General features: G+C 61.0%; 43 protein-coding genes, 2 tRNA genes, 3 rRNA genes and 3 pseudogenes (2 of these 51 cut by a window edge). 30 read left to right on the forward strand and 21 right to left on the reverse strand.

Features of this window, described 5'->3' with window-relative positions:
• The 10 genes from NVV94_RS03110 to recD form a co-directional block, all read left to right on the forward strand.
• A protein-coding gene (locus NVV94_RS03110) for an aspartate aminotransferase family protein (protein WP_258445799.1) crosses the window boundary here: on the forward strand, nt 1-708 show its 3' portion. 639 nt of this gene lie to the left of the window's left edge; only the last 708 of its 1347 coding nucleotides appear in the window; the start codon falls outside the window, past its left edge; the stop codon is at nt 706-708.
• A 62-nt stretch (nt 709-770) separates the two neighbouring features.
• Nucleotides 771-2264, forward strand: coding sequence for a CoA-acylating methylmalonate-semialdehyde dehydrogenase (locus NVV94_RS03115; RefSeq protein WP_258445800.1), 1494 nt, complete (start codon nt 771-773; stop codon nt 2262-2264).
• 572 nt (nt 2265-2836) lie between these two features.
• Nucleotides 2837-4379, forward strand: a 16S ribosomal RNA gene (locus tag NVV94_RS03120).
• Between the two features lie 123 nt (nt 4380-4502).
• Nucleotides 4503-4579: transfer RNA gene (locus NVV94_RS03125), tRNA-Ile, on the forward strand.
• 10 nt (nt 4580-4589) lie between these two features.
• A tRNA-Ala gene (locus tag NVV94_RS03130) sits at nt 4590-4665 on the forward strand.
• A gap of 221 nt (nt 4666-4886) precedes the next feature.
• Nucleotides 4887-7785: ribosomal RNA gene (locus NVV94_RS03135) — 23S ribosomal RNA — on the forward strand.
• Between the two features lie 145 nt (nt 7786-7930).
• Nucleotides 7931-8046 (forward strand): 5S ribosomal RNA (rrf, locus tag NVV94_RS03140).
• The 16S, 23S and 5S rRNA genes sit together here with 2 tRNA genes alongside, the layout of an rRNA operon.
• Before the next feature lie 214 nt (nt 8047-8260).
• Nucleotides 8261-11731: an exodeoxyribonuclease V subunit gamma gene (gene recC / locus NVV94_RS03145; RefSeq protein ID WP_258445801.1), complete on the forward strand. Its 3471-nt coding sequence runs from the start codon at nt 8261-8263 to the stop codon at nt 11729-11731.
• The gene (gene recB, locus NVV94_RS03150) at nt 11731-15432 is read left to right on the forward strand and encodes an exodeoxyribonuclease V subunit beta (RefSeq protein ID WP_258445802.1); all 3702 of its coding nucleotides are present in this window, start codon (nt 11731-11733) and stop codon (nt 15430-15432) included. The genes recC and recB overlap by 1 nt, the downstream gene beginning before the upstream one ends.
• Nucleotides 15429-17519, forward strand: coding sequence for an exodeoxyribonuclease V subunit alpha (gene recD, locus NVV94_RS03155; protein WP_258445803.1), 2091 nt, complete (start codon nt 15429-15431; stop codon nt 17517-17519). Before recB ends, recD begins: the two co-directional genes overlap by 4 nt.
• An 18-nt stretch (nt 17520-17537) precedes the next feature.
• On the opposite strand, the gene NVV94_RS03160 is transcribed toward recD, so the two are convergent.
• The 4 genes and pseudogenes from NVV94_RS03160 to NVV94_RS03175 form a co-directional block, all read right to left on the reverse strand.
• Nucleotides 17538-19097, reverse strand: coding sequence for an amino acid ABC transporter permease/ATP-binding protein (locus NVV94_RS03160; RefSeq protein WP_258445804.1), 1560 nt, complete (start codon nt 19095-19097; stop codon nt 17538-17540).
• Nucleotides 19098-19161: 64 nt separating this feature from the next.
• Nucleotides 19162-19959, reverse strand: a complete 798-nt coding sequence (locus NVV94_RS03165) for an ABC transporter substrate-binding protein (RefSeq protein ID WP_258445805.1) — start codon at nt 19957-19959, stop codon at nt 19162-19164.
• Between the two features lie 43 nt (nt 19960-20002).
• A pseudogene (locus tag NVV94_RS03170) lies at nt 20003-20432 on the reverse strand (2OG-Fe(II) oxygenase family protein); the annotation flags it as partial.
• Nucleotides 20420-20560: pseudogene (locus NVV94_RS03175) on the reverse strand (sugar phosphate isomerase/epimerase); the annotation flags it as partial. The pseudogenes NVV94_RS03175 and NVV94_RS03170, both read right to left, overlap by 13 nt.
• A gap of 509 nt (nt 20561-21069) precedes the next feature.
• Between NVV94_RS03175 and NVV94_RS03180 the strand changes: the two are divergent.
• Nucleotides 21070-22593 (forward strand): CoA-acylating methylmalonate-semialdehyde dehydrogenase, encoded by a 1524-nt coding sequence (locus NVV94_RS03180; protein WP_258445806.1) that lies wholly within the window; start codon nt 21070-21072, stop codon nt 22591-22593.
• An 11-nt stretch (nt 22594-22604) separates the two neighbouring features.
• Nucleotides 22605-23492 (forward strand): 3-hydroxyisobutyrate dehydrogenase, encoded by an 888-nt coding sequence (mmsB, locus tag NVV94_RS03185; protein WP_258445807.1) that lies wholly within the window; start codon nt 22605-22607, stop codon nt 23490-23492.
• A gap of 107 nt (nt 23493-23599) precedes the next feature.
• Here mmsB and NVV94_RS03190 read toward each other — a convergent pair whose 3' ends face one another.
• Both NVV94_RS03190 and NVV94_RS03195 read right to left on the reverse strand, forming a co-directional pair.
• On the reverse strand, nt 23600-23944 hold the full coding sequence (locus tag NVV94_RS03190) for a cupin domain-containing protein (protein ID WP_166365237.1): 345 nt from the start codon (nt 23942-23944) through the stop codon (nt 23600-23602).
• Between the two features lie 102 nt (nt 23945-24046).
• Nucleotides 24047-24490, reverse strand: coding sequence for a hypothetical protein (locus NVV94_RS03195; RefSeq protein WP_258445808.1), 444 nt, complete (start codon nt 24488-24490; stop codon nt 24047-24049).
• A 595-nt stretch (nt 24491-25085) separates the two neighbouring features.
• On the opposite strand from NVV94_RS03195, the gene NVV94_RS03200 reads away from it, so the two are divergent.
• Nucleotides 25086-25676 carry an NAD(P)H-dependent oxidoreductase gene (locus tag NVV94_RS03200; protein WP_258445809.1) on the forward strand — a complete coding sequence of 197 codons (591 nt, stop codon included), beginning with the start codon at nt 25086-25088 and terminating at the stop codon, nt 25674-25676.
• A 67-nt stretch (nt 25677-25743) separates the two neighbouring features.
• Nucleotides 25744-26640: a LysR family transcriptional regulator gene (locus tag NVV94_RS03205; RefSeq protein ID WP_258445810.1), complete on the forward strand. Its 897-nt coding sequence runs from the start codon at nt 25744-25746 to the stop codon at nt 26638-26640.
• 105 nt (nt 26641-26745) lie between these two features.
• Here NVV94_RS03205 and NVV94_RS26790 read toward each other — a convergent pair whose 3' ends face one another.
• Together NVV94_RS26790 and NVV94_RS26795 are read right to left on the reverse strand one after the other, a co-directional pair.
• Nucleotides 26746-27609: a methyl-accepting chemotaxis protein gene (locus tag NVV94_RS26790; RefSeq protein ID WP_408733475.1), complete on the reverse strand. Its 864-nt coding sequence runs from the start codon at nt 27607-27609 to the stop codon at nt 26746-26748.
• Nucleotides 27610-27651: 42 nt separating this feature from the next.
• A pseudogene (locus NVV94_RS26795) lies at nt 27652-28665 on the reverse strand (methyl-accepting chemotaxis protein); the annotation flags it as partial.
• Between the two features lie 258 nt (nt 28666-28923).
• On the opposite strand from NVV94_RS26795, the gene NVV94_RS03215 reads away from it, so the two are divergent.
• From NVV94_RS03215 to NVV94_RS03245, 7 genes are read left to right on the forward strand one after another with little or no spacing between them, the layout of a single operon-like run.
• On the forward strand, nt 28924-30102 hold the full coding sequence (locus NVV94_RS03215) for an acyl-CoA dehydrogenase family protein (RefSeq protein ID WP_258445812.1): 1179 nt from the start codon (nt 28924-28926) through the stop codon (nt 30100-30102).
• Nucleotides 30099-31289, forward strand: coding sequence for an acyl-CoA dehydrogenase family protein (locus NVV94_RS03220; RefSeq protein WP_258445813.1), 1191 nt, complete (start codon nt 30099-30101; stop codon nt 31287-31289). Before NVV94_RS03215 ends, NVV94_RS03220 begins: the two co-directional genes overlap by 4 nt.
• Nucleotides 31290-31305: 16 nt before the next feature.
• Nucleotides 31306-32088, forward strand: coding sequence for an SDR family oxidoreductase (locus tag NVV94_RS03225; RefSeq protein WP_258445814.1), 783 nt, complete (start codon nt 31306-31308; stop codon nt 32086-32088).
• 2 nt (nt 32089-32090) lie between these two features.
• On the forward strand, nt 32091-32549 hold the full coding sequence (locus NVV94_RS03230) for a MaoC family dehydratase (protein WP_258445815.1): 459 nt from the start codon (nt 32091-32093) through the stop codon (nt 32547-32549).
• Between the two features lie 31 nt (nt 32550-32580).
• Nucleotides 32581-33783: an acetyl-CoA C-acyltransferase gene (locus NVV94_RS03235; RefSeq protein ID WP_258445816.1), complete on the forward strand. Its 1203-nt coding sequence runs from the start codon at nt 32581-32583 to the stop codon at nt 33781-33783.
• A gap of 9 nt (nt 33784-33792) precedes the next feature.
• Nucleotides 33793-34182 (forward strand): steroid Delta-isomerase, encoded by a 390-nt coding sequence (locus NVV94_RS03240; protein ID WP_258445817.1) that lies wholly within the window; start codon nt 33793-33795, stop codon nt 34180-34182.
• Nucleotides 34179-34613 (forward strand): nuclear transport factor 2 family protein, encoded by a 435-nt coding sequence (locus NVV94_RS03245; RefSeq protein WP_258445818.1) that lies wholly within the window; start codon nt 34179-34181, stop codon nt 34611-34613. Before NVV94_RS03240 ends, NVV94_RS03245 begins: the two co-directional genes overlap by 4 nt.
• On the opposite strand, the gene NVV94_RS03250 is transcribed toward NVV94_RS03245, so the two are convergent.
• Complete coding sequence (locus NVV94_RS03250; RefSeq protein ID WP_258445819.1) at nt 34589-35092, reverse strand: SRPBCC family protein; 504 nt, start codon at nt 35090-35092, stop codon at nt 34589-34591. The two genes, NVV94_RS03245 and NVV94_RS03250, sit on opposite strands and share 25 nt — an antisense overlap.
• A 17-nt stretch (nt 35093-35109) precedes the next feature.
• Complete coding sequence (locus NVV94_RS03255; protein WP_258445820.1) at nt 35110-35883, reverse strand: SDR family oxidoreductase; 774 nt, start codon at nt 35881-35883, stop codon at nt 35110-35112.
• Nucleotides 35884-36039: 156 nt separating this feature from the next.
• Between NVV94_RS03255 and NVV94_RS03260 the strand changes: the two genes are divergently transcribed.
• The 4 genes from NVV94_RS03260 to dmpG are packed head-to-tail and all read left to right on the forward strand — an operon-like array spanning nt 36040 to nt 39619.
• On the forward strand, nt 36040-36867 hold the full coding sequence (locus NVV94_RS03260; RefSeq protein WP_258445821.1) for an alpha/beta fold hydrolase: 828 nt from the start codon (nt 36040-36042) through the stop codon (nt 36865-36867).
• The gene (locus tag NVV94_RS03265) at nt 36864-37655 is read left to right on the forward strand and encodes a fumarylacetoacetate hydrolase family protein (RefSeq protein ID WP_258445822.1); all 792 of its coding nucleotides are present in this window, start codon (nt 36864-36866) and stop codon (nt 37653-37655) included. The genes NVV94_RS03260 and NVV94_RS03265 overlap by 4 nt, the downstream gene beginning before the upstream one ends.
• Nucleotides 37656-37674: 19 nt before the next feature.
• Entirely contained in the window at nt 37675-38583 is a 909-nt protein-coding gene (locus tag NVV94_RS03270) for an acetaldehyde dehydrogenase (acetylating) (protein ID WP_258445823.1), read from the forward strand.
• A 13-nt stretch (nt 38584-38596) separates the two neighbouring features.
• Complete coding sequence (gene dmpG / locus NVV94_RS03275) at nt 38597-39619, forward strand: 4-hydroxy-2-oxovalerate aldolase (protein ID WP_258445824.1); 1023 nt, start codon at nt 38597-38599, stop codon at nt 39617-39619.
• A gap of 389 nt (nt 39620-40008) precedes the next feature.
• Here dmpG and nudE read toward each other — a convergent pair whose 3' ends face one another.
• From nudE to NVV94_RS03290, 3 genes are all read right to left on the reverse strand, one after another.
• Nucleotides 40009-40557 (reverse strand): ADP compounds hydrolase NudE, encoded by a 549-nt coding sequence (gene nudE / locus NVV94_RS03280; RefSeq protein ID WP_258445825.1) that lies wholly within the window; start codon nt 40555-40557, stop codon nt 40009-40011.
• A 232-nt stretch (nt 40558-40789) separates the two neighbouring features.
• Nucleotides 40790-41920 (reverse strand): helix-turn-helix transcriptional regulator, encoded by a 1131-nt coding sequence (locus NVV94_RS03285; RefSeq protein WP_258445826.1) that lies wholly within the window; start codon nt 41918-41920, stop codon nt 40790-40792.
• A gap of 126 nt (nt 41921-42046) precedes the next feature.
• Entirely contained in the window at nt 42047-43090 is a 1044-nt protein-coding gene (locus NVV94_RS03290; protein ID WP_258445827.1) for an aromatic ring-hydroxylating dioxygenase subunit alpha, read from the reverse strand.
• A 189-nt stretch (nt 43091-43279) separates the two neighbouring features.
• Here NVV94_RS03290 and NVV94_RS03295 point away from each other — a divergent pair, with 189 nt between their 5' ends.
• From NVV94_RS03295 to NVV94_RS03305, 3 genes are read left to right on the forward strand one after another with little or no spacing between them, the layout of a single operon-like run.
• Nucleotides 43280-44119 (forward strand): SDR family NAD(P)-dependent oxidoreductase, encoded by an 840-nt coding sequence (locus NVV94_RS03295; protein ID WP_258445828.1) that lies wholly within the window; start codon nt 43280-43282, stop codon nt 44117-44119.
• Nucleotides 44106-45032, forward strand: a complete 927-nt coding sequence (locus NVV94_RS03300) for an alpha/beta hydrolase (RefSeq protein WP_258445829.1) — start codon at nt 44106-44108, stop codon at nt 45030-45032. Before NVV94_RS03295 ends, NVV94_RS03300 begins: the two co-directional genes overlap by 14 nt.
• A complete protein-coding gene (locus NVV94_RS03305; protein ID WP_258445830.1) occupies nt 45029-46156 on the forward strand; it encodes a 3,4-dihydroxy-2-butanone-4-phosphate synthase in 1128 nt (375 codons plus the stop codon). Before NVV94_RS03300 ends, NVV94_RS03305 begins: the two co-directional genes overlap by 4 nt.
• Nucleotides 46157-46276: 120 nt before the next feature.
• Here the strand turns inward: NVV94_RS03305 and NVV94_RS03310 are convergent, their stop codons facing one another.
• The 3 genes from NVV94_RS03310 to NVV94_RS03320 are packed head-to-tail and all read right to left on the reverse strand — an operon-like array spanning nt 46277 to nt 50266.
• Complete coding sequence (locus tag NVV94_RS03310) at nt 46277-47227, reverse strand: 5'/3'-nucleotidase SurE (RefSeq protein WP_258445831.1); 951 nt, start codon at nt 47225-47227, stop codon at nt 46277-46279.
• Nucleotides 47228-47282: 55 nt separating this feature from the next.
• On the reverse strand, nt 47283-48665 hold the full coding sequence (locus tag NVV94_RS03315; RefSeq protein ID WP_258445832.1) for a DUF1329 domain-containing protein: 1383 nt from the start codon (nt 48663-48665) through the stop codon (nt 47283-47285).
• 23 nt (nt 48666-48688) lie between these two features.
• Entirely contained in the window at nt 48689-50266 is a 1578-nt protein-coding gene (locus NVV94_RS03320; RefSeq protein ID WP_258445833.1) for a DUF1302 domain-containing protein, read from the reverse strand.
• 262 nt (nt 50267-50528) lie between these two features.
• On the opposite strand from NVV94_RS03320, the gene NVV94_RS03325 reads away from it, so the two are divergent.
• Both NVV94_RS03325 and NVV94_RS03330 read left to right on the forward strand, forming a co-directional pair.
• Nucleotides 50529-52271, forward strand: a complete 1743-nt coding sequence (locus NVV94_RS03325) for an FAD-dependent oxidoreductase (RefSeq protein WP_258445834.1) — start codon at nt 50529-50531, stop codon at nt 52269-52271.
• Nucleotides 52268-53146 (forward strand): SDR family NAD(P)-dependent oxidoreductase, encoded by an 879-nt coding sequence (locus NVV94_RS03330; RefSeq protein WP_258445835.1) that lies wholly within the window; start codon nt 52268-52270, stop codon nt 53144-53146. The genes NVV94_RS03325 and NVV94_RS03330 overlap by 4 nt, the downstream gene beginning before the upstream one ends.
• A 123-nt stretch (nt 53147-53269) precedes the next feature.
• On the opposite strand, the gene NVV94_RS03335 is transcribed toward NVV94_RS03330, so the two are convergent.
• The 5 genes from NVV94_RS03335 to NVV94_RS03355 all read right to left on the reverse strand — a co-directional run.
• Complete coding sequence (locus tag NVV94_RS03335; protein ID WP_258445836.1) at nt 53270-54835, reverse strand: FadD3 family acyl-CoA ligase; 1566 nt, start codon at nt 54833-54835, stop codon at nt 53270-53272.
• 69 nt (nt 54836-54904) lie between these two features.
• Complete coding sequence (locus tag NVV94_RS03340; protein WP_258445837.1) at nt 54905-55651, reverse strand: SDR family NAD(P)-dependent oxidoreductase; 747 nt, start codon at nt 55649-55651, stop codon at nt 54905-54907.
• Nucleotides 55652-55752: 101 nt separating this feature from the next.
• The gene (locus tag NVV94_RS03345) at nt 55753-56844 is read right to left on the reverse strand and encodes a ferredoxin--NADP reductase (protein ID WP_258445838.1); all 1092 of its coding nucleotides are present in this window, start codon (nt 56842-56844) and stop codon (nt 55753-55755) included.
• Between the two features lie 13 nt (nt 56845-56857).
• Entirely contained in the window at nt 56858-57613 is a 756-nt protein-coding gene (locus tag NVV94_RS03350; RefSeq protein WP_258445840.1) for a glucose 1-dehydrogenase, read from the reverse strand.
• 57 nt (nt 57614-57670) lie between these two features.
• Nucleotide 57671, reverse strand: a 1-nt sliver of a protein-coding gene (locus tag NVV94_RS03355) for a flavin reductase family protein (RefSeq protein ID WP_258445841.1). 515 nt of this gene lie beyond the right edge of the window; only 1 of the gene's 516 nt is visible here; the start codon falls outside the window, past its right edge; only part of the stop codon is in view: it crosses the right edge, with 1 base visible at nt 57671.

Consider the following 57671-nt stretch of genomic DNA (forward strand, 5'->3'; position numbering starts at 1 on the left):
TTGCATGACGCCTCGAACATCGCCGCGCTCATCGTCGAGCCACTGGCCGGCTCCGCTGGCGTGCTGCCGCCGCCCAAGGGCTACCTCAAGCGCCTGCGCGAAATCTGCGACCAGCACAACATCCTGCTGATCTTCGACGAAGTGATCACCGGCTTCGGCCGCATGGGCGCGATGTTCGGTGCCGACGCCTTCGGTGTTACCCCGGATTTGATGTGCATCGCCAAGCAGGTCACCAACGGCGCCATCCCGATGGGCGCGGTGATTGCCAGCAGCGAGATCTACCAGACCTTCATGAACCAGCCAACGCCGGAATACGCTGTCGAGTTCCCGCACGGTTACACCTACTCGGCCCATCCGGTGGCGTGCGCCGCAGGCATTGCCGCACTGGACCTGCTGCAAAAGGAAAACCTGGTGCAACAGGCCGCTGAACTGGCTCCGCATTTCGAGAGCGTGCTGCATGGCGTGAAGGGTGCGAAGAATGTCGTCGACATTCGTAACTACGGCCTGGCCGGCGCGATCCAGATCGCTGCTCGCGATGGTGATGCCATCGTCCGTCCATTCGAAGTGGGCATGAAGCTGTGGAACGCTGGCTTTTATGTCCGTTTCGGCGGCGACACCCTGCAGTTCGGGCCAACCTTCAACAGCAAGCCGCAAGAACTCGACCGCCTGTTCGACGCCGTCGGCGAAGCCCTGAACCAGATCGACTGATACCTCTTTGTGTGACGGGGGCGAGCAGACTCGCCCTTGATCCAGCCCTTTAGGAGTTTTGCATGAGCACTATCCAGCACCTGATCAATGGCGACCTGATTGGCGGCAGTGACCGTACGGCTGATGTTTTCAATCCCTCGACCGGCCAGGCTATCCACAAGGTGCCGCTGGCGAGCCGCGCCACCATGCAGTTGGCCATCGACGCCGCCAAGGCCGCCTTTCCGGCCTGGCGCAACACCCCGCCGGCCAAGCGCGCCCAGGTTCTGTTCCGCTTCAAGCAACTGCTCGAGCAGAACGAAGCACGCATTGCCCAGCTGATCAGCGAAGAGCATGGCAAGACCCTGGAAGATGCTGCCGGTGAATTGAAGCGTGGCATCGAGAACGTCGAGTACGCCGCCGCCGCCCCGGAAATTCTCAAGGGCGAATACAGCCGCAACGTCGGCCCGAATATCGACGCCTGGTCCGATTTCCAGCCACTGGGCGTGGTTGCCGGCATCACCCCGTTCAACTTCCCGGCCATGGTGCCGCTGTGGATGTATCCACTGGCCATCGCCTGCGGCAACTGCTTCATCCTGAAGCCGTCGGAGCGTGACCCGAGTTCCACTCTTTATATCGCACAGCTGATGCAGGAAGCCGGCCTGCCCAATGGCGTGCTGAACGTCGTGCATGGCGACAAGGAAGCCGTCGATGCGCTGATCGAGGCGCCGGAAGTCAAAGCGCTGAGCTTTGTCGGTTCGACCCCGATCGCCGAGTACATCTACAGCGAAGGCACCAAGCGCGGCAAGCGCGTGCAGGCACTGGGCGGGGCGAAGAACCACGCGGTACTGATGCCCGATGCCGACCTGGACAACGCCGTGAGCGCACTGATGGGCGCAGCCTACGGTTCGTGCGGCGAGCGTTGCATGGCGATCTCGGTTGCCGTTTGCGTGGGTGACCAGGTTGCGGACGCATTGGTTGCCAAGCTGGTACCCCAGGTCAAGGCGCTGAAAATAGGTGCAGGCACTTCGTGCGGCCTAGACATGGGCCCACTGGTGACCGGCCAGGCTCGCGACAAGGTAGCCGGCTACGTGGAAGACGGTGTCAAGGCCGGCGCCAGGCTGGTGGTCGATGGCCGTGGCCTGGTGGTACCGGGTAACGAAGAGGGCTTCTTCCTGGGTGGTTGCCTGTTCGACAACGTCACCCCTGAAATGCGCATCTATAAAGAAGAAATCTTCGGCCCAGTCCTGTGCATCGTGCGCGTGAACAGCCTGGAAGAAGCCATGCAGCTGATCAACGATCACGAATATGGCAACGGCACCTGCATCTTCACCCGTGACGGTGAGGCCGCGCGCCTGTTCTGCGACGAAATCGAAGTCGGCATGGTCGGCGTCAACGTACCGCTGCCGGTGCCGGTCGCTTACCACAGCTTCGGCGGCTGGAAGCGTTCGCTGTTCGGCGACCTGCATGCCTACGGTCCGGATGGAGTGCGTTTCTACACCCGCCGCAAGGCGATCACCCAGCGTTGGCCGCAGCGCGCCAGCCATGAGGCTTCGCAGTTTGCGTTCCCAAGCCTGTAAGTAGTGGTGAAGAAGGGGGCGGGCCGAAAGGCCCGCCCCCTTTGCTTTTATAGGGCTGTTTGACCTTTATGACACTTTCTTTAAATTAAGTGTTGACGCGCTCTTGGATCTCTCTATAATTCGCCCCACTTCCGGCGCAGACGAAACGGAAAACTCCTTGAGAATCAAAGAGTTAACCGAAGTAAGCAGCGAAGAAGCAGCTTCGATCTTCCGATCGAAAGCGGTGGAAAAGGTGGTTGACAGCGGTTTGAAACGCTGTAGAATTCGCCTCCCGCTGACGAGTGATCGAAGCGAGTCAAGTGTTTGAAGTTAAACGAGAAAATCGAAAAACTTCTGAAAATAAACGCTTGACAGAGACCGAGGAAAGCGTAGAATTCGCGCCTCGGTTGAGACGAAAGAATCAACCAACCGCTCTTTAACAACTGAATCAAGCAATTCGTGTGGGTGCTTGTGAGCTCAGACTGATAGTCAGAAAGATTATCAGCATCACAAGTGGCTACATGAGCAATCATATAGTTCATTTTGAGATTGCTGAGCCAAGTTTAGGGTTTTCTCAAAACCCAAGCAGTATTGAACTGAAGAGTTTGATCATGGCTCAGATTGAACGCTGGCGGCAGGCCTAACACATGCAAGTCGAGCGGCAGCACGGGTACTTGTACCTGGTGGCGAGCGGCGGACGGGTGAGTAATGCCTAGGAATCTGCCTGGTAGTGGGGGGATAACGTTCGGAAACGGACGCTAATACCGCATACGTCCTACGGGAGAAAGTGGGGGGATCTTCGGACCTCACGCTATCAGATGAGCCTAGGTCGGATTAGCTAGTTGGTGGGGGTAAAGGCTCACCAAGGCGACGATCCGTAACTGGTCTGAGAGGATGATCAGTCACACTGGAACTGAGACACGGTCCAGACTCCTACGGGAGGCAGCAGTGGGGAATATTGGACAATGGGCGAAAGCCTGATCCAGCCATGCCGCGTGTGTGAAGAAGGTCTTCGGATTGTAAAGCACTTTAAGTTGGGAGGAAGGGCATTAACCTAATACGTTGATGTTTTGACGTTACCGACAGAATAAGCACCGGCTAACTCTGTGCCAGCAGCCGCGGTAATACAGAGGGTGCAAGCGTTAATCGGAATTACTGGGCGTAAAGCGCGCGTAGGTGGTTCGTTAAGTTGGATGTGAAATCCCCGGGCTCAACCTGGGAACTGCATCCAAAACTGGCGAGCTAGAGTAGGGCAGAGGGTGGTGGAATTTCCTGTGTAGCGGTGAAATGCGTAGATATAGGAAGGAACACCAGTGGCGAAGGCGACCACCTGGGCTCATACTGACACTGAGGTGCGAAAGCGTGGGGAGCAAACAGGATTAGATACCCTGGTAGTCCACGCCGTAAACGATGTCAACTAGCCGTTGGAGTCCTTGAGACTTTAGTGGCGCAGCTAACGCATTAAGTTGACCGCCTGGGGAGTACGGCCGCAAGGTTAAAACTCAAATGAATTGACGGGGGGCCCGCACAAGCGGTGGAGCATGTGGTTTAATTCGAAGCAACGCGAAGAACCTTACCAGGCCTTGACATCCAATGAACTTTCCAGAGATGGATTGGTGCCTTCGGGAGCATTGAGACAGGTGCTGCATGGCTGTCGTCAGCTCGTGTCGTGAGATGTTGGGTTAAGTCCCGTAACGAGCGCAACCCTTGTCCTTAGTTACCAGCACGTTATGGTGGGCACTCTAAGGAGACTGCCGGTGACAAACCGGAGGAAGGTGGGGATGACGTCAAGTCATCATGGCCCTTACGGCCTGGGCTACACACGTGCTACAATGGTCGGTACAGAGGGTCGCCAAGCCGCGAGGTGGAGCTAATCTCACAAAACCGATCGTAGTCCGGATCGCAGTCTGCAACTCGACTGCGTGAAGTCGGAATCGCTAGTAATCGCGAATCAGAATGTCGCGGTGAATACGTTCCCGGGCCTTGTACACACCGCCCGTCACACCATGGGAGTGGGTTGCACCAGAAGTAGCTAGTCTAACCTTCGGGAGGACGGTTACCACGGTGTGATTCATGACTGGGGTGAAGTCGTAACAAGGTAGCCGTAGGGGAACCTGCGGCTGGATCACCTCCTTAATCGAAGACATCAGCTGTCTTATAAGCTCCCACACGAATTGCTTGATTCATTGAAGAAGACGATAGAAGCAGCTTTAAGCTCCAAGCTGATAGCGCCAAGCTAACAGTTACAAGCTCGAAATTGGGTCTGTAGCTCAGTTGGTTAGAGCGCACCCCTGATAAGGGTGAGGTCGGCAGTTCGAATCTGCCCAGACCCACCAATTTTGTTATGGGGCCATAGCTCAGCTGGGAGAGCGCCTGCCTTGCACGCAGGAGGTCAGCGGTTCGATCCCGCTTGGCTCCACCATAAACTGCTTCGAAAAGCTTAGAAATGAGCATTCACTTTGAATGTTGATTTCTAGTCTTTTGATTAGATCGTTCTTTAAAAATTTGGGTATGTGATAGAAAGATAGACTGGATAGCACTTTCACTGGTGTTTATTCAGGCTAAGGTAAAATTTGTGAGTTTAATCGCGAATTTTCGGCGAATGTCGTCTTCACAGTATAACCAGATTGCTTGGGGTTATATGGTCAAGTGAAGAAGCGCATACGGTGGATGCCTTGGCAGTCAGAGGCGATGAAAGACGTGGTAGCCTGCGAAAAGCTTCGGGGAGTCGGCAAACAGACTGTGATCCGGAGATGTCTGAATGGGGGGAACCCAGCCATCACAAGATGGTTATCTTGTACTGAATACATAGGTGCAAGAGGCGAACCAGGGGAACTGAAACATCTAAGTACCCTGAGGAAAAGAAATCAACCGAGATTCCCTTAGTAGTGGCGAGCGAACGGGGACTAGCCCTTAAGTTGATTTGAGATTAGCGGAACGCTCTGGAAAGTGCGGCCATAGTGGGTGATAGCCCTGTACGCGAAAATCTCTTGTCAATGAAATCGAGTAGGACGGAGCACGAGAAACTTTGTCTGAATATGGGGGGGGACCATCCTCCAAGGCTAAATACTACTGACTGACCGATAGTGAACTAGTACCGTGAGGGAAAGGCGAAAAGAACCCCGGAGAGGGGAGTGAAATAGATCCTGAAACCGTATGCGTACAAGCAGTGGGAGCAGACTTGTTCTGTGACTGCGTACCTTTTGTATAATGGGTCAGCGACTTATATTCAGTGGCGAGCTTAACCGAATAGGGGAGGCGTAGCGAAAGCGAGTCTTAATAGGGCGTTTAGTCGCTGGGTATAGACCCGAAACCGGGCGATCTATCCATGGGCAGGTTGAAGGTTAGGTAACACTGACTGGAGGACCGAACCGACTACCGTTGAAAAGTTAGCGGATGACCTGTGGATCGGAGTGAAAGGCTAATCAAGCTCGGAGATAGCTGGTTCTCCTCGAAAGCTATTTAGGTAGCGCCTCATGTATCACTGTAGGGGGGTAGAGCACTGTTTCGGCTAGGGGGGTCATCCCGACTTACCAAACCGATGCAAACTCCGAATACCTACAAGTGCCGAGCATGGGAGACACACGGCGGGTGCTAACGTCCGTCGTGAAAAGGGAAACAACCCAGACCGTCAGCTAAGGTCCCAAAGTTATGGTTAAGTGGGAAACGATGTGGGAAGGCTTAGACAGCTAGGAGGTTGGCTTAGAAGCAGCCACCCTTTAAAGAAAGCGTAATAGCTCACTAGTCGAGTCGGCCTGCGCGGAAGATGTAACGGGGCTCAAACCATACACCGAAGCTACGGGTATCACCTTAGGGTGATGCGGTAGAGGAGCGTTCTGTAAGCCTGTGAAGGTCAGTTGAGAAGCTGGCTGGAGGTATCAGAAGTGCGAATGCTGACATGAGTAACGACAATGGGTGTGAAAAACACCCACGCCGAAAGACCAAGGTTTCCTGCGCAACGTTAATCGACGCAGGGTTAGTCGGTCCCTAAGGCGAGGCTGAAAAGCGTAGTCGATGGAAAACAGGTTAATATTCCTGTACTTCTGGTTATTGCGATGGAGGGACGGAGAAGGCTAGGCCAGCTTGGCGTTGGTTGTCCAAGTTTAAGGTGGTAGGCTGGACTCTTAGGTAAATCCGGGGGGTTCAAGGCCGAGAGCTGATGACGAGTGCTCATTAGAGCGCGAAGTGGTTGATGCCATGCTTCCAAGAAAAGCTTCTAAGCTTCAGGTAACCAGGAACCGTACCCCAAACCGACACAGGTGGTTGGGTAGAGAATACCAAGGCGCTTGAGAGAACTCGGGTGAAGGAACTAGGCAAAATGGCACCGTAACTTCGGGAGAAGGTGCGCCGGTGAGGGTGAAGCATTTACTGCGTAAGCTCATGCCGGTCGAAGATACCAGGCCGCTGCGACTGTTTATTAAAAAACACAGCACTCTGCAAACACGAAAGTGGACGTATAGGGTGTGACGCCTGCCCGGTGCCGGAAGGTTAATTGATGGGGTTAGCTAACGCGAAGCTCTTGATCGAAGCCCCGGTAAACGGCGGCCGTAACTATAACGGTCCTAAGGTAGCGAAATTCCTTGTCGGGTAAGTTCCGACCTGCACGAATGGCGTAACGATGGCGGCGCTGTCTCCACCCGAGACTCAGTGAAATTGAAATCGCTGTGAAGATGCAGTGTATCCGCGGCTAGACGGAAAGACCCCGTGAACCTTTACTATAGCTTTGCACTGGACTTTGAATTTGCTTGTGTAGGATAGGTGGGAGGCTTTGAAGCGTGGACGCCAGTTCGCGTGGAGCCATCCTTGAAATACCACCCTGGCAACTTTGAGGTTCTAACTCAGGTCCGTTATCCGGATCGAGGACAGTGTATGGTGGGTAGTTTGACTGGGGCGGTCTCCTCCTAAAGAGTAACGGAGGAGTACGAAGGTGCGCTCAGACCGGTCGGAAATCGGTCGTAGAGTATAAAGGCAAAAGCGCGCTTGACTGCGAGACAGACACGTCGAGCAGGTACGAAAGTAGGTCTTAGTGATCCGGTGGTTCTGTATGGAAGGGCCATCGCTCAACGGATAAAAGGTACTCCGGGGATAACAGGCTGATACCGCCCAAGAGTTCATATCGACGGCGGTGTTTGGCACCTCGATGTCGGCTCATCACATCCTGGGGCTGAAGCCGGTCCCAAGGGTATGGCTGTTCGCCATTTAAAGTGGTACGCGAGCTGGGTTTAGAACGTCGTGAGACAGTTCGGTCCCTATCTGCCGTGGACGTTTGAGATTTGAGAGGGGCTGCTCCTAGTACGAGAGGACCGGAGTGGACGAACCTCTGGTGTTCCGGTTGTCACGCCAGTGGCATTGCCGGGTAGCTATGTTCGGAATAGATAACCGCTGAAAGCATCTAAGCGGGAAACTAGCCTCAAGATGAGATCTCACTGGAGCCTTGAGCTCCCTGAAGGGCCGTCGAAGACTACGACGTTGATAGGTTGGGTGTGTAAGCGCTGTGAGGCGTTGAGCTAACCAATACTAATTGCCCGTGAGGCTTGACCATATAACACCCAAGCAATTTGCTGCTCCTGTAAAGAGCAGGGCCAAATTGCGGTAGTGAAGACGAAACGAACCGAAAGTTTGCGACGCACAAATCATCACATACCCGATTCGCCAAGACGTCGAAAGACGGCCTGGCAGCAGAATTTCTTGACGACCATAGAGCATTGGAACCACCTGATCCCATCCCGAACTCAGCAGTGAAACGATGCATCGCCGATGGTAGTGTGGGGTTTCCCCATGTGAGAGTAGGTCATCGTCAAGATTAAATTCCGAAACCCCATCTGCGTAAGCAGATGGGGTTTTGTTTTTGCGCCGAAAAAAGCCCAGGCGACACCGAGCCTGTAGCCGCAGCCTGCGGCAGCGGCTACAGGTTCCGCGTTGATTCGGATTCATTTCTCGCGACAGGATCTGACGGCCGGATTTGAGCCAAAAGTGATAAGGTTCGCCCCTATCAGCACAGCCTCAAGGGACGCCTCATGCCGCAAGCAAGCTCACTCACCCCGGGATTCATGGTGGTCCATGGCAACCGTCTGGATGAACTGCGCAGTCTGGTCGTGAGCTGGATGCGTCGCTATCCCCTGGCGCCGCTGGAAAACGAAATTGCCCTGGTGCAGAGCAACGGCATCGCCCAGTGGCTGAAGCTGGCCCTGGCCGAAGATCCTGGAGCGGATGATCAAGGCGGTTGTGGCATCGCTGCCGCCATCGACGTGCAACTACCCGGCAGTTTCATGTGGCAGCTGTACCGGATGGTCCTGGGTCGCGAAGAAATCCCCGAAAGCTCGTTGCTGGACAAGGCCCCACTGACCTGGCGTCTGATGCGCCTGTTGCCCGAGGTGATCGACCAGCCACACTTCGAACCCTTGCAGCGTTTTCTCGTCGACGACGCCGATCTGCGCAAGCGCTACCAATTGGCCGAGCGTCTGGCCGACCTGTTCGACCAATACCAGGTCTACCGCGCAGACTGGCTCGAAGACTGGGCCGCCGGTCGACATCAAGTGCGCAATGCCCGTGGCGAGAATATCCCCTTGGCCGAGGCCAACTGCTGGCAGGCCGAACTGTGGCGCGCGCTGTTGCTGGATGTCGGCACCGAAGGCATGGCCCAGAGCCGTGCCGGTGTTCATCAACGGTTTATCGAACGTATCAGGAACCTGAGCGAAGCCCCGACCGGGCTGCCCTCGCGCGTCATTGTGTTCGGCATTTCTTCTCTTCCGGCCCAGGCGCTCGAGGCCTTGGCAGGCCTGGCGCGCTTCAGCCAGGTGCTGCTGTGCGTACACAACCCCTGCCGGCACCACTGGGCCGATATCGTCGCCGACAAGGATCTGCTGCGCCATCAATACAAGCGCCAGGGCCGCAAAAGCGGCATGCCGAGCGTGATCGCCGCCGACGCCTTGCACCAGTATGCCCACCCGCTATTGGCTGCCTGGGGCAAACAAGGCCGCGATTACATCAACCTGCTCGACAGCTACGACAATCCCGACAACTATCGTTCGGCTTTCAGCGATAGTCGTATCGACCTGTTCAGCGACAATGACCCCAAGACCCTGCTCAACCAATTGCAGGACGACATTCTGGAACTGCGACCGCTGAGCGAGACGCGCCAGCGCTGGGAGCCCATCGATCCCGGCAAGGATCGCTCGGTACGTTTCCATGTCGCCCACAGCGCCCAGCGCGAAGTCGAGATCCTCCACGATCAATTGCTGGCCCGCTTCAGCGCCGACCCCACGCTGCGGCCTCGCGACGTCATTGTCATGGTGCCGGATGTCGACGCCTATGCGCCGCACATACGCGCGGTGTTCGGCCAGATCGGCCGCGACGACCGTCGCTTCATTCCCTTCACATTGACCGACCAGGGCCAGCGCGGGCGCGACCCGCTGCTGATCGCCGTCGAGCACTTGCTCAAGCTGCCCGATAGCCGTTTCCCCGTCAGTGAGATCCTCGACCTGCTCGACGTACCGGCGCTGAGGGCGCGCTTCGGTGTACAGGAGCGCGACCTGCCGACCCTGCATCGCTGGATCGAGGGTGCCGGCATTCGCTGGGGCCTTAACGCCGAACAACGGGCCGGGCTGGGTTTGCCCGCTGACCTTGAGCAGAACAGTTGGCGTTTCGGCCTGCGACGCATGCTGCTGGGCTATGCGGTCGGTGCCGGCGAGCCTTGTGACGGCATCGAACCCTACGATGAAATCGGCGGCCTGGATGCCGCGCTCATCGGCCCATTGGTCGCGCTACTCGATGCCCTGGAAGTCGCCCATCAGGCGCTTTTACGGCCGGCAACGGCGCAGCAGTGGGGTGAGCGTCTGCAAGCACTGCTGCAGGTGTTCTTCCAGGCCGACAACGAACATGACGACTATCTGTTGGTGCAATTGGAGGATCTGCGCGAGGATTGGCTGCAAACCTGTGAAGGCGTCGGCCTGCAGGACTTGTTGTCACTCACGGTTGTGCGTGAAGCCTGGCTGGCCGGCCTGGATCAGGGGCGTTTGTCCCAGCGCTTCCTTGCCGGCTCGGTGAACTTCTGCACCCTGATGCCCATGCGCGCGATTCCGTTCAAAGTGGTCTGCCTGCTGGGCATGAACGATGGCGACTATCCGCGTGCGCAGCCACCGCTGGATTTCGACCTGATGGGCCACGATTACCGCCCAGGCGACCGTTCGCGCCGCGAGGATGACCGCTACCTGTTGCTCGAAGCCCTGCTTTCGGCCCGCGATCAGCTCTACATCAGCTGGGTCGGCCGCAGCATTCGCGATAACAGCGAACGGCCGGCTTCGGTATTGATCGGGCAATTGCGCGACCATCTGGCCCACGGTTGGCAGCTGCTCACCGCCAGCGACGACAAGCGCGATGCCGGTGAGCAGCTGATTCACGCATTGACGGTGGAGCATCCCTTGCAGCCCTTCAGTGCGCGCTACTTCCATCAGGGCACCGGGTTGTTCAGCTATGCCCGGGAATGGCAGCAGTTGCACGCCGGGCCTCAAGCGGCACATGCCGCAGTCGGCCTGACCCCCTTCGAGCCCGAAGAGCCTTTGAGCCTGACTCAGCTACAGGACTTCTTGCGCCATCCTGTCCGTCACTTCTTCAGCCAACGACTGAACGTATTTTTCGAGTCGGCCGAAGCGCCCTTGGCCGACGAAGAGCCTTTCGTGCTCGATGCACTCGAGCGCTATAGCCTGAGCGAGAGCCTGCTCGGAGCGGCCATGGCCCGGCCCGCCGAGATCGAGCATGCACTCCAGGCCCAGGCCCGGCGACTTCAAGGTAGCGGCCTGTTGCCCATGGCCGGTTTCGGTGAGTGCCTGCAGGCGGAGTTGATTGAGCCACTGCCGGACCTGTTGCAACGCCATGCGCAGTTGTTGTCGCTATGGCCGACGCCGGTGAACAGCGCACTGCCGATCAGCTTCGAGTACCGGCAACTGGCACTCGAAGGCTGGCTTGGCGGCCTGCATCAACGCGCCGACGGTGGATTGCTCAGCATCACCACGATCCCCAACGCCATCGGATCAAGCCGCTCGCGCAAATGGCACCGTTTGATCCGGACCTGGGTCACCCATCTGGCGGCCTGTGCGGTTGGCTTGCCGCTCAGCAGCGCAGTGGTCGCCAGCGACGACACCCTGTTGCTGGCCCCGATCCCCCAGGCCGCTGCCCAGGAAACCTTGGGCAATCTGCTGCTGGCCCGGCAGGCGGGCATGTCCGAGCCACTGCCGGTGGCGGTGAAAACCGCGTTTGCCTGGCTGGCCCAGAACGATCCGGCGAAGGCCCAGGCGGCTGCCTGCAAGGCCTATGAAGGCGACGGCCAGACCAGCGACGGCGAGCGCCGTGAAAGTATGGCGCTGGCCCGGCAGTTCCCGGACTTTGCCGCCCTGACTGAAAGCGAAGAATTCGAAGGCTGGTGCGAGGCGTTGTACCGGCCGTTGTTCCAGGCCCCCTGGCAATCCTTGAGTGCCGAGGAGGCTCGCTGATGACTACCGATGCCATGAAATTGCCGCCACTGGCGCTGGCCTTTCCCCTGCACGGCAGCCAACTGATCGAAGCCAGCGCCGGTACGGGCAAGACCTTCACCATTTCCGCACTGTACCTGCGCCTTGTGCTCGGGCATGGCGGGCAGAATGGTTTCGGGCGCGAATTATTGCCGCCGCAGATACTGGTGGTGACCTTCACCGATGCCGCGACCAAGGAATTGCGCGACCGGATCCGAACCCGTCTGGCCGAAGCCGCCCGTTTTTTCCGCGCGGAGATAGCAGCGCCGGACGCACTGATCGAGCAGTTGCGCGAAGAGTTCGCGCCCGAACATTGGGCCGGTTGCGCAAACCGTCTTGATGTTGCGGCCCAATGGATGGACGAAGCCGCAGTGTCGACCATCCACAGTTGGTGCCAGCGCATGCTGCGCGAACACGCCTTCGACAGCGGCAGCCTGTTCACCCAGACCCTGGAAACCGATCACAGCGAATTGCTCGGCGAAGTGCTGCGCGACTACTGGCGGCGCTTCTGCTACAGCATGCACGGCGAGGCATTGAACTGGGTTCGCAGTCACTGGGGCAGCCCGGCTGCCTTGCTGCCCAGGGTTCGGGCCATGTTCGGCAAGCAGAAGGCCGGTACCGACAGTGACGAACCGACAGTTCTGATCACGGCCTGCCTGCAGCAGCGTGCCGATGCCTTGCGCGTGATCAAGGCGCCGTGGGTGCAGTGGTCGCTCGAACTGCGTGAGATCTGCAATCAAGGCCTGGCGAGCAAATCGGTCGACGGCCGCAAGATGCAGGCGCGTTTCTTCGAACCCTGGTTCGACAAGCTGACCGCCTGGGCACAGGATGAGGCCGAGCAAGAGCTGGACATCGGCACCGGCTTTATCCGCCTGACCCCGGACGGCATGGCCGAAGCGTGGAAGGGTGCAGCCCCCAGCCATCCGGCACTGGAGGCCATGCTCACCTTGCGTGACAGCCTGCAAGCCTTGCCTACTCCCGACGCCGCCGTGCTGGAGCATGCCGCACGCTGGGTCGGCGCACGTTTTGAAGAAGAGAAGCGCCGCCGCGCCGAAATGGGCTTCGACGATATGCTGCTCAGGCTCGACGCGGCCTTGCAGGGCGCCGGTGGCGAGCGGTTGGCGACGCTGATCCGCGAACAGTTTCCGGTCGCCCTGATCGACGAGTTCCAGGACACGGACCCGGTGCAGTACCGGATCTTCGAGCGCATCTATCACATCGAGGCCAACGACCCCAACAGCGGCCTGTTCCTGATCGGCGACCCGAAGCAGGCGATCTATGCCTTCCGTGGCGCCGACATTTTCACCTACCTGCAAGCCCGCCAGGCGACCGAGGGGCGCCTGCATACACTCGATACCAACTTCCGCTCCAGTCACGCCATGGTGGCGGCGGTGAACCATGTGTTCGCCCGTGCCGAAATGCGCGAGCAGGGGCGCGGGGCGTTTCTGTTCCGTCGGGATGGCGACAATCCGGTGCCTTTCATTTCGGTCAAAGCCCAGGGCCGCAAGGAAGTGCTGCAGGTCGATGGGCAGCCGCTTGCAGCGCTGCAGGTCTGGCAATTGCCCAGCGACGAGCCGCTGTCGGGCACGGTCTATCGCCAACAACTGGCAGCCAGCTGCGCGAGCGAGATCGTCCGCTTGCTCAACGGTGGCCAACAGGGCCTTTGCGGCTTCGCCCTGGCCGACCAGCCACTGTGCGGTGTGATGCCTTCGGATATTGCGATTCTGGTACGCGACGGCAACGAGGCCCAGGTCATCCGCAGCGAACTGGCCGCCCGTGGCATACGCAGTGTCTACCTGTCGGACAAGGACTCGGTCTTCGCTGCGCAAGAGGCCCACGACCTGCTGGCCTGGCTGCGTGCCTGTGCCGAACCCGATGCCGAGCGCCCGCTGAAGGCGGCCCTGGCCAGCATGACATTGAACCTGTCGCTGCCTGAGCTCGAGCAACTGAACCAGGACGAACGCGCCTGGGAAGCGCGGGTCATGCAGTTCCGCGATTACCGAGCGGTGTGGCGCAGTCAGGGTGTGCTGCCGATGCTGCGCAAGCTGCTGCACGACTTCAAGCTGCCCCAGGCGTTGATTACCCGCAGTGACGGAGAGCGGGTGCTGACAAACCTGCTGCACTTGTCCGAACTATTGCAGCAGGCCGCTGCCGAACTCGATGGCGAACAGGCCTTGATCCGTCATCTGGCCGAGCACCTGGCCTTGTCTGGCCAAGCGGGTGAAGAACAGATTCTGCGCCTGGAAAGCGACGAGCAACTGGTCAAGGTGGTGACGATCCACAAGTCCAAAGGTCTTGAGTATCCGCTGGTTTTCCTGCCGTTCATATGCTCCTGCAAGCCGGTGGACGGCAAGCGCCTGCCGCTGGCCTTTCACGACGCACAGGGCCTTGCACAGGTAACCCTGACGCCGACGGCCGAGCAGATCGAGCTTGCCGATGACGAACGCCTGGCCGAAGACCTGCGTCTGCTCTATGTGGCCTTGACCCGCGCGCAGCATGCCTGCTGGCTCGGCGTGGCAGACCTCAAGCGCGGCAATACCAAGGAGTCGATCCTGCATCGTTCGGCGCTGGGTTACTTGCTTGGCGCAGGCGCCGCGCTGGCTGAATCGGCCGGCCTGAGCCTCTGGCTGCGGGACCTGCAACAGGGCAGCACTGCCCTGCAGCTCGCCGAACTGCCAGCGGCGGACGAGCAACGCTTCACGGCGCCACGCAACGAGGCCACGCTACTGGCGCCGCGCCAACCGAAACGACGTGCCACCGAGCACTGGTGGATCGCCTCCTACAGCGCGCTGCGCATCGGCGAAAACATTACCCCCGGCAGCGACCAGTCGCCTGACAGCCCGCAGGCCCAGAAGCTGTTCGACGACGAACGACTCGACCCCCAGGCTGCCCGCGAGGTGATGCCCGACAGCGGGGATATCCATCGTTTCCCGCGCGGGCCAAACCCCGGCACCTTTCTCCATGGCCTGCTCGAATGGGCTGGCAAGGAAGGCTTCGCCCAGGTTTCGGCGAACCCGCAAGGCGCGCTCAAAATGGTCGCCAGCCGTTGCAACCGGCGCGGCTGGACGGGCTGGATCAACAGTCTCGGCGACTGGCTGCTGCACCTGATCAATGAGCCGCTACGCCTGACCGCCGAGGGCGCGCCGGTGGCGCTGAGCCAGCTGCGGCACTACCAGATCGAGATGGAGTTCTGGTTCGCCAGCCATAAGGTCGATGTCGGCGAGCTCGACACCCTGGTGAGCGAGCATACCCACCAGGGCGCCGTGCGCGCCCCCGCCGAAAGCGCGTTGCTCAATGGCATGTTCAAGGGCTTCATGGACCTTGTCTTCGAGCATGACGGCCGCTATTACGTCGCCGACTATAAGTCCAACTGGTTGGGCGCCGATGAGTCGGCCTACAGCGAGCAGGCGATGACCACCGCGATTCTCGACAACCGATATGACCTGCAATACATGTTGTACCTGCTGGCCTTGCATCGCCAGCTCAAGGCGCGGCTGCCCGATTACGACTACGACCGGCACGTGGGCGGCGCGTTGTTCATCTTCCTGCGCGGTACCCGTGCAGTAAGTCAGGGCGTGTATTTCACCCGGCCTCCCCGTGAACTGATCGAGCGGATGGATGCCTTGTTCCAGGGCGCCAGCCGTCAGCCGCAAGCCGACCTTATTCAGGGAGAACCCACATGAACCGTACACTGGTCGACCTGCTGCCGACGCCACTGGATGCCCAGAGCCTGGCGGTGCTTGAGCCATTGGCGCGCGGGGGAGACTTGCTCAAGCTGCTCGACCGCTGGGTGGAACGCGGCTGGTTGCGCGCCCTGGACCGAGCGTTCGTCGCCTTTCTTGGCGAGCGCGACCCACAAGGTCATCCGCTGGTGCTGCTGGCCGCTGCCTTGACCAGTCACCAACTGGGCCATGGTCATGTCTGCCTGGATCTGGGCGAGACCCTTGCCGCACCGGATTTCGCCTTGTCCTTGCCGCCTGAAGGCGATGCGTTGGCCGGTCCGCTGTTGCTGCCTTCGCAGTTGCTCGAGCATCTGGATGCGCACACCTGGCGCCAGACCCTGGCCGGCAGCCCATTGGTGGCGCTGGCCGGTGATGACAGCGCAGCCGCTCGACAGAGGCCGCTGGTGCTGTCCGGGCAACGCTTGTACCTGCGTCGCTACTGGGGCTTCGAGCGACGGATCGACAGCGCCCTGCGCGAGCGTCTGATTGAAGCCGAGGAGGTGCCAGGCGATCTGTCGGCACGCCTCGATCAACTGTTCCCCACCCGGGATGCCCAGATCGACTGGCAGAAACTCGCCTGTGCCCTGGCCACGCGGGGTGCGTTCAGTATCGTCACCGGTGGCCCGGGTACCGGCAAGACGACTACCGTGGTGCGCTTGCTGGCCTTGCTCCAGGCGCCGGCGGTGGAGGCGGGCAAACCCTTGCGCATTCGTCTGGCGGCGCCCACCGGCAAGGCGGCGGCGCGCCTGACCGAGTCCATCAGCCAGCAAGTGCAGAACCTGACGGTAACGGCGCAGGTACGCGAGAAAATCCCCACTGAAGTGACCACCGTGCACCGCTTGCTCGGCAGCCGCCCGAACACCCGGCATTTTCGGCACCACGCGGGCAACCCGTTGCCGCTGGATGTGCTGGTGGTCGATGAAGCCTCGATGATCGACCTCGAGATGATGGCCAATCTGCTCGACGCCTTGCCTGCCCATGCGCGCCTGGTGCTGCTGGGTGACAAGGACCAGCTCGCCTCGGTGGAAGCCGGCGCGGTACTGGGCGACCTGTGCCGGGATGCCGAAGCCGGTCGCTATAGCCCGGCTACGTGCGCCTGGCTGGAGCACGTCAGCGGTGAGAGCCTGGCCCAAGGCGGCCTGCAGGAGGGCAGTGACCAGGCTTATCCGCTGGCTCAGCAAGTGGTGATGTTGCGCCACTCGCGTCGCTTCGGCCAGGGCAGCGGCATCGGCCAGTTGGCGCGGCTGGTCAACAGTCAGAATGCCGAGCAGGCGCGAGAACTGTTGGCCGCTGGCACCCACGCCGACCTGTTCGACCTGGCCCTGCGCGGCGAACAGGATCGGGCCCTTGAACGCCTGCTGTTGCAAGGGCACGGTCGTGGCAACGATGGCCCGCAAGGCTATCGGTATTACCTGGGGGTTATCCACAGCGCCCGGCCAACCGGGCAGGCGCCGGCCGATGATCCGTGCTGGCGCGAATGGGCACGCTCGGTGCTGCAGGCCTTCGAGTCATTCCAATTGTTGTGCGCCGTGCGCAAGGGGGCATGGGGTGTCGAGGGCCTGAACCAGCGAGTCACGCGGGCGCTGTTCGCGGCCCGGCTGATCGAGAGCGAAGACCTCTGGTATGAAGGCCGCCCGGTACTGATGACCCGCAACGACTACGGATTGGGGCTGATGAATGGCGACATCGGTATCGCCCTGCGCATGCCCGACGACGAGGACAGCCAGCGACAGGTGCTGCGGGTCGCATTCCCGCGCAACGATGGCAAGGGCGGGGTGCGTTTCGTGCTGCCAAGCCGGCTCAACGATGTGGAGACGGTCTATGCCATGACGGTGCACAAGTCCCAGGGCTCGGAGTTTGCCCATACCGCGCTGATTCTGCCGGATGCATTGAACCCGGTGCTGACCAAGGAACTGATCTACACCGGGATCACCCGCGCCAAGCATTGGTTCAGCCTGATCGAGCCTCGCCAGGGCGTATTCGAAGAGGCAGTACGACGCAAGGTCAAACGCCTCAGTGGCTTGATGCTGGACCTCACCGCCAGCTAGCGGTGAGGTCCAGGGTCACTATTGCGCGAGGATGGTCCCCAGCTCGCTGGGCTCCTCGGCTTTCGGTGAGGCATCGATGCCCATGAAGCGCCGGACCCGCTCGCCGGACGCATCGGTACGGATCGTACTGGGTGCGGCGTCCAGTTGGATGTTGCCGTTTTCCATGAAAATCACCCGATCGGAGATGGACATGGCGAAGTCCATTTCATGGGTGACGATCAGCATGGTCATGCCTTCCTTGGCCAGGTCGCGGATCACATTCAGCACATCGTTGACCAGCTCAGGGTCCAGGGCCGAAGTCGGTTCGTCGAACAGCATGATCTGCGGTTCCATCGCCAAGGCCCGGGCGATCGCCACGCGCTGTTGCTGGCCGCCGGAGAGCTGGTGCGGGTACTTGTGGGCATGGGTCAACAGGCCGACCTTGTCCAGCAGCGCGTAGGCGCGGTGTTCGCTCAGCTCTGTCGGGTTGCCGTGGTAGCGCGGCGCCAGGGTGACGTTGTCGAGAATGGTGCGATGGGGGAACAGATTGAAGTTCTGGAACACCATGCCGATGTGTCGTACGCCGCGACGCAGCAGGGCGCTATTGGGCTTGTCCGTCGGGCTGATGAACTTCTCGCCGAACAGCATAATGTCGCCCTTGTCGATGCTTTCCAGGCCGTTGACGGTGCGAATCAGCGAGGTCTTGCCTGAACCCGACGGGCCGATGATCGAGACCACTTGGCCGTAGTCGACGTTCAGGTCGATGCCCAGCAACACTTTATGCGTGCCATAGCTCTTCTCGATGTTCTGCAGCTGCAGGATCGGTGCGGTGCCGGCGTTGGCTGGCTTGCGGGCACTGTCGGGCAAGGCTTCGGCGCTGGCCTTGAGTTTTGCTACGGCGGCCTCGTCAAGCGTGTGCGGCTTGCGGAAGTTCAAATCCAGGTGCCGTTCCAGGCGTTGCAGGAACCAGCCAAAGACAGTGACGATCAACACGTAATACACCGCCACGGCGGCGAGGGTTTCCATGACCAGGAAGTTGGTCGCGTAGAGGCGTTGGCCGACCGTCAGGATTTCGGTCAGGGAGATCACCGAGACCAGCGACGTCAGCTTGACCACCGTGATGTATTCATTGATCAGCGTGGGCAGCGAGATACGGAACGCCTGGGGGATCACTATCAATCGCTGCAAACCGAACAGGCCGACACCCAGGGCGCGCCCGGCTTCCTTCTGGCCCTTGGCGACCGATATCAAGCCGCCGCGATGGATTTCCGCCATGTACGCCGCCTCGGTGACCACCAGGGCCAGCAAGCCGGAATAGAAGGGGTTGGAAAGAATAGGGCCACTACCCGGAAACAGCTGCGGCAAGTTGTAGACGAAGACCACCAGCACCAGCAACGGGATGCTGCGGAAGAACCAGATATAGACCGCCGCGGGAATGCGCAGCAATGGCGATTGGGAGAGCTTGGCCGTCGCCAGCAAAAAACCGAGCAGCATGCCGAGGAACCAGGCCAGGGCACTGAGTTGGACGACCGTGACACAGGCTTTCCAGAAGTCCGGCAGGGAGAACAGGGAAAAGAAGTACGACCATTCGAATTGCATAGAACACCTCAAACTGCCGCCCCTGGGCAGGGGCGGCAGACGACCAAACTATAGGGGCAGGTTCTTAGTTGGCAGTCGGTTCTTCCAGGCCGTACTTTTTAAGAATAGCTGCGTACTCACCGCTCTTTTTGGTTTCCTCGAAAGCCTTTTGCACGGCCTGGTAGGTCGCGTCGTTGCCTTTCTTGACGAAGATGCCGAGGGTTTGCTGATAGATCGGATGCTCGGTGGTGATCACCACCCGGCCGTTGGTTTTTTCGGCGATCATTTTTGCGGCACCGGCGATTTCAACCTGGGCCTCGATGTTTTTGGACAACAGCGCCTGGGTCACCTCTGGAGCGGATGGGTATTCGCTGACGGTGATGGCGCCTTTGTTGTTCGGTACGCAGTAGGTCTCGGAAAGTTTCCTGAATTCCTTGACCCAGGTCGTGCCTTGTTCCAGGCCAAGTTTCAGGCCGCAGAGGTCTTCAGGCTTTTGCGCCTTGATCGGGCTGTCCTTGGGGACCATGACCGCGGCGCCGGTATTGGCATAGGCGATGGTCTGGGCCTGGGTCTGGCGCTCGGGGGTGATGTACATGCCGGAAATGATCGCGTCGTACTTCCCGGAGTTCAGGCCGAGGATCAGGCTTGGAAACTTGGTGTCGACGAATTCCACCTTCGCGTTCATGTGCTTGGCCAGGGCTGTGGCCAGCTCAGGGTCGGAGCCCACGACGTTTTTATCCTTGTCGTAGGACTCGAAGGGTGGATAGGTGATTTCCATGCCGACCTTGAAGGTGTCCGAAGCGGCCATGGCCAGTGATGCGCCGAGCATGCCGGCGGCGAGCAGAGACATACGTGCAAGGGTGTTTTTATTGTTGTTTTTCATTTTTACAGACTCCGGCGTAGGTAAGTGTTGCTGAAAACGTCAATCAGGACGGTTGCGCCTGATTTTTCAGGTGTCCGAAACTCGAAGGCTTGCGTGCCTTCTCCGGCAATTTGACTTCTCCATTTGCCACCCGCTTGCGCAGGTATTGATAGGTCTGCAGTGCCTGCCCATACATGTGTTCACCGATAGCGATTTCCTCGTAATCCCTGTCTGCCTGGGCGAAGGCAGGCAGCGGCAATCGGTGGTGCGTCGATCCACTGGTCAAGGTCGTTCATCACTTCCAGGCCCGGCTTGTCGGCCAGCAGGATGGTGAAGCACTCGTAGTCGGTATGCGCACCGATGCCCGGTGCATCCTGGGCGGCGCCATCGAAGGGGTAATGAATCAGCCGAAGCTTGGACGGCGGGCGGGTGACCATGCTGTCGAAATAGTCTTCCTCAAGACCCAGCGCCAAGGCGAAACCGCGACAAACTCTGCCCGCTCGCGCGCCTCCAGTGGCAGGCGAGCTTCCATGCCGTCAAAGCCGGCCTGCAGCAGTTCTTCGAGTGCCTGGGCCTTGCTGGCGGTGTAGCCCCACAGTGTGCGGAAAATTTCCAGCTTCATCGGTGATCCTCAAAAATCCCTTGGCCTACTGAAAAAGCACAACGACGGCGGCAAGCCGGTCGGCGATCAATGGGCAGCAACAACAGATGATTTTTGAGCCGGATCTCTGCGTATCTGGTCCCACCAAGCGACGCCGTGGGTCGTTCGCTCTGGTGTTGATGGTAGGCACAGGGTGGCGGGTTGAAGAATCCAAAAGATCAAATCAATACTTCAGATTTTTCTGAATAAATAGCTTGCATAATTAATGCGGATTATTGACGTCAAAAAGGCTAAGAAAGGCGTCTATGTTGGCTGTTCGCAAGAGTGCCATTATTGAGACATTATTTTGAATGGATCCAAGCGAAGCCCTGCGGAGCATACAGGCGTTATGCTTTTTTGCCTGGTTGGCAGGGGTTTATGTACAGGTTTATCAGATGCTTGCGCGTCTATACTCAAAATCAGACCCATCCGTGGCGCAACACCTTCCCCCGTGCTTCGACATCTCCGCAACAATAACCAGGAGAATTCTCATGAGCGCATCCCCGCAATCCGACCCGAAGGTCGAAAACGTTAAACTGCTGATCGACGGCCAGTGGGTCGAGTCGAAAACCAGCGAATGGCGCGACATCATCAACCCGGCTACCCAGCAGGTCCTGGCCAAGGTCCCGTTCGCCACCGGCGAAGAAGTCGACGCTGCCGTTGCGGCGGCCCAGCGTGCCTTCAAGACCTGGCGTGCCACACCGATCGGCGCGCGCATGCGCATCATGCTCAAGTTGCAGGCGCTGATTCGTGAACACTCCAAACGCATCGCCGTGACCCTCAGCGCCGAGCAGGGCAAGACCATCGCCGATGCCGAAGGCGACATCTTCCGCGGCCTGGAAGTGGTCGAACATGCCTGCTCGATCGGCAGCCTGCAGATCGGCGAGTTCGCCGAGAACGTTGCCGGTGGCGTCGACACCTACACGCTGCGCCAGCCGATCGGTGTCTGCGCGGGCATCACCCCGTTCAACTTCCCGGCCATGATCCCGCTGTGGATGTTCCCGATGGCAATCGTCTGCGGCAACACCTTTGTGCTCAAGCCTTCCGAGCAGGACCCGATGTCGACCATGATGCTGGTTGAGCTGGCAGTCGAAGCCGGTGTGCCGCCTGGCGTGCTGAACGTGGTGCATGGTGGCAAGGACGTGGTCGATGCGATTTGCACCCACCCGGACATCAAGGCCGTGTCCTTCGTCGGTTCGACCGAAGTCGGTACCCACGTCTACAACCTGGCCGGCAAGCACGGCAAGCGCGTGCAGTCGATGATGGGCGCGAAGAACCACGCCGTGGTGCTGCCCGATGCCAATCGCGAGCAGACCCTCAATGCGCTGGTCGGTGCCGGCTTCGGTGCGGCCGGGCAACGTTGCATGGCCACGTCGGTGGCGGTGCTGGTGGGCGGGGCACGCAAATGGCTGCCCGAGCTCAAGACACTGGCGGAAAAACTCACGGTCAATGCCGGCTCCGAACCGGGCACGGATGTCGGCCCGCTCATTTCCAAGCGGGCCAAGGAACGCGTGCTCGGCCTGATCGAAAGCGGCGTGCGCGAAGGCGCCAAGCTGGAACTGGACGGGCGCGGCATCAAGGTGCCGGGTTACGAGCAGGGCAACTTCATCGGCCCGACCCTGTTCTCCGGTGTGACTACCGACATGGAGATCTACACCAAGGAAATCTTCGGCCCGGTGCTGGTGGTGCTGGAAGTCGATACCCTCGACGATGCCATCACGCTGGTCAACCGCAACCCCTACGGTAACGGCGTTGGCCTGTTCACCCAGAGCGGTGCGGCGGCACGCAAGTTCCAGAACGAGATCGACGTGGGGCAGGTCGGAATCAACATTCCGATCCCGGTTCCGGTTCCGTTCTTCAGCTTCACCGGTTCACGCGGCTCCAAGCTCGGCGACCTGGGACCGTATGGCAAACAGGTGGTGCAGTTCTACACCCAGACCAAGACGGTCACCAGCCGCTGGTTCGACGATGAAAGCGTCAATGACGGTGTGAACACCACCATCCACCTGCGTTAAGGAGAACCATCATGCGTATTGCATTTATCGGCTTGGGCAACATGGGCGCGCCGATGGCGCGTAACTTGATCAAGGCCGGGCATCAGCTGGACGTGTTCGACCTGAACACGACGGTGCTGGCCGAATTCAAGGAACTGGGTGGAAATATCTGCGCTTCGCCGCGTGAGACCGTGCGCGAATGCGAGCTGGTAATCACCATGCTCCCGGCTGCCGCGCACGTGCGCAGCGTCTACTTGAACGAAGACGGTGTGTTGGCCGGTATTCGTGCCGGTACCCTGGCAGTGGAATGCAGCACCATTGACCCACAGACCGCCCGGGAAGTCTCGGCCGCGGCGGCCAAACAGGGCGTTCCCCTGGCCGATGCGCCGGTTTCCGGAGGCACCGGTGGCGCGGCGGCCGGCACGCTGACCTTCATGGTTGGCGCCACCGATGAGTTGTTCGGGAAGCTGCAACCGGTACTGGCACAAATGGGTCGCAATATCGTGCATTGCGGTGAAGTCGGCACCGGGCAGATCGCCAAGATCTGCAACAACCTGCTGTTGGGTATCTCGATGATCGGGGTGTCCGAGGCCATGGCATTGGGTGAGGCGCTGGGTATCGATACCAAGGTCCTGGCCGGGGTCATCAACAGCTCGACCGGGCGCTGCTGGAGTTCGGACACCTACAACCCATGGCCCGGCATCATTGAAACGGCCCCGGCTTCACGGGGTTATACCGGTGGGTTTCATGCGGAGTTGATGCTCAAGGATCTGGGCCTGGCCACCGAGGCGGCGCGCCTGGCGCATCAGCCGGTGATCCTGGGGGCGGTGGCGCAGCAGTTGTATCAGGCGATGAGCCTGCGGGGGGAGGGGGGCAAGGACTTTTCGGCGATTGTGGGGGCTTATCGCAAGCCTGAGTGATCGCGTAACGGCCAATCGCTGGCAAGCCAGCTCCCACAAGGGATCTCAGTGATCTCTCCTGTGGGAGCTGGCTTGCCAGCGATAAGGTCCGTGAGGACCTTCAAAAATCAGGCAAACACAAAATACTTGCGCACGGTCTCGACCACTTCCCAGGTACCGCGCATACCCGGCTCCACGATAAAGATATCCCCGGCACGCAGGTGCACCGGCTCCTGGCCATCGGGGGTAATCACGCAGTAGCCTTCCTGGAAGTGGCAATACTCCCACTTCTCGTAATTGACCCGCCATTTACCCGGCGTACAGATCCAGGTACCCATGATCTTGCTGCCATCTTCACTGGTGTAGGCATTGAGGTTCACGGTGTGCGGGTCACCGGCCAGTTTTTCCCATTTGCAGGCGTCGAGCACTGGCAGCGGGTGAGTATCGCGAAGGACAACGAGGGATTTCGACATGAAGGCTCCGAGCGGGGTGAATGACAGAGCAACACCCTAGCCCTCCAGCCTGTGTATCGATTGTCTGAACTCGACCTCCAGCTGTCCAAAACGCGACAAGCACTAGCCCGTAACGCCTGCCGTAATGCCTGCCGCTCGGGCACGCAAGGCCATCACGGTTTTCGCTGGCAGCTTTTTGATTTCGTCCGCCCAGAACGCCAGATAAGCTCGATGCTCCTTCGACTCATCGTCGTGCCGGGGCAAGTCTTCGAGCGAGAATTGGTACCGGCTCAGGTAGGCCGCCGATAAATCGTCTGCCAGCGCTCTGGCAGGCTCCCCAGGCTCGGCCAGGCACCATCGAGCAATATCCATTGCCTGGTCTGTGGGCGATTTTGGCGAAACCCCATGCATGAAATTCAAAATGTACTTGTTATAGCGCATCGCGCCTAGCTCGGGCTCGTCCGTAGGATTACCCGGACAAATCCTGCGCTCCCAGGGGAGCGAGTAGACTTTCTTCCCCTCAACGTCCCGCAGGACGTAATCCGACGGACTGGCAAAGCGCTGCATAGTTCTCTCCTTAGAAAAAACAACAGATCGATAGCGGCTAACGGCTACTGTAGCTAACCCGCTGGCGGGGTCAAAAAAAAAGAGCGTGCCGCGCGCCATTGCCGACCAGCTGTAGTTCCCTCAAGTTTTTCAGCGGATGGCCGCTGCAGCGGAATGCCCAGCAGTTTCATCGGCTGCGAATACCTGAGGCTTCCAGCAATGATCAACAAATCCCGGCGGTTATCCTGTTTAGCAGTGAGTCTGTCCTTGTCAGGTGCGGCGATTGCTTCGAACGGAGGGGTTATTCATTTCACTGGCAGCATTGTAGAGCCACCTTGCCAGGTCCAGACCCAGGCGGGCCTCCGCACAATCCGACCAACGGCTGGTTTTGACGCTGGAGTATCGTTGATCGAAAAATTGCTCAACGGCTAGCGGAGGGGAGGTTGCAATTCTACGGCATGAATAACGCCTTGATTCGTGCGTTACAGTCAAATGTATTTTGTCTCGCGGCCGGTTTTTCCCGGCCAACCCGCTGCTTAAGATGCCGCCATCCCATTTCATCAGTCCAACGGCCCGGCAAGACCTGGCCAGGATTGAACAGCAGCTGAGGCATCACATGAAAAAAGTACTGTTGCTCAACGGTGGCAAGCAATTCGCTCACTCCGACGGTCGCTACAACGCGACCTTGCACGAGGCCGCCCTGGCGTTCCTGGACCGCTCGGGTTTCGACGTCAAGGAAACCTTCATCGATGGCGGCTACGACATTGAGCAAGAGGTGCAGAAGTTTCTCTGGGCCGACGTGATCATCTATCAAATGCCCGGCTGGTGGATGGGCGCCCCCTGGACGGTGAAGAAGTACATCGATGAAGTCTTCACCCAGGGCCACGGCAGCCTGTATGCCAATGACGGCCGCACCCGTTCCGATACCTTGCAGAAATACGGCAGCGGCGGCCTGATCCACGGCAAGCAGTACATGATCTCCGCCACCTGGAATGCGCCACAGCAAGCCTTCGACGACCCGACCGACTTCTTCGAGGGCAAGGGTGTGGACGCGGTGTACTTCCCATTCCACAAGGCCAATCAATTCCTGGGCATGACGGGCTTGCCGACCTTCCTCAGCGTCAACGTGATGAAGATGCCGGCTATCGAAGCCGACGTGGCCCGCTATGAGCAGCACCTGGCCAAGGTCTTCGACGTGGCGGCTTGAACCGGGGCGTTTCAAATGCCTCCCGGGCGGCTACTATCAAACGCTGTCTTGACCAGAAGGGGGCGCAGTGAAAGCCAGATCCGATGAGTTGCAGGTGTTTGTCTCGGTGATCGAGTGCGGCTCGATCTCGGCTGCGGCCGAGCAGATTGGCCAGACACCATCGGCCATCAGCCGCACGTTGTCGCGGCTTGAAAGCAAGCTCGACACCACCCTGATCAACCGCACCACGCGACGCATGGACCTGACCGAGGAGGGGCGCTTCTTCTTCGAGCGGGCCAAGCAGATCCTGGCGCAGATGGAAGAGCTGGAGGAGCACCTGTCGCTGCGACACCAGACGCCGTCCGGGCGCTTGCGCATCAATGCGGCCCTGCCGTTCATGCTGCATGCCATCGTGCCGTGGATCGGTGAGTTTCGGCAGTTGTATCCGGATATCCAGCTGGAACTCAATACCAATGAACTGATCATCGATCTGCTCGAGCAGAGCACCGATATCGCGATCCGGATCGGTGCCCTGGCTGACTCGACCTTGCACGCGCGCTCACTGGGTTGCAGCCCGTTGAACATCCTGGCCAGTCCCGAGTACCTGGCCAAACACGGCACGCCAACCGACGTCGAAGCGCTGGCCGGGCATGTGCTGCTGGGCTTTACCCAGACCGAAACCCTCAACCACTGGCCTTTGCGCCATACCGAAGACGACCGGCTGCAGATCCAGCCGGGGCTGTCGGCGTCCAGTGGTGAAACCTTGCGCGAATTGGCACTGGCCGGCGTGGGGATTGTCTGCCTTTCGCACTTCATGACCCATGAAGACATTCGCAGCGGACGCCTGCAGGTGATCCTGGCCCAGGCCAACAGCGGCTATCGCCAGCCGATCCACGCGGTGTATTACCGCAACTCGCAACTGGCGTTGCGGATTCAGTGCTTTCTGGATTTCATCCAGGAGAAGCTGGCGATTTATGCCGTTTGAGATTCTCTGTTGTCTGTCAGGGCCTCATCGCTGGCAAGCCAGCTCCTACAGGGTCCGCGCTGAACCTGTAGGAGCTGGCTTGCCAGCGATTGGGCCGCGAGAGCCCTACACCCGGAAATGGCTCACCATCATCTGCAACTGATTCCCCAACCGCGCCAATTCAACGCTCGACGCTGCAGTCTCATCACTGGCTGCCGCCGTCTGCTCGGACACATCACGCACATTCAGAATGCTGCGGCTGATTTCCTCGGCCACTGCGCTTTGCTGTTCGGCAGCCGCAGCGATCTGCTGGTTCATCGACTGGATGTTCGACACGGTGCGGGTGATGTTCTCCAGCGACAGGCCGGCCTTGCGCGTCAGTTCCACGCTGCTGTCGGTCAGGCTGCGGCTGCCCAGCATCACATTGGCGACCTGTTGGGTGCCGCTCTGCAGGCCCGCCACCAGCTCCTCGATTTCCTCGGTGGACTTCTGCGTGCGCTGGGCCAGGCCGCGGACTTCGTCGGCGACCACGGCAAAACCGCGCCCGGCTTCACCGGCGCGCGCCGCTTCGATCGCGGCATTGAGGGCGAGCAGGTTGGTCTGTTCGGCCACGGATTTGATCACGTCCATGACACTGCCGATCTTGTCGCTTTCCTGTTGCAGCTGCGCCATGGCTTGCGTGGAGCGGCGGACCTCTTCGGCCAGCCGCTCGATCTGGGCGATCGCCTCTGCGACCACGCGATCACCCTGACGGGCTTCGCCATCGGCAGCGGTGGCGGCCTGGGAGGCCTGTTCGGCATTGCGGGCGACTTCCTGCACGGTTGCGGTCATTTCGTGCATGGCGGTGGCGACCTGATCGGTTTCGACCTTCTGGCTGTTGACCCCGGCACTGGTCTGTTCGGTAACGGCCGACAGCTCTTCTGCAGCGCTGGCAATCTGGGTCACGCCATCGCGAATGCCACTGATCAGGTCCCGCAGGGTCACGCCCATGCGCTGAATGCCTTGCTGCAATACACCCAGCTCGTCACGGCGGGTGATGTGCTGGTCGTGGGTCAGGTCGCCAGTGGCAATCCGTTCGACCACCTGTAGCGTTTCCTTGAGCGGACGGGTGATCTGCCGAGTGATGACCCAGGCTGCAAGCACGCCGAACAGCAGGGCCAGCAGCGTGCTGCCGATCTGCAAGGTACGTGCGTGGGCGCTTTCGTTGTCGCGGCGGGTCAGCTGGATCTGGTACAGCTCATCACTGCGCTTGACGATCTCGGCCCCCTGCACCGTCATTTCCTGACGGGCGACCACACCTTCATTGCTGGCCTCCTTGAATTGACGGACCGCCTCGCGATAGCTGATCAAGGCCGCCTCGAATTGTTCGATCCGGGCTTCTTCGCCAGGCAGGTGATTGTTCAGTTCGCGGATATCGGCCAGGGCAGTATCGAGCTGACGCATGGCGGCTTGTTCATTTTCAAGAGAAACGTTCGTGGTGTAGCCAAGGACTTCAACACGCACCAGCAGCAGCTGTTTCCTGGCCTGGGTAATGGCCTGGAGTTGGGCGAAGCGATGCTCGTCGCTGTCGGGCAGTGCGAGCACCGCCTTGTTGAGCTCCTCGATCAGCGCCATCGCGCCGCTGGCCTTCGCCTTCATCTGCTGACGCGCAGCGTTGCCGGCGTTGTAGGCGTTGCGCATCTTGGCCAGCGATTGTTGGTAGGCGCTGATCTGCTCGCCAGTCTCACGCAACAGTTTGATGTTTTCCGGGCTTTTGAAGCTGCCCATCAGTTTTTGCTGTTGTGCACTGAAGGCCTCCAGCTTCTGCTGCACATTGCCAGCCGAAGCATCGTCGCCATTGGTCAGCATGTACTGCAGGCGACTGATGCGCAGGTTGGTCAGGGCCGAGTTGAGCTGGGTGATGTCGCTCATCCAGTTACTGCGGTCGATCAGGCTGCCCAGGCTGATCCAGCTGGTCAGGGCGAGCAAGGTGGTGAGCAGCAGCACGAGGCCGAAGCCCAGGCCGAGTTTCAAAGTGACGCTGATGTTGCCGAACCAGCTATTCATACAATCCCTCCAGGAGCGTTGAGCTTTTTGATCGAGTGGCCGGGAAGGTTGTTGTTCTTGGAGGCCAGCTTGTGTGCTTGAGAGGCTGTATCGGCCGCGGGCGGCAGAGCTGAAACGCTTTTTCAGGGGGCGCAGCGACGGACATCGGCCGTTCGGACTAGGCAGCCCTAACGATTCCCCCTCCGCCCCCTGACGCCACACTCGTTGCTGAAATGGGTGTTGCGCCCTGCGCACCCGCCATACAGCAAAGGCGCCGCGATGGAATTTGCATTCAGCGACGAGCAGGAAATGATTCGCGCATCGGCAGAAGGCTTTCTTGCTGATGTGTCTGACTGTGCCGCGGTTCGGGCGGCAATGGCGACCGAGCGAGGTTACGACAGCGACCTCTGGCAGCGACTGTGCAGCGAGATGTACTGGCCTGCCATCCATATACCCGAAGCGTTCGGCGGCCTCGGCCTGGGCTTTGTGGAACTGACGATATTGCTTGAGCAGATGGGCCGGCGGCTGCTCTGTTCGCCTTTCTTCGCCACGGCCTGTATGGCGACGCCAGCGTTGCTGCTGGCCGGCAGTCATGAACAGAAAGACACCTGGCTGCCACGGATCGCCGACGGCAGCCTGACTGCTACCCTGGCCTTCACCAGTGGCAATGGTTACAGCGCTGAAGACGTTCAGGCCACCGCCACCGCCATCGGCGAAGGCGAAGGGTTTGTTCTCAATGGCACGTTCAAACATGTGATTGACGGGCACAGCGCGGACCTTCTGGTCATCGCTGCGCGCATCCCCGGTACCGCGGGCGAAGCGGGTATCAGTCTGTTCGTGGTGGATGCCGCCAGCGTCGGTATCGAACGGCAGTGGTTGCCGACCATGGACCAGACGCGCCGCGTGGCACGCATACAGCTCACTGATTTGTACCTCGGTGCCGATGCTTTACTGGGCGAGTTCGGAGCGGGCTGGCCGCAGCTGGAGCAGGTTCTGCAACTGGCCTGCATCGGCCTGGCCGCCGAGCAGACCGGTGGCGCCCAGCAGGTGCTGGATCTGAGCGTTGCCTACATGCAGGAGCGCCAGCAGTTCGGTCGGCCGATCGCCAGCTTCCAGGCGCTCAAGCACCGCGCCGCCGACATGATGCTGCAGGTCGAATGCGCCCGCTCGGCCAGTTACTACGCCGCCTGCGTCGCCCAGGAAGTGCTCGACCCGCAGGGCGATGCCCAGGTCGCCACCGAGTTGTCCCTGGCCTCGGCTTTGGCCAAGGCACACTGCTCGGAAACCTATTTTCACTGCGCCGCCGAGTCGATCCAGCTGCACGGCGGGGTTGGTTTTACCTGGGAATACGACCCGCATCTCTATTTCAAACGCGCCCGCGCCAGCGAAAGCTTGCTCGGCGCACCGGCCTGGCACCGCGAGCGGATCGCCACGCTGATTCTCGGGGAGCAGCCATGAAGATCAGTTTCAGCGAGCAGGACGAGCGCTTCCGCCGGGAGGTGGCCGACTGGTTGGCTGCCAACCTTTGCGGCGAATTCGAGCAACTGCGTTTTCGTGGTGGCCCGGGCGACGAACATATGTTTCCCGAAGAGCGCAAGGCCTGGGAGCGCAAGCTGGCCAGTGGTGGCTGGACCTGTGTCGGTTGGGCCCCGAAGCACGGCGGGCGCGGCCTGTCGATCAGCCAGCAGGTGATTTTCAACGAAGAGTACGCCCGCGTCGGTGGCCCCGGGCGCATGGGCCATATCGGCGAAGGGCTGGCCGGGCCGACCATCGCCGCCTTCGGCAGTGAAGAACAGAAGCAGCGCTTTCTTCCGGGGATCGTCAGCGGCACGGCGTTCTGGTGCCAGGGTTACTCCGAGCCGGGCGCAGGTTCCGACCTGGCCAACGTCAAGACCCGCGCGGCACTGGATGAGGCCGGCAGCTGGGTCATCAACGGGCAGAAGGTCTGGACCTCGCTGGCCCATGAGTCGGACTGGTGCTTCGTCATCGCCCGCACCGAACCGGGCAGTGTCGGCCACCGTGGCCTGTCGTTCCTGCTGGTGCCCATGGACCAGGCCGGCATCACCGTGCGCCCGATCGAGCAACTGACCGGCACCTCGGAATTCAACGAAGTGTTCTTCGACAACGCCCGGACCGACGCGGCAAACATCGTTGGCCTGCCCGGCGAGGGCTGGAAGATCGCCATGGCACTGCTCGGTTTCGAGCGCGGAGTCTCGACCCTCGGCCAGCAAATGCAGTTTCAAAATGAGTTGAGCGAGATCATCGCCATCGCCAGGGCCAACGGTGCCGCTCGCGATCCGATCCTGCGCCAGCGCCTGGCCGAGGCCTGGAGCGGGCTGCGGATCATGCGCTACAACTCGCTGCGGATGCTCTCCGGCGCGCAGGACGGCGCTCTGCGCAAAGAGGCGACCATCTACAAGCTGTTCTGGTCCAGCTGGCATGCCAACCTCGGCAAGCTGGCGATGGACGTGCTCGGTGCCGAAGCGGAACTGCTCGACGCCGCGCCTTATCAGCTCACCCGTCTGCAATCGCTGTATCTGTTCAGTCGCGCCGACACCCTTTACGGCGGCAGTAACGAGATCCAGCGCAATATCATCGCCGAGCGCGCTCTGGGCATGCCCAAAGAGCCGCGCCTGCGTCCCTGACCCAAGGAGTTTGCCCATGTCCGTTCCTAACTATGTGCCGGGCCACGGCCTGTTGCGTGACAAGTCGGTGCTGATTACCGCCGCGGCAGGCGCCGGTATCGGCTTTTCCGCTGCTTTGCGTGCTGCCGAAGAAGGCTGCCGGGCGTTGATGATCAGCGATATCCACGAGGGTCGTTTGCAAGAGGCCGTGCTGAAAATTCGTGAAGCGACCGGCCTGCAGCAAGTCTTTGGCCAAGCCTGCAACGTCGCGGACGAGACCCAGGTACAAAACCTGATTGCTTGCGCCGAGCGCGATCTGGGGGGCGTCGATGTACTGATCAACAACGCCGGTCTCGGTGGTTCGCGCCTGTTGGTAGAGATGGGCGACGAAGAGTGGAACCGCGTGCTCGATGTGACCCTCACCGGCACCATGCGCATGACCCGCGCCATGCTGCCCAGAATGATGGAGCGCCGCGCCGGCGTCATCGTCAACAACGCCTCGGTGCTTGGCTGGCGCGCACAGAAAGAACAATCGCATTACGCCGCTGCCAAGGCTGGGGTCATGGCCTTGACCCGCTGCGCCGCGGTCGAGGCGGCCGAATACGGGATCCGCATCAATGCGGTCAGCCCGAGCATTGCCCTGCACGATTTCCTGCGCCGCTCCGCACCCCAGGCGGTGCTCGAGCAGCTTGCGGCGAACGAGGCCTTCGGCCGTGCCGCCGAGGTTTGGGAGGTGGCCAACGTGATGATGTTTCTGGCCAGCGATTACAGCTCCTACATGACCGGCGAAGTTTTGTCGGTTTCCAGTCAGAGGGCTTGAGCATGGCACGTATTTTCGACACGCCGTTCGCCCTGGGCAATGCCGTAGGCGAGGTGCTTGGCGTCAGCAACTGGCTGAGCGTCGAACAGGAGCGCATCGACCTGTTCGCCGAGGCCAGTGGCGATCACCAGTGGATTCACGTGGACCCAGTCAGGGCGGCCAGCGGCCCCTTCGGTGCCTGCATCGCCCACGGCTATCTGAGCCTGGCGCTGGTTAATTTGTTTCTGCCGCAGATCGTCGAGGTGCGCGGCATCGCCATGGGCGTCAATTACGGTTGCGAGCGAGTGCGTTTTCCCAACGTTGTGACGGTCGGCTCGCGGGTTCGCGGCAACGCCCAGTTGGTTGCAGTCGAGGAGGTCAAGGGCGGGGTCCAGGCGACCATCCGCGTCACCATCGAGATCGAAGGTCAGGAGCGTCCTGGCTGTGTGGTCGACACCATCAGCCGCTACTACCCCGCCTGAGCCATCTGCCCACCCATTCGAGGAATCCAGCATGAAAGAAGCCGTCATCGTTTCCACCGCCCGCACGCCGATCGGCAAGGCTTTTCGCGGTGCCTTCAACGATACAGAGGCACCCACCCTCGGTGGCCACGTGGTGCGCGAAGCCGTGCGCCGCGCCGGCATTGAACCGGATGAGGTGGACGATGTGATCATCGGCGCCGCCGCGCAGCAGGGCACCCAGTCGTATAACCTTGGCCGTCTGTGCGCCATTGCCGGTGGCTTGCCGACCTCGGTGGCCGGGATGGCGGTCGAGCGTCAGTGCGCCTCGGGTCTGATGAGCATTGCCATGGCGGCCAAGGGCATCATTTGCGACGAGATCGACATCGCCGTCGCCGGTGGCCTGGAGTCGATTTCGCTGGTGCAGAACAAGCACAAGAACCTGTATCGCAATCAGTCCAGCACGGTGATCGAGCTGGACCCGCGCGCCTATATCCCGATGATAGAAACCGCCGAGATCGTCGCCCAGCGTTATGGCATTTCCCGTCTTGAGCAGGACGAGTACAGCTACCAGAGCCAGATGCGCACCGCCATGGCTCAGAACGCCGGGTTGTTTGATCGCGAGATGGCCCCGCTGGCCACACGCAAGTCGATTTTCGACAAGGCCAGCGGCGAGACCCGCCATGAAATCGTCACGTTGCTGCGCGACGAGTGCAACCGAGCCGACACCACCCGCGAAAGCTTGAGTGCTCTGGAGCCGGTCTGGCAAGGCGGCCAGTGGAGCGAACAAGGGCGCTTCATCACAGCCGGGAACGCTTCGCAGCTGTCCGATGGGGCATCGGCCTCGGTGCTGATGAGTGCCAGGCTCGCCGAGCAACGCGGCCTGGAGCCGCTGGGCATCTATCGTGGGCTGGCGGTGGCCGGCTGCAATTCCGACGAGATGGGCATCGGCCCGGTCTACGCGATCCCGAAACTGCTCAAGCGTCATGGCCTGACCGTGGACCATATCGGCCTGTGGGAGTTGAACGAAGCCTTCGCCAGCCAGGTGCTGTACTGCCGCGACACCCTGGGCATTCCCGATGAACGCCTGAACGTCAATGGTGGCGCCATTGCCATTGGCCATCCATTCGGCATGTCCGGCGCGCGGATGGTTGGCCACGCCTTGATCGAGGGCAAGCGCCGCGGTCTGCGCTATGTGGTGGTGAGCATGTGCATTGGTGGCGGCATGGGTGCCGCCGCGTTGTTCGAAGTGGTCTAGGAGAACGCAATGCTCAGCCCGCAAGAGGTTCAAGCGACGATGGCGCGCTATGTCGAGCTGGTCGATGCCGGCGACATCGACGCCATTGTCGCGCTGTATGCCGAGGATGCCGTGGTCGAAGATCCGGTCGGTAAACCGGCGATGCAAGGTATCGCCGAGATTGCCCGTTTCTACCGTGAAGGCCTGGGTGTCAGCAATGCCTCGGCGGTGCTCACGGGCGCCGTGCGGGCAACCCACAACGGCTGTGGGGCGATGCCGTTTCGCGTCGACCTGGTATGGGGCGGGCAAGCCTGCTCGATCCATGTGATCGATGTGATGGAGTTTGATGCAGCGGGCAAGATCCGCTCGATGAAAGCCTACTGGAGCGAGGTCAACCTGACCGCGCAGGAGTCAGCATGAATCTGGAACAACGTATTGCTCGCCTGGAAGCGCTGGAAGACATTCGCCAGCTCAAGCACCGCTACCTCAACGCCTGTGACCTCAAGGACGTGCAGGCCATTGCCGACTGCTTCGCCGAGGGCGAAGTGCTGATCGACTATGGCCCCCTTGGAATCTTCCGTGAACGCGACAGCTTCGTTGCGCTGTACCGCGAGCTGGCCTGCCATGCGCGGGTGATCGACCTGCACCACGGCGCCAACCCGGAGATCGAACTGCTGAACGAGGAGGAGGCACAAGGCCGTTGGGCGCTGTGGTACTTCAATCTCGACGGTGAAAGCGGGGCGACCCGGCAGTTGGGAGGCTTCTATCAGGATCGCTACCGGCGCATTGCCGGTAGCTGGAAGATTGTCGCTACCTGCTTCAAGGCTCACTCCGAAGTGGCGCGGCCTTGAAGACTGGCATCAAGAAAGTCGCGATTCTGCGTCTGCCCGCTTTCGTAGTAAGCCTTGAGGTTCTCGGCGATTTGCCGCACCACCTTGGCGAAGGCGTTGCTCAATAACCACTCCACCATGCGACCACCACGCAGGCAGTAATGCATGCTGGTGGTAATGCGCGTGGCTTCGCCCTCGGCCTGCAAGGCATAGTGGAAGCTGGCCTGACGGAAAGGAAAGGGCGCGCCGCCATTGCCCTTGTGCAGGATCAGTACGAAGCCTTCTCCTTCCTGCCATTGCACCACGCTTTCATCAAGCCACTGGCCGCCTTTGCGAAACACCCGGCGGCTGGCGCCGAGCCCTTCACGCGCGCCTGGGTGGAACTGACAGCCGGTAAGCCCGGGCACGTAGTGCGGGGCGAGGCTCAGGTCACGCAGCCTGGCCCAGGCTGCGGTCGGGGTGAGTGCGAGCAGGACGCTGTGGCTGGCAATGGCTGGCATTGAAAATTTTCTCTAATTCAGTGGGATTTAGCAGCATCGAGAAACGCCGGGCGTTCGCCGCCGCCATGCACGGCGAGGTCGGCGCCGCTCACATAACGGGCCAATGGCGAGGCCAGGTACAGGCAGGTGTCGCCGATATCTTCAGGTGCTGCCAGGCGCTGCAGTGGAATGGTTGCAGCCACCCGGGCAACTTCGGCTTCATCGCCATAGTGCATGGCCGCCTGCTCGGTGAGGATCAGCCCCGCCGTTATCGCATTGACGCGCACCCTGGGTGCCCACTCTACCGCCAGCGAGCGGGTCAGGTTCAACAAGCCGGCCTTGGCCGCGCCATAGGCTGCCGTGCCCGGGGAAGGGCGCGTCGCGCTGACGCTGCAGATATTGATTATCGCACCGCCTTCGGCTTGTGCCTGCATCACCCGGTTGGCCATCTGGCTGAGGTTCAACGGGGCCAGCAGGTTGAGACGGATGATCGACTCGGAAAAGCGTGGTGAGGCCGTGGCGGCATCGGCAAAGGGGGCGCCACCGGCATTGTTGATCAGCACATCGAGGCGCCCGAAGCGCTCGACCAGGGCATCGATCAATTGCTGCGACTGCTCGATATCGCGCAAGTCGCAGGGCAGAAACAACGCCTCACGGCCGGCATGGGCCGGTAGTGTGTCCGGTGCCTGGCGCCCGCAGATCACAACCTGGGCCCCACACTCGAGAAAGCGCTGGCTGATGCCGCGACCGACACCCTTGCCGCCGCCGGTGACCAGTACCACTTTGCCGCGAAAGTCCATCGGGTCGTGCATGGCTGCCTCGTTCTATCAATCGGGAATGGTGTCGATGCTAGGTCGTGCAGCCTTTGGGAGCCAACGTCCGAAGAGACTAGTAGTCCTGACGGACGATGTTGCCTGCAGGGTCCCTCTGAATAATCCCGGTACAACAACAGGCCGGGAGGACACCTCATGGGCGCATCAGCGCAAGGGCACTTCGTAACGTTGCCCGATGGTTTGCAGCTGCACTACCAGGACGTCGGCGCGGGTGAGCCGGTGGTCTTCATTCATGGCAGCGGCCCGGGTGCCAGTGGCCACAGCAACTTCAAGCAGAACTACCCGGTATTCGCCGAGGCCGGCTACCGCGTCATCGTCCCGGACCTGCCCGGCTATGGCGCCTCCGACAAACCGGAAACCATTTACAGCCTGGATTTTTTCGTCAGCGCCTTGAGCGGTTTGCTCGATGCCCTGGATATCCAGCGCTGCGTGCTGGTCGGCAATTCCCTGGGCGGTGCCATTGCCATCAAGTTGGCGTTGGACCAGCCACAGCGGGTCAGTCGGCTTGTGCTGATGGCGCCCGGCGGCCTGATGGAAAAGGAGCAGTATTACCTGCAAATGGAAGGCATCCAGAAGATGGGCGCCGCCTTCGCCAATGGTGAGCTCAACGATGCCGCCGGGATGCGTCGCCTGCTTGGCTTGCAACTGTTCGATGCCTCACTGATCAGCGATGAAACCGTCGATGAGCGCGTCGCCGTGGTCAAGCAACAGCCGATCTGCGTGCTGTCGACCATGCAGGTGCCAAACATGGCGTCGCGCCTTGCCGAACTGCAATGCCCGATCCTCGGTTTCTGGGGCATGAACGACAAGTTCTGCCCGTCTTCCGGTGCGCAGACGATGCTGGAAGGGTGCAGCCGCATCCGTTTCATCATGCTCAGCGAATGTGGCCATTGGGTCATGGTCGAGCACCGTGAGCTGTTCAACCGCGAATGCCTGGCGTTCCTTGAGGAGGCCCGCCCATGAGCGAGCACTTGCGCCGCCAGTATGGCGAAGAGCTTTATCAGGCACTGCTGAGTGGTAAAACGCTGGCACCGCTGACCGAGCGCTGGGAGCAGATCAGCATCGAGGATGCCTACCACATCTCGCTCTACAGCATCGAACGCCGCGTGGCCGCCGGTGACCGCATTGTCGGCAAGAAGATCGGGGTGACCTCGGCAGCCGTGCAGAAAATGCTGAATGTGCATCAACCAGACTTCGGCTTTATCACCAAGGAGATGGCGTTCGCCGATGGTGCGCAGATTTCCCTGTCTGCCAACAAGCTGATCCAGCCGCGTGCCGAAGGCGAAATCGCCTTCAAGCTCAAACATGATCTGGTCGGCCCCGGCATCACCGAGGCCGACGTGCTGGCTGCTACGGAGTACGTGATGCCGTGTTTCGAGATTGTCGATTCGCGAATTCACGACTGGCGCATCCGCATCCAGGACACGGTCGCCGACAACGCGTCGTGCGGCGTATTCGTTCTGGGCGACACCCGGGTTGACCCGCGCGAGCTGGACTTGCCCAACTTGCGCATGCGTGTGTTCAAGAACGGTGAGCCGATCAGCGAAGGCCTGGGATCGGCCGTACAGGGCAACCCGCTGACCGCCGTCGCCTGGCTGGCCAACACGCTGGGTGCTTTTGGCATTCCCTTCAAGGCCGGGGAAATCATCCTTTCCGGATCCCTGGTGCCGCTGGAACCGGCGCGTGCCGGCGACAGTTTTCTCCTGACCATCGACGGCCTGGGCAGTGCCCGGGTGTTCTTCTGCGCCTGACTTGCGGGGTAGTAACCGAATGAGCAAGAAACTGAGAGCGGCCATTATCGGCCCGGGCAATATCGGCACCGACCTGCTGATGAAAATGTGCCGATCGGAGTGGATCGAACCGGTCTGGATGGTCGGCGTCGACCCGGAATCGGAAGGCCTCAAGCGCGCTCGGGAAATGGGCGTGAAAACCACCGCCGCCGGCGTCGATGGGCTGCTGCCGCATGTGCTCGACGATGATATCCGCATCGCCTTCGACGCCACTTCGGCCTATGTGCATGCCGAGAACAGCCGCAAGCTCAATGAGCTGGGCGTGATCATGATCGATCTCACCCCGGCAGCCATCGGCCCATTCTGTGTGCCGCCGGTCAACCTCAAGGAGCACGCGGCGTCGTTGGCGATGAACGTCAACATGGTGACGTGCGGCGGGCAGGCGACCATTCCGATGGTCGCGGCGGTCTCGCGCATCCAGTCGGTGAGTTACGGCGAAATCGTCGCCACCGTGTCCTCCGGTTCCGTGGGTACCGGCACGCGGCAGAATATCGACGAGTTCACCCGCACCACCGCGGGCGCCGTGGAGAAGATCGGCGGTGCGCGACGGGGCAAGGCGATCATCGTCATCAACCCGGCCGAGCCACCGCTGATGATGCGCGACACCATCCACTGCCTGACTGATGAAGAGCCGGATCAGGACGCCATTCGCACTTCGGTGCTGGATATGGTCAAGGAAGTGCAGCGCTACGTGCCTGGCTACAAATTGATCAACGGGCCGGTCTTCGATGGCCGCAAGGTGTCGATCTTCATCGAGGTCGAAGGCCTTGGCGACTTCCTGCCCAAATCCGCCGGCAACCTCGACATCATGACCGCCGCCGGTCTGCGCACTGCCGAGATGTTCGCCGAAGAAGCCCACAAGGGCGCCCTGCAACTGCCCGCCCGCTGAGTGGAGAACTGCCATGAATTTGCAAGGTAAGAGCGTCCGTCTGCATGACATGAGCCTGCGCGACGGCATGCATGCCAAACAGCATCAAATCAGTCTGCAACAGATGATCTCGGTGGCGACCGGCCTGGATGCGGCCGGTGTCCCGCTGATCGAAATCACCCATGGCGACGGCCTCGGTGGTGCTTCGTTGAACTACGGCTTTCCCGCTCACAGTGACGAAGAGTACTTCTCGGCAGTGATTCCACGGCTCAAACAGGCCAAGGTTTCCGCGTTGCTGCTGCCGGGCATCGGCACCCTGGACCACTTGAAGATGGCCCATGAGCACGGGGTTTCAACCATTCGCGTAGCCACCCACTGCACCGAGGCCGATGTCTCCGGGCAGCACATCGGCATGTCGGCAAAGATGGGCCTTGATACCGTCGGCTTCCTGATGATGGCGCATATGATCAGCGCGGAAAAACTGCTTGAGCAGGCGCGCTTGATGGAGAGCTACGGCGCCAACTGCATCTACTGCACCGACTCGGCCGGCTACATGCTGCCCGACGAAGTCAGCGAGAAAATCGGTGCTCTGCGTGCCGGGTTGAATGCCGGGACCGAAGTGGGTTTCCACGGCCACCACAACATGGGCATGGCGATTGCGAACTCGCTTGCGGCCATTGAGGCCGGCGCTGCACGCATCGATGGTTCGGTGGCCGGGCTTGGCGCGGGCGCCGGCAACACGCCGCTGGAAGTGTTCGTTGCGGTGTTGGAGCGCATGGGCGTCAACAGCGGCATCGACCTGTACCGGATCATGGACGTCGCCGAGGACCTGGTGGTGCCGATGATGGATCATCCGATCCGCCTTGACCGCGATGCGCTGACCCTGGGGTATGCGGGGGTCTACAGCTCGTTTCTGTTGTTCGCCAAGCGCGCCGAGCAAAAGTACGGCATCGCCGCCCGCGATCTGTTAGTGGAATTGGGCCGGCGTGGCACTGTCGGTGGGCAGGAAGACATGATCGAAGACCTGGCGCTGACCCTGTCGCGCGCCCGGGGCTGAAACCCTTTTGCCGTGGGAGCGGCCCTGGCCGCGAAAGGTCTGGAGTCGCATCCGGCCTTCGCGGCCAGGGCCGCTCCCACGGCTTCTTTTCAGGGTAAGAGCTTTCAGGGAAAGCGCTTTCAGGGCAACAGGTTGCGTACGACAGGCGCGTAACAACTGCTGTTCATGCTGGCGCAGCTACTGAGGCCGGCTATGCGGTGGGGTTCATTCTTGAGTAATTGGCACAGGCCTGCAGAGCTGCCGGCGCAAAGGATGACTACAAAGGCGTAGGAACGGATTCGCATGGCGGGCCTCGGTGCTGATTTTATTGTTGTGAAATCACCCTATTGCCTTCGTCACAGAGCGGCCTCGTCCAAACGGACTATATGCGGCACAGTTCGATCAATGGCTCACACACGCCGGGCCAGAGCACCCATGGCCATGAACAGCGCCGCAATCGCCCTGGCTTCATGCAATTGGCCACAAGCGACCAGTTCGGGGATCTGCGCCAGGGGAACGCGGATGCACTCCAGCGGCTCGGGTTCGTCACCATCCAGCTGACAGGGGCTCAGGTTTTCGGCCAGTACCACCCGGTAGCGATGACACAGATGACCCGGCGCCAGGGTCAACTCGCCCAGCTCGCTGAGTCTTGCGGCCCGCAGGCCGACTTCTTCGCTGAGTTCACGTTGTGCCGCCTGCAGGTAGTCCTCATCCGGTTCGGCACCGCCCTTGGGCAGCCCCAGCACCGTCTTTTCCACACCCACGGCGTATTCGCGAACCATCAACACATGCAACGGATCGGGCATCGCCACCAGCATCACTGAGCGGTAGCCGGTCCCGCGCAAGCGCTCGTAGACGCGCTGTTGACCGTTGCTGAACTGCAGGTGCAGGGCTTCGATCTGGAAATGGCCGCTTTGGGCCAGTAGTTCGGTCTTGAGGATGGTTGGACAGTTGCGCATGTACAGGCCCCCGCGGTGGGGATGGTTGGGATGCCTACACTGTGCGCCGTGACATGGCGGTCGCCATCGTCCGAGCGGACGAGGTGGAAGCTGGTGCTAACCTAAGCAATCTCGGCTAAACACCAATCACTGTGGGAGCTGGCTTGCCAGCGATGCTGACGACGCGGTCTATCTGACCCACCGCGGTGATTCCATCGCTGGCAAGCCAGCTCCCACAAGGGCAGGAGCGGGGTCAGCCCAGGGTCGCCACGCTGCGCAGGATCAGGCGTACCAACATGGTCTGGCGGGTCACGCCGGTCTTGGAGAAGGTCGAACGCAGGTGCGCCCGCGAGGTGTTGCGGCTGATGCCCAGTTCTTCGGAGGCTTCGTCCAGGGTCAGGCCGTTGGCCAGCAACATGGCCAGCTGGGTTTCCGCCGGGGTGAAGTCGAACAATGCACGAACGATCTCTTGCGGGGCGGTGGATTGCTGTTCCGGGTCGCTGATGAAGATCACCACTGTCGGGCATTGCTTGCCTTCGCTCCAGGCCGACAGCGGTACCGAGCGCACGATGATGCCCAGGTCTGCGCGGCCGGAAGGCCGTTGCACGCGCAGGGCCTCAACCACCGAGGGGTTGCTGCTTTTCTGCGAGAGCAGCGACTGTTTAACCAGGCGGCGGAATTCCTGGGTGTCGCGCGCGGTGCCGACCTGCAGGCCGTCATTGACCAGCTTGATGCCGTCCTTCTCCTGGATCAGGCGATCGGCGACCTGGTTGGTCTGCAGCACTTTGCCGGCTTCATCAAGGATGATGGTGCCGACCGCCATCTGGTCCACTGCGCCGGAGTAGAGATTACGCTCGGCCTCGATGCGGTTGAGTTGCATATGGATCTTGATCGAGCGTTCCAGGTGCGGGATGAATTGCGCCAGCAAGGCCTTTTCCTCGTTGCCGAAGGCCTTGTCATCGCTACTGCGACTGATACGGATGCGGCACTGGGCGCCGTCGCAGGTATTGATGTCGGCACCGAGGATATGGAACACATTCACAGGCTCGAGGAAGCTCTTGTAGAACTCGGAGTTTTGCAAATCATCGTTGGAGATGAACTCGGCCAGGGTGGCGACCTGACGGTTGGGCAGGTCGACGAACGGATCGAGGGCGAAGAAGTGTTTGTTGTACGACGCGGTCGCCTCGGTCGAGGTACCGGTGGTGTTGACCATCAGCCCGTCCACGTGCGCGCTCGGCGGACGCAGGATGAAGGTCACGTACTTGCTGTCCAGGTGCACATTGAGCTGGTTGAGAAAGGTTGCCCAGGGAACGTTCTCCAGCGGCCCCTGATAGAGGTTGCCGACCAATTCACTGAATGTCTCGAGGCTGAGGGACTGCTGCATAGGAAGAACCGTTTTTATTATTAGCGTTGGCGATGGCCGAGAATAAGCGCCGCATCGACTCAGCGCAACGCTCTGGCTCAAGGCCTGACAGGCGGCAAGGGTTCCTGTCAGGCCCTGGCGCTGGTGTCAGACGCGCTCGCTGGCGCGCACGACAAAACGCTTGGTTTCTTCGACATCGACCGGCAGCGCAGCGACGTCGGTGTAGAAATGCTCGTACCAGCGGCGCAGTTGATACACCGGGCCGTCGCCGTCGCACAGCAGCGGGTTGTCGACCCGGGTCTTGCTGTGCCAGATGGCCACGTCTTCGTAGAAAGCCTCTTGCGCCTGCTGCACATAGGCCTTGGCCATCGCCTGGTTCTGCTCTTCGCTGAGCCCCGGGATCTTTTTCACCAGCACGCCGTAGCGCAGGGTGAAGCTGTTGAGGTCGATCGGCACGTGGCAGTTGAGCAGGATCGAATGAATTTCCTGGCCGTTCATCGCGCCGTTCATTTCGGTGATCTGATAGGCCGGGCCGAAGTAGGTCGCCTCAGTGCTCAGCACGCTGTCACCGGACAGGCGCTCACTGCGCGCGCGCATGATCTGGGTGGCCAAATGGCCCGCGAAGACGTTGCTGAACTCTTCGACCGGGGCGCCATGCACCGTGCCGAAGTGCGCCATGTCGGCGATGTTGTCGATCAATTCGCGGCAGTTGGTCCCGATTTGCAGCTCGGCGACTTCCCAGGCGGCCCATTCGTCGCTGAAGCAGGCGTCGATGCGTGGGATGCGCTGCTCGGCGATCGGCGGGTTGCCTTCAGGGTCGTTCCAGACGAACAGCAACTGGTTCTCTTCCATGATCGGCCAGCTTTTGACCTTGGCCCTTGGTGGAATGCGTTTGGCATAGGGAATGTCATCGCAGACGCCATCGGCGCCCCAGCGCCAGGCATGGAAAGGGCAACGGATCGAATTGCCTTCGACACAGCCGGAACTGAGGTCGGCGCCCATGTGCGGGCAATAGCCGTCGAGGATGTTCAGCTGCCCGTCATCGCCCTGGAAGGCCACCAGGCGGGTGCCGAACACGTCCAGGCGGTGCGCCTTGCCGTCGCGGTATTGCGCGGCCAGGCCCAGGCAGTGCCAGCCACGGGCATAACGGTCTTCCAGCAGTTTCGTTTCGATGCGGTGCAGGGTACTCATCTTGTTGTTCTCCGGAGGTATCACGGGTTGGGCTACCTCGGGCTCTGACTCAGGCAAGTCGGCGGGTAGCTTTAATGCACGTAATGGATTCTGCCGCCCCTGCGCAGGAGGGCATCGTCTGAATGGACGATGGCCGGTTAACTGATGGCGGCTCTACTGGTGCCATTGGACCAATGGCAGGAGTGGGCGATGAACAGTGAACTGGGGCGGGTAGCGGTAATCACCGGTGCCGCCAGCGGTATTGGCCGAGGGCTGGCCGAGCACGCAGCGAGCGTGGGTATGCGTCTGGTACTCGCCGATGTGGATGCCGTGGGCCTGCAAGTGCTCTGCGAGCAGTTGCGGGCAGCGGGCGCGCAGGCGATTGCCTGTGTCACCGATGTCGGTGATATCGCGCAGGTCGAGCGCTTGCGCGATACCGCCCTGGAGCGGTTTGGCAGCGTCGATTTGCTGTTCAACAACGCGGGAGTGATGCAAACCGGGTTCAGCTGGGAAATCAGCCCGCAACAATGGCAACGCATGCTCAACGTCAACCTGCTGGGGGTCATCAACGGGGTTCGCGTTTTCGTGCCACTGCTCCTGCAACAGGGGCGGGCGGCGCACGTGATCAACACCGCCTCGCTTGCCGGCCTGGTCAGCAGCCCGCTGATGGCGCCATACAACGTTACCAAGCAGGCAGTGGTCGCACTGTCGGAAACGCTGCATTACGAATTGGCCATGCTTGCAGCGACCGTATCGGTCTCGGTGCTTTGCCCAGGGCCGGTAGCCAGCGAAATCATGGCCTCGAACCAGACCGTGGGTGAGGCCGGCTCATCGTTCAGCCAATTGCTCGATAGCAGCATCCGCCAGGGCATGACCCCTCTGGAGCTGGCGGCGCAGGTGTTCGCTGCCATTGATGAAAAGCGCTTCTGGATCCTTCCGCACAAAGACTTCAAACCAGCGCTCGAGCGGCGCGTGCAGAGCATTCTCGAAGAAACCAACCCGCAGTTTCAGATGATCGACGTACAAGGAGACGCCCATGCCGCTCGATAGCCAGGTCGCTGCCGTGCTCCAGCAGTTCAGCGCTGTGCCGGAGCCCGATTACAGCCAGCTCGACGCCGCGCAGTATCGCCAGTTCGCCGACAACATGTTGCCGCCCATTCCGGGCGAGGCGATGGCCGAGGTTCGCGAGCTGCGCGTCGCAGGTGCTGCGGGCGAGCTGGATGCGCGCCTGTACCGGCCAGTGAATGAGGAAAACCTGCCGCTGCTGGTGTTTTTCCATGGCGGTGGTTTTGTCATCGGCACCCTTGATACCCATGACAATCTTTGTCGTTCCCTGGCAAGGCAAACCGGTGCAGTGGTTGTTTCGATTGCTTACCGGCTGGCACCGGAAGCCAGGTTTCCGGCGGCACCGCTCGATTGCTACGCGGCCACCTGCTGGCTGGTCGAACACGCCACGGAACTGGGTGTCGATGGTAGCCGCCTGGCCGTTGCCGGTGACAGCGCCGGGGGGAATCTGGCCATTGCCGTGAGCCGTCTGGCAGCGCAACGGCAGGTGCCGAAGATCAGTTACCAGTGCCTGTTTTACCCGGTGACCGATGGTGGTTGCGACAGCGGGTCTTACCAGGCCTTTGCTGAAGGCTATCTACTTTCGCGGGCAATGATGGCCTGGTTCTGGAGCCAGTATCTGGAAAATCCTGCACAGGTCGACGATCCCTTGGCCTCTGCGCTGCGTGCCGGTTCGCTTGCCGGGCTGCCCGCAACGACCTTGATCACCGCCGAGTTCGATCCCTTGCGTGACGAGGGCGAGGCGTTCGCCCATCGCTTGCAGGAGGCCGGCGTGCTAACCCGCATCGAGCGTTGCGATGGCATGGTTCACGGTTTTATCAGCATGGCGCCGTTTGTCGCGCGCGCCGCAGACGCATTGGCCGCCGCTGCCGCCGATGTTCGCAGGGCACTCAATTGAACGGCGCGGCGAGTCTGCAGTTCGACAGCGTGCCACAGCTGATCGAAGCCCTGCGTGCCGGCGCGAAAGTGGTGATTACCGATGACGAGCACAATGGCGAAGGCTCATTGCTGATGGCGGCCGAGCACGTCGATGCCACCGCTGTGACCTTCATGGCCGTGCAGGCGCGCGGTCTGATTTGCCTGGCCCTGACCGAGCAACGCTGTCGCCTGCTCGGGCTCGATTTGATGGTGCCGAACTCAAGGGCGCCGCATGGTATGGGCTTCACCCGTTCGATCGAAGCGGCGACGGGTGTGTCGACGGGGATCTCGGCTGCCGACCGGGCGCGTTCGATTCAGGTTGCGGTCGCCCCGAGCAGTGGGCCCAGCGACCTGGTCCAGCCCGGCCATATCTTTCCGGTGCAGGCACTGCCCGGTGGCGTCATGCAGCGGGCAGGGCATGTCGAAGCCGCCTGTGACCTGACCCGGCTGGCCGGCCTGCAACCGGCGGCAACCCTGGTGAGCATCCTCAATGAAGAGGGCGAGCTGGCGCGGGGGGCTGAGTTGCATACATTCGCCAGGCAACATGGGCTTCGCATCGGCAGTATTGCCGACCTGATCCACTACCGTATCTGTCACGAAGGGACCATCCAGCGCTCGGGCGTCTATCCCTTGCACACCCGCCACGGCGAATTCCAGGTCACGACCTACCAGGACACCTATCAGGGCCTCCTGCACCTGGCGCTGGTCAAAGGTCGCATCCAAAGTAGCGAAGCGACGCTGGTACGGGTACAAAGCATCGAGACGCTGCGCGATGTACTGGGTTGCGAGACCGAAGGTGGGCCGCAGCAGTGGAACCTGGAGCGCTCGCTGGCCAGCATCGCTGCGGCCGGCTGCGGCGTGGTGGTGTTGCTGGCGCAGCAGGAAACCCCGGAAGGGGTGCTCGAACAGTTGCGCCAGCGCAGCGGCGGCAAGCCACGGCCACCGCGGTTTCCACAGCGAACGCTGGGTGTCGGTGCGCAGATTCTGCGCGATCTGAATGTTCGCAAGATGCGTCTGCTCAGCTCGCCGGTTCCTTACAAGGCGGTGTCGGGCTTTGATTTGGAAGTGGCGGAGTTTGTCCCTTTTCAATCCCGACCGGAGTAAGCACCTCATGCCTCACGCCTTGGCAAAACGCTTCGGCCCGGTGTGCCATGCGCCGGGCGATGGAGGAGGGGGTTGACTATATCGCGATCGACCGCGCAAGCGGTCGCTAGCGATAGCTGATCAGGGGTTGATGCCCTGCAATATGTCCCGCGCCTGGTCTTGCAACGTCCCAGGCGCCGTCATGCTGCCATCGATCACCGTAATCACCGCATACCCCAGCCACAGCTGATAAGCATCGGCCTGCTGCTGTTCGGCAGTCGGCGTCGGAGGCGCAACCAGATTGGCGCGCACGATGCCATCGGCCCCGCGCTGAGATGTGAAGTTGACCCGGTCCCAGGTGCCAATCGGGGCATAACTGACGCCTTTGACTTCGGATGCAGCGAGGGCGGGATAGTTGATATTCAATCCGCTGGTGCCCGGCAAACCGAGGACGTTCAGTTGGCCCTTGGATTGTGCACCTGCAGCAACTGCCTTCTGGATAACCTTCACCGCGAACTGCGCGGTATCGTCCATGGCGTCGAGGGTTTTGCGGTAACCGGCTTTCTGATCGCGCATGATCAGATCCATGTCGATCGCAGTAGATACCGCCACCGCCGGTACGCCCTTGAACATGGCGCGTACGGCAGCGTTGAGGGTGCCGGACATTTGCGTCAGGGGGCCGACGTTCTCGCCAAAATTGGTGCCCGATACCACCAGGTCCGGCCGGTTGTCCTTGAGCAACACATCAAGGCCAACGTTGACTGCATCCACCGGTGTACCGATGGCGGAGGTCTTGCCCGCGGGCGGGGCATAACCCTCAGGTGGGCCGACGCAGAATTTGTGCGCTTCAAGTTCGGTGACGGCCAGGGCTTGCCCGGGGCTGACCACGCTGGCGGCGCTGATGCCACTGCTGTCGTTCAATGGGCCGACCAGTGTCACTTGATGACCGGCAGCACTCAGCGCCTGGTACATCGCATTGATGCCCGGGGCGCGGCAGCCATCATCGTTGGTCAGGAGGATATTCAAGGCATTGGCCTGCAGCGTGAGGCCGGCACTGGCTACGGCGATAACGCCAGTGAGCAGTTTATTCATGGGTGTCTCCGAGGGTTCGCACCCCGGCCGAACGAGTCGGCCGGGGCGGCGAGGTTTAGCGAGTACCGAGCTTGCGCAGGTTGCCGGCGGTGAAGTCGTCGTCGACGAAATTGCTGGCATTGAGCTTGGCAGGTTTTTGATCGACCAGCATGCGGTCAACCAGGTAAGAGCCTGCGATCAGGTCGTGGTAGATGCCGAGGCGGGCATGGAAGCGCTCGATGTCGTAGGCGTAGATCGAGGTTTGCATGTTGGTGCGCCACAGTTGCCCACGGCTGTCGTAGTTGTCGGCCAGAGTGGCTGCCCAGCTGTCCTCGTCGAGGTAAATCACCCGCTTGGCATAAATATGCCGTGCGTTGGGCTTGAGCGTGGCCTGCAGCACCCACACGCGGTGTTTCTCGTAGCGCATGACCTCCGGATTGATGTGACCTGTGGTGGACAGGACCTGGTCGGGGGTCACGGTTGGATCGTCGACCTTGTAGTTGTTGTACGGGATATAGACCTCTTTCTTGCCGACGATGGACCAGTTGTAGCGGTCCGGCGCGCCGTTGAACAAGCGGTCTTCGTCATAGACCCGGAAGCCTCCCGCACCGCTTGGCGAATCGTAGCCGACGGTAGGCGCGCGGCGTACGCGGCGTTGGCCAGGGGTGTATTGCCAGGCTTGTCGAGGTTCGGCGGTGGCGTTGATGAACTCGTGACCTACGACGATCTCACCCTTTTTGCGTACCGGCTCCAGGGTGGTGAGCAAAAAGTTCGAGAGGATGCCACCGGACGTATCCAGGGTTTTCTGCGGGTCGGACCACACCGAAAAAATCTTGTAGTCCACCTTTTCCATCACCCGGTTTTTGTCGGGATAGATCACTGCCTGCTGGTACACGGCCTCTTCGGTCTTGGCGCGCCCTTGCATGGTGTGGTTGAAGATCAGTTCGTTGCCGCTCTTCGGAATCGGGAAGGGCGAGGCACCGAAGGCGTTGCTGGTGTCGTTGCCGTCGTTGGTGACTTCCGCGTTGACGGCGTTTTTCTTGATGTTCTCTTCACTGATCTGATCGAGACGGAAGTCGCGATGGCTTGGGTACACCGGCATCTTGAACGAGTCCGGATAGCGTTTGAGCAGTGCTTTTTGACCATCGGTGAGATTGGCGGCGTACTGGTCCATGTTTTGGGCGGTGATCGTGAACAGTGGTTTTTCAGCGGCGTACGGGTCCGGGTAAGGCGTGCCGGCGCCGGCGAATTTGAGCTGCGGCGGCAGGCCGCGCCATTTGCCACTCCAGGCTGGAATGCTGCCGTCGGCGTTGCCGGCTTTTTCGGCGCCGATCGGGGTCAGGTCCTGACCCAGGCGAGCGGCTTCGTCGTTGCTGACTTTGGCCTGCAGAGCCAGGCTGCTGCCGAGCAGGGCCACGGCCAGGGTAGTGCGCAACCATGTGTGGGTGATTCTAGACATGCTGTGCTCCTCCATCAGGGGCTTCAGAACCGGTACTTGAAGTTGAGGGCGACGTTGTCGCGGTCAGCCAGGGGGGCATTGTTGGCGTTGCCAAGGTAAGCGTTGTAACGGGCCTCCACGGTGAAGTTGCCGAGGTAGCGCCAAGAGCTGCCGATGCTCGCGCGGTCGTCGCCCTGGCCGGAGTTGATCGAACCGACCAGGGCACTGTCGTGCTGCGCGGCAGTGCTGTAGGTGACCGGCACAGACATGTCCCAACCGCTGAACACGTTGTTGTAGTCGAAGGTCGCCTGCACGGTGTAACCCCAGGCATCGCGGTCGTAGACCAGGCTGTCGGTACCCGGCAGTGTGAAACCTGGCGCCAGGGTCACCGGCGCAGACTCGTCGTTGTCGAGCACGGTGTTGTAGACCAGCTCGCCGACCAGGGTGGTGTTGTCTGCCCAGGATGTAGGGCCAACCACGTGAATCATCGAGACCTGGCTTTGCAGGGTCTCGCCGCGAACGGGGCTGGAGAAACCGTTGTCGACCATGACCGACGCACCGTCGCGGTAGCTGACTTCACCGGCGATGCTGGTGGAGCCCAGCACGGTCGAGAAGCTGGCGCCGTATTGGTCGATCTTGTCGAAGTAACGCACCCGGTAGCGGCCCAGGTCACTTTGGAAATCCAGCGACGGGGTCTTGTCGTGGTAGCGCGAGTAGTAGACGCCGAACTCGGTGTTGTTCAGCGACTCGGCCGAGTAGGTGAAGGCCAGACCGTACTGGCCGCTGTCGCTGGGCTTGTCGTCCTTGAGACGGGTCAGGAAGCCGGTGGAGTCGTTAAAGCCGCCCTCGTCGATGAAGTCGGTGGTGGAGAAGTAGCTGCCGACACCGAACAGTTCGGTCTTCTCCCACTTGTATTGGTAGTAGGCCTGCACATCGAGGGCATCGGTCAGGCTGAACTGGCCGAAGATCTGGCCGACCGGCAGCAGGATCTCCTTGACCTCGACCCCGGGGGTAGTCGACTTGGTCGCATCCACCGGGCTCTGCGCGGCAGAGATGCCAGGGTAGAACAAGCTTTCACCCCAGCTCACGACCTGATCGCCAGCGCGCACGTTGAGGCTGTGCCCACCGACGTCCCAGTTGCCATAGACGTAAGCGTCGAGCAGGCGCAAGTCGTCGCGGTGCTGGTCGATGGTGTCCTGGGCGAAGCGGTCGGCACGGCTGCAGATGCCACCGGCGAAGCAGTTCGAAGTGCCGGTGTTGTTGTCATTGCCCTGGTCGTAGACGTTGTCGTAGAAGCCCGCCGCACGAATGAACATGCCGTAATCGGTACGCCACTTGATGTTGGCTTCGGTCAGAAAGCCTGCGCGGTTGTTGATCAGGCTGCCTTTGTCGAAGGCGTTGTCGCCGTCGTTGCCGTTGGCGTTGGCGACCAATTTGTGATCGCGGTCTTCGGTACGCCAGGCCAGGCTGTAAGTCAGCGTGGTATCCCAATCGACGCTGAGGTCGTCGCTCGGTTGAAAAGACATTGCGCTGGCCTGGCTACCCAGCCCCCCCGCCAGCAACAGCATGGCCATGCGTATGCAAGTGTTAAGTGGTTGTGGGGCGATTGTTGTTTTTATCATGTCGTCCTCATGCCGCGGTCAGGCCAGCCCGACCTGCAGTTCAGGGTTGGGAAGTGAAGCTGGGGCGACTATGGAGTCACGCGCCAGGCGCAACATCGTCCAAGCGGACTAAGCAATATTTGTGTGGCGCGCACGGCTGCGTCTTAGTCCCATCGGACGATGACCACCCAGGCGAGCGAGGCGAACAATCCCGACAACGACCGCACCCGGCCAAGCGCCGATAGCGGCTTCTTGTCAGTTGGCCCGCAGGGGAGGTGATCGCATGAATGATGCCGAGATCAAATGGGATGAATGCTGCGATGTGTTGGTGATCGGCTCGGGGGCGGGCGGGATGACCGCCGCGCTGCGCGCCCACGATCTTGGCCTCAATGCATTGGTGATTGAAAAGAGCGCCGAATACGGTGGCACTTCGGCGGTGTCCGGTGGCGGCATCTGGATCCCCAATAATCACCGTATCAGTGCCCTTGGCGGCAGCGATTCAGCCGAGGAGGCGATCGCCTATATCAAGGCCGTGACCCACGGCGAGATCGACGACGGGCGCATCGAGGCCTATGTCGAACATGGCCGCGAGATGGTCGAGTACCTCGAACAGCACACCCGTGTGCACTTTGAAGCGCAACCCAAATATGCCGATTACTACCCTGAGGTGGCCGGCGGCAAACCGGGCTACCGCTCCATGGACCCCAAGCCGTTCGACGCCGCCGCGCTGGGCGAAGAATTCCTGCGCATGCGTGCACCTTCACCCGGCACCTTGATGATGGGGCGCATGGCTATGACCATGAAGGAAGCACAAGTCTTGCTCTGCCGGGGCAAGGGTTGGCTGGGGCTGACCTTGCGCGTGATGTGGCGTTACTGGCGTGACCGCGAAGGGCGAAAATTGTCGCGCCGCGATCGCTTCCTGACTCTGGGCAACGCCTTGATCGGTGCACTGCGTTGCTCTTTGCTCGACCGTGGGTCGCCGCTCTGGTTCAACTGTTCGCTGCAAGAGCTGATCATCGTCGGCGAGCGGGTCGGCGGTGCGCGAGTTTGTCGCGACGGGCAGACGTTCAACATCAAGGCGCGTCATGGCGTGATCGTCGCTGCCGGTGGTTTCGAGCGTAACCAGGCGATGCGCGCGCAGTACCATCCGCAGCCTTCGCAATCGAGCTGGAGTGCAACGCCACCGAACAATACCGGCGACGGCATACGGGCAGGGCAGGCCATTGGTGCCCGCACGGCATTGATGAGCCACAGTTGGTGGGCACCAACGACCCATGTGCAGGGCGAGGAGAAACAGCGTGCGTTGTTTGTCGAGCGCACCTTGCCTGGCTGCATCCTGGTCAACTCCGCTGGCGAGCGCTTCGTCAACGAGGCTGCGCCTTACACCGATATCGTCTACGCGATGTACGCCAACAACCGTGAAGGTGCGGTAAGCGTGCCGTGCTGGATGGTGTTCGACGCCGAGTTCCGTCGCAAATACCCCTGTGGTGCATTGCTGCCGGGTTATGCCCAGCGTGATTGGCAATTGCCCAAACATCTGCGCGACTACTTTCACAAGGCCTCCAGCCTGCCGGCGCTGGCAGCGAAAATCGGCGTCGATGCCGCAGGCCTGTCGCGTAGCGTGCAGCGCTTCAATGGCATGGCGGTGCGGGGTGTCGATGAAGATTTTCGCAAGGGTGATTCGTTGTTCGATCGCTATTACGGCGACCCCAATGTGCAACCCAATCCTTGCTTGGCGCCATTGCTCAAGGGACCGTTCTACGCGGTCCGCATCGATGCCGGCGACATCGGCACCAAGGGTGGCCTGCTGACCGATGTGCATGCCCGTGTGCTGCATGAAAACGGGCAGCCGATCGCTGGCCTGTACGCGATCGGCAACAGCGCCGCCTCGATGATGGGCCGAACGTATCCAGGGGCCGGCTCCACCATTGGTCCGGCAATGACCTTCGGCTACCGGGCCGCCAATCACATCAAGAACCAGTGCCAGAGCCAACCGGCCAAGGCCTTGTCCAGGAGTAGCAGATGAATACAGAACGCAGTCAGGTTGCCGTCGTTACCGGCGCCAGCCGTGGTGTCGGCCAGGGCATCGCCCTGGCGCTCGGCGCCGCTGGCATGACCGTCTATGTCACCGGGCGTGCCCCGGAGCAAGGTGGTTCTAACTTGTATGGGCGTGCCCTCAACGGTTCGCTGCAAGAGACGGCAGCGGCTATTACCGCTGCCGGTGGCCGTGGCATCGCCGTAATCTGTGACCATGGCGACGATGCCCAGGTGCAGGCGCTGTTCGCCCAGGTCGAGCGCGAGTGCGGGCACCTGGATTTGCTGGTCAACAATGCAGCCTTTATCCATGACCAGTTGATCGAGCCGGGACCGTTCTGGGAAAAGCCGCTGGACCTGGTGCGCATTCTCGATGTCGGGCTGCGCTCGGCTTATGTCGCCAGTTACCATGCCGCACCGCTGCTGCTGCGCAGCGAGCGTGCACTAGTGTGTTTTACTTCGTCGTTCGGCGCCGGTTGCTATATGCACGGGCCGGCTTATGGCGCGCAGAAAGCCGGCTGCGACAAGTTGGCGGCAGACATGGCCATCGATTTCGAAAACCGTGGGGTGGCTGCGCTGTCACTCTGGCTCGGTCCGCAACTGACTGAACGCACGCGCATTGCCGGTGAGCAGCATGGTGAGCAGTACAAGGCCTTTTTGGCCCACGCGGAAACCCCGGAGTTCAATGGCCGGGTGATTCATGCGCTGCTCAATGATCCGCAGTTGATGGAGTATTCAGGGCAGACGTTGATTACTGCCGAGATTGCGCCGGGGTATGGGATCAGTGAGGCCGAGGGGCGCCAGCCGCCTTCGCATCGGGCGATGCTGGGGGATCCGCGATTGCAGCATCCTGCTCGGGTGACTTGAGCCTGCCTCATCGCTGGCAAGCCAGCTCCCACAAAGGGCCAGGCTTGCCGCACCAAGTGTGAACAACCTGGGCCACTGTGGGAGCTGGCTTGCCAGCGATAGGGCCCTCAAGGCAGAGCAGATCTAAACCAACTCGCGCAACGCATTCTTGGTCACCTTGCCCGCCGCATTCAGCGGCATGGCCTCCAGCACCTGCACCCGACGCGGCACCTTGTAGTTGGCCATCTGTTCCCGACACCAGGCGATGAACTGCACCTGATCGATTACCTGGCCTGGCGCCGGCAGCAGGAAGGCCATGGCCACCTCACCCATGCGTTCGTCGGGAATACCGATCACCGCCGCCTGGGCAACGCCCGGGTAGTGCAGCAGGCACTGCTCGATCTCCGCCGGATAGACGTTGAAGCCGCCAGTGATGAACATGTCCTTGAGGCGGTCGGTGATGCGCAGGTAGCCGTCTTCGTCGAGCACCCCGATGTCGCCGGTATGCAGCCAGCCCTCGGCATCGAGAATTTCCTGGCTGGCATGCGGGTCGTTGAGATAGCCCAGCATCAGGTTGTAGCCGCGTATCAGCACTTCGCCGGGCACGTTGGCCGGTTGGGTTCGGCCAGTGTTGCTCACGCAGCGGACCTCGACGCCTGGCATCGCGCGACCACTGGTGGTGGCGACCCGCTCCGGCGAATCGCCGGGACGGCAAATGGTGGCAAAGCCACAGACTTCGGTGAGGCCGTAGGCGGTGACGATGGTGGCAAAGCCCAGCTCGTCGCGCATGCGCCGGACCATTTCCACAGGAATCGCCGCTGCCCCGGTCACGGCCACCCGCAGCGAGGACAGATCGTACTCACCGCGTTGCGGATGGGCGAGCAGTGATTGATAGAGGGTCGGTGGCCCGGGCAGTACCGTGATGCGTTCACGCTGCACGCACTCGAGCACGGCCTGCACATCGAATACCTGCTGCGGCACGATGGTGCAGCCGCGCATCAGCGCTGCCAGCCAACCGGCCTTGTAGCCAAAGGAATGGAAGAACGGATTGACGATCAGGTAGCGATCGCCCTCGCGCAGGCCGACCACTTCACTCCAGTCCCGCACAATGCGCAGGTTTTGCCCATGCTGGGTCATGACGCCCTTGGGCTTGCCGGTGGTGCCTGAAGTGAACAGCAGATCGGACAGTGCGTGCGGCCCAACGCCCTGCTCTCGGGTTTGCAGGGCGGCCTCGGGAACCTCGGCGGCAAGGGCGAGAAAATCGTCCCAGGCCAACGTGTCCGGCCCGCTGCCGCGCAGGCTGACGATGCGGCGCAGGTCCGGCAGATCTTCCGCTGCCAGCATGCGCGGGTAATCGGTACCGAGGAATTCACCGATGACGAACAGTACGCTGGTGCCGCTCTCGCGCAAGATATAGCCAGCTTCGGTCCCCTTCATCCGCGTATTGAGCGGCACCAGGGCGGCGCCGATACTCTGCAAGGCGCCGGCGGCGACGATCCATTCCCAGATGTTCGGCGCCCAGACGGCCACTCGGTCCCCGGCCTGCACGTTCAGCGCCAGCAGGGCACGGGCGGCCTGCTGGCGCAGTTGATCGAGTTGCCGGTAGCTGATTCGTCGCCCCGCGTCGTCGATGGCCAGGCTGTCGCCATAGGCCAGGGCTGCGTTGGCGAACAATTGCGCGATGGTCAGAGCGTTTTCGACGGGCGGCATGGTGCCTCCTCAGCAGAGGATGAATACGGAAGGGAAAAGGCCGGGCAGTGCGCCCGGCCGGAGGCGCACTCAGGCGGCGGGCGGAGCGAAACGGCGACCGGCGGAGAAACCGCCATCGACCGCAATCATTTGCCCGCTGACGAAGGAAGACTCGTCCGAGGCCAGGAACAACGCAACGTTGGCCACCTCTTCCGGTTGACCGGAGCGGTTGAGCATATGTTGCGAAGCGAAGAAGGCGTGGAAGGCTTCCTGTTCGCGGACCATGGTGGTCATCGGCGTTTCGATCAGGCCCGGGCACAGGCCGTTGACGCGGATATTGGCGTAGCCGTAGTCGATGGCCATGGAGCGGGTCAGTTGATTGATCCCGCCCTTGGAGACGTTATAGGCGACGTTACCGTCGCAGCCCTGCAGGCCGAAGATCGAGCCGATATTGATGATCGAACCGCTGCGCTGGGATTGCATCTGCGCCAGCACGTACTTGCTGGTGAGCATGCTGCCGGTCAGGTTGATGTCCAGTACCCGTTGCCAGCTGGCGGTGCTGGTCTGGGTTACGCTGCCCTGGTCGGCGACGCCGGCGGCGTTGACCAGTACATCGATGCGGCCGAAGCGGCTGATGACTTCGTTCATCACCTGCTGGACCTGCGCTTCATCGCGCACGTCCAGGGTCATGAACAGGCCAGGGAAATCCGCCGGTGCATTGCCGATGTCCAACCCCACAACCTGCGCACCTTCAGCGACGAAGCGGCGTACGCATGCCAGGCCGATACCCGACGCACCGCCTGTGACGACCGCGACCTTGTTCTGCAAACGAGCCATAACTGAACCTCTTTTATTGTTGTGGGCCATGTTCCTGTTGCCGAGTCTAACTCCGGGTCAACCTTGAGTGATCGTCCGTTGAGACTATTGGCTAAACGGCTTTAGTCCGGGAACTTCAGCCATACCCGGGCACCGGTCGGGCGGCTCTGGCAGGCCAGGGTCCATCCCTCGGCCAGCTCCTTGGCACTAAGCACGTCATTGCGTGCCAATTGGGTTTCGCCTTCCCGGATGGTGCACATGCACGCACCACAAAAGCCTTCTTCGCAGGACGAAGGGACGTCCAGGCCTGCGGCCTTGCAGCTCTGCAGGAGAGTATCGCCAGGGCGACAGGCAATCTCGTGGCGATGACCATCGAGCTCGACGATCAAGGCCTCGCACGCCGAGTTGGCCGCTGCAGCGCGCGCCAGGGCTTCTTGCGCCTGCACTTCATCAGGATCAGGCGGAGAAACGAAGCGCTCGACATGGATACGCTCGGCGGCCTCGCCCAGGCCAAGCAGCGTGCGCTCCACGGTGTCCATGAACGGGCCGGGACCGCAAATGAAATAGTCGCCGGCACTGTGTCCGCGAACCAGTTGGCGCACCTGCGCGTCAGTCAGAAACCCCTGCACGGAATCGAGTACGTGCACCACTTCCAGTTGCTCAGGGTTGTCCCTGGCGAGCTGGCGCAATTGGTCGCGGAAAATCACCGAGGCTTCGTCGCGGTTGGCGTAGATAAGCTTGATCGGTCGCGCACTGGTCTGCAGCGACGACTTGAGAATGGAGAAAACCGGTGTGATGCCTGAACCGCCACCAAAGAGAACCAGCGGTTTTTCGCTGTCCGTTTGACGCTCGTCCAGATAGAAGTGCCCGGCCGGTGGCAGCACTTCCAGCCAGTCACCGACCTGCACCTGCTGGTTCATCCAGTTCGAGACCCGGCCGCCGTCGACCCGTTTGATCGTCACCTTGGGCCTGGCATCGCACACCGGCGAGCTGGCCATGGAGTAACAGCGGGTCAACAGCTTGCCGGCGCAGGGCACGCGAAAGCTCAAGAACTGTCCCGGCTTGTAGCGAAAACGCTCGTGCAGCTGTTCCGGTACTTCGAGCACCAGCGAGCGGGCATCGGCGGTCTCAATGATCACCTCGCTGACTTGCAGGCGGTAACTCCCGCTCGCCGATTGCTCAGCCGGGTTCAGGTTCAGCTGTTGCGTGCCCATAGTCACCTCTACCTCAGATCCCGCTGATCAGTTGCGCGTTGTCGACACGAATCTCGGCGCCGTTGACGAAGCGCGACTCATCGGCTGCGAGGAACAGTACAACGTTGGCGATGTCCCGGGGCGCGCACATGCGGTTCATGGGGTCCTGATCCAGCAGTTCCTGGGAGATCGGCTGGCCACCGGCCAGGGCCTGGGTCATCGGCGTGTTGACGCCGTCCGGGTGCACGCTGTTGCAGCGGATGCGATAACCCTGCTGTTTGCAGTGCAGTGCAATGGAGCGAGTCATTGCCGCCACCGCGCCCTTGGAGGCGGAGTAGGCGCAGAACATCGGCATCGCGCCCAGCGCCGCGACCGAAGACATGTTGATGATCGAGCCGCCACCGGTTTCCTTCATGGCTTCGATGGCGTACTTGCAACCGAGAAAGTAACCGTCGCCATTGATCTTCTGCACCTTCTGCCACAGCTCCAGGGTGGTGTCCTCGATGCTGGCCATCGCGAGTATGGCGGCGTTGTTGACCAGCACATCCAGGCGACCGAAGTGTTGCACGGTGGTCTTGATCACCTGTTGCCAATCGCTTTCGCTGGCAATGTCATGGCGGATGAACAGGGCATTACTACCGATCTCGGCGGCCACCTGGCGACCGGCTTCTTCGTTGAGGTCGGTGAGCACTACCTTGGCGCCTTCGCGGGCCAGCAGCAGGGCGTCTTCACGGCCGATGCCGCTGGCGGCGCCGGTGACGATGCAAACTTTACCTTCTACACGTTGCATTGTTGTTCTCCTGATCGTGCGGTTTGAAAGTCGGCGTGGTCCGCCATAAGGCTGGCCT

The sequence above is a fragment of the Pseudomonas sp. LS1212 genome (assembly GCF_024741815.1).
In the GTDB taxonomy this organism is placed as follows: Bacteria; Pseudomonadota; Gammaproteobacteria; order Pseudomonadales; family Pseudomonadaceae; genus Aquipseudomonas.

What these genes read in the sequence shown, in the direction of transcription:
- NVV94_RS03290 (WP_258445827.1), bottom strand. Translation starts at nt 43,090, where the DNA reads ATGAGTACCCTGCACCGCATCGAAACGAAACTGCTGGAAGACCGTTAT.
- dmpG (WP_258445824.1), top strand. Translation starts at nt 38,597, where the DNA reads ATGAATTTGCAAGGTAAGAGCGTCCGTCTGCATGACATGAGCCTGCGC.
- NVV94_RS03335 (WP_258445836.1), bottom strand. Translation starts at nt 54,835, where the DNA reads ATGCCGCCCGTCGAAAACGCTCTGACCATCGCGCAATTGTTCGCCAAC.
- NVV94_RS03220 (WP_258445813.1), top strand. Translation starts at nt 30,099, where the DNA reads ATGAAGATCAGTTTCAGCGAGCAGGACGAGCGCTTCCGCCGGGAGGTG.
- NVV94_RS03325 (WP_258445834.1), top strand. Translation starts at nt 50,529, where the DNA reads ATGAATGATGCCGAGATCAAATGGGATGAATGCTGCGATGTGTTGGTG.
- NVV94_RS03315 (WP_258445832.1), bottom strand. Translation starts at nt 48,665, where the DNA reads ATGTCTAGAATCACCCACACATGGTTGCGCACTACCCTGGCCGTGGCC.
- NVV94_RS03285 (WP_258445826.1), bottom strand. Translation starts at nt 41,920, where the DNA reads ATGCAGCAGTCCCTCAGCCTCGAGACATTCAGTGAATTGGTCGGCAAC.
- nudE (WP_258445825.1), bottom strand. Translation starts at nt 40,557, where the DNA reads ATGCGCAACTGTCCAACCATCCTCAAGACCGAACTACTGGCCCAAAGC.
- NVV94_RS03350 (WP_258445840.1), bottom strand. Translation starts at nt 57,613, where the DNA reads ATGCAACGTGTAGAAGGTAAAGTTTGCATCGTCACCGGCGCCGCCAGC.
- NVV94_RS03190 (WP_166365237.1), bottom strand. Translation starts at nt 23,944, where the DNA reads ATGTCGAAATCCCTCGTTGTCCTTCGCGATACTCACCCGCTGCCAGTG.
- NVV94_RS03235 (WP_258445816.1), top strand. Translation starts at nt 32,581, where the DNA reads ATGAAAGAAGCCGTCATCGTTTCCACCGCCCGCACGCCGATCGGCAAG.
- NVV94_RS03195 (WP_258445808.1), bottom strand. Translation starts at nt 24,490, where the DNA reads ATGCAGCGCTTTGCCAGTCCGTCGGATTACGTCCTGCGGGACGTTGAG.
- NVV94_RS03345 (WP_258445838.1), bottom strand. Translation starts at nt 56,844, where the DNA reads ATGGGCACGCAACAGCTGAACCTGAACCCGGCTGAGCAATCGGCGAGC.
- NVV94_RS03180 (WP_258445806.1), top strand. Translation starts at nt 21,070, where the DNA reads ATGAGCGCATCCCCGCAATCCGACCCGAAGGTCGAAAACGTTAAACTG.
- NVV94_RS03200 (WP_258445809.1), top strand. Translation starts at nt 25,086, where the DNA reads ATGAAAAAAGTACTGTTGCTCAACGGTGGCAAGCAATTCGCTCACTCC.
- NVV94_RS03295 (WP_258445828.1), top strand. Translation starts at nt 43,280, where the DNA reads ATGAACAGTGAACTGGGGCGGGTAGCGGTAATCACCGGTGCCGCCAGC.
- NVV94_RS03260 (WP_258445821.1), top strand. Translation starts at nt 36,040, where the DNA reads ATGGGCGCATCAGCGCAAGGGCACTTCGTAACGTTGCCCGATGGTTTG.
- NVV94_RS03255 (WP_258445820.1), bottom strand. Translation starts at nt 35,883, where the DNA reads ATGCACGACCCGATGGACTTTCGCGGCAAAGTGGTACTGGTCACCGGC.
- NVV94_RS03165 (WP_258445805.1), bottom strand. Translation starts at nt 19,959, where the DNA reads ATGAAAAACAACAATAAAAACACCCTTGCACGTATGTCTCTGCTCGCC.
- NVV94_RS03310 (WP_258445831.1), bottom strand. Translation starts at nt 47,227, where the DNA reads ATGAATAAACTGCTCACTGGCGTTATCGCCGTAGCCAGTGCCGGCCTC.
- recB (WP_258445802.1), top strand. Translation starts at nt 11,731, where the DNA reads ATGACTACCGATGCCATGAAATTGCCGCCACTGGCGCTGGCCTTTCCC.
- NVV94_RS26790 (WP_408733475.1), bottom strand. Translation starts at nt 27,609, where the DNA reads ATGGGCGTGACCCTGCGGGACCTGATCAGTGGCATTCGCGATGGCGTG.
- NVV94_RS03250 (WP_258445819.1), bottom strand. Translation starts at nt 35,092, where the DNA reads ATGCCAGCCATTGCCAGCCACAGCGTCCTGCTCGCACTCACCCCGACC.
- NVV94_RS03300 (WP_258445829.1), top strand. Translation starts at nt 44,106, where the DNA reads ATGCCGCTCGATAGCCAGGTCGCTGCCGTGCTCCAGCAGTTCAGCGCT.
- NVV94_RS03320 (WP_258445833.1), bottom strand. Translation starts at nt 50,266, where the DNA reads ATGATAAAAACAACAATCGCCCCACAACCACTTAACACTTGCATACGC.
- NVV94_RS03340 (WP_258445837.1), bottom strand. Translation starts at nt 55,651, where the DNA reads ATGGCTCGTTTGCAGAACAAGGTCGCGGTCGTCACAGGCGGTGCGTCG.
- NVV94_RS03240 (WP_258445817.1), top strand. Translation starts at nt 33,793, where the DNA reads ATGCTCAGCCCGCAAGAGGTTCAAGCGACGATGGCGCGCTATGTCGAG.
- NVV94_RS03330 (WP_258445835.1), top strand. Translation starts at nt 52,268, where the DNA reads ATGAATACAGAACGCAGTCAGGTTGCCGTCGTTACCGGCGCCAGCCGT.
- NVV94_RS03230 (WP_258445815.1), top strand. Translation starts at nt 32,091, where the DNA reads ATGGCACGTATTTTCGACACGCCGTTCGCCCTGGGCAATGCCGTAGGC.
- NVV94_RS03245 (WP_258445818.1), top strand. Translation starts at nt 34,179, where the DNA reads ATGAATCTGGAACAACGTATTGCTCGCCTGGAAGCGCTGGAAGACATT.
- NVV94_RS03225 (WP_258445814.1), top strand. Translation starts at nt 31,306, where the DNA reads ATGTCCGTTCCTAACTATGTGCCGGGCCACGGCCTGTTGCGTGACAAG.
- NVV94_RS03270 (WP_258445823.1), top strand. Translation starts at nt 37,675, where the DNA reads ATGAGCAAGAAACTGAGAGCGGCCATTATCGGCCCGGGCAATATCGGC.
- NVV94_RS03215 (WP_258445812.1), top strand. Translation starts at nt 28,924, where the DNA reads ATGGAATTTGCATTCAGCGACGAGCAGGAAATGATTCGCGCATCGGCA.
- recD (WP_258445803.1), top strand. Translation starts at nt 15,429, where the DNA reads ATGAACCGTACACTGGTCGACCTGCTGCCGACGCCACTGGATGCCCAG.
- recC (WP_258445801.1), top strand. Translation starts at nt 8,261, where the DNA reads ATGCCGCAAGCAAGCTCACTCACCCCGGGATTCATGGTGGTCCATGGC.
- NVV94_RS03160 (WP_258445804.1), bottom strand. Translation starts at nt 19,097, where the DNA reads ATGCAATTCGAATGGTCGTACTTCTTTTCCCTGTTCTCCCTGCCGGAC.
- NVV94_RS03115 (WP_258445800.1), top strand. Translation starts at nt 771, where the DNA reads ATGAGCACTATCCAGCACCTGATCAATGGCGACCTGATTGGCGGCAGT.
- NVV94_RS03265 (WP_258445822.1), top strand. Translation starts at nt 36,864, where the DNA reads ATGAGCGAGCACTTGCGCCGCCAGTATGGCGAAGAGCTTTATCAGGCA.
- mmsB (WP_258445807.1), top strand. Translation starts at nt 22,605, where the DNA reads ATGCGTATTGCATTTATCGGCTTGGGCAACATGGGCGCGCCGATGGCG.